The following is a 57,671-nucleotide window of genomic DNA, read 5'->3' as shown; positions in this document are numbered from 1 at the left end:
TGAATGGTGATAAAAATACTGTGGGATATGGTTTGCCCACTATACAAAACATGTAAGGAGATTTTATATGAATAAGAAGAGTTTAAATAAAATTATCATCTTATTAGTATTTTCAATGATTGTTAGCCTACTTCCGGTTAATCACCCAAAAGCAGAAGAGCACTTACTGAAAACTTCTGTAAAAGAGAATGTAATTGGAGAGGCACTAGAAGATGAGTTATCCGAAGAGAACATTTCAGTGGAAAACTTTGAAATAACTACGGATGGACTTGTTTTGGAAACTTCATTAGAAAATGCAGAAGGGCAAACTTCTAAAGTAACTGTCGAAGTAGAACCAGGTGCAGACCATATATCATTATTTACGGAAGAATTAAATGAAACTGGTGATAAGGTCTTAAAGGAATATACAGCAAATATTGAGGATATTAAATACGAAGAGGAAAGTGAAGAATTGGAAGCAATTATTGAAGATGTTGAAACTGGAAAACTTTTCAACTATAATTCTGAAGAAGGCGTACCGTCATTGGTTTTCTTAATACCAATTGGACTCGCTATGTCACCTGCTGTTCTAACTGCTTTGTTTCATACAGGTGCTATGATAATTGTTGGTGGAACAGCCTTTGTAATTGCTACTCAAGCCAAAAAATCCAAGAGTTATTATCATTTTGCTGCAAGTGTTAAAAAGGGTGGAGTATATATTGGTAAGGGCTTATCAAAGTCTCAGGCAGTTGCTAGAATAAAGTCGAAGAATGATACGTGGTCTACTTCTAGTAATCAAGCAAAAGGTGTTGCGTCTTCGGCTAATAAGAATGGAAAACCAATAAATGAGGTTGACAAACTTAATGGTAAACCTAAAAAAGGTTATTACTGGCATTGGCACCCTTATAAGCGAGCTCCGAAAGCTCATGCTTTTTACGGTGGACCCGTCAAATAAACGCAGGGGGTAAACAATGAACAATTACGAAAAGTTATATAAACAATACCTATATAGGCAAGATGAATTATCGTTAACTAAGGAACAAGTCGTTGACCGTATTTTTTCTAAATTTAAAGCCAGAGAATTTTCAAAAAAAGAAGTACTAGATTTAGTCAATGATGACCAATTAGAATACTCTAAGATTTTCACGTGTCTTGTTATAGATGATCCATCGGTGTTAAATAAACTGTTTTCAAACGAAGAAAGACGATACCACAAGGAACAAGTCCTGGATAATCACAAAAATCCGATTAATGAGAAAAAAATAAAAAAAATCGAATGGGATTACAACCATTTACTATTAGATGAACAAGAAGGTAGAAGAATCGATATATTCTTCGAAAGCAAAGATGGCAAATACATTTCGGAGTTTATTGTAAGAGACCAGTGTGAGAAATTGAATGGTTATTTAAATGCGTTGATTGTAGGTTCACTTATTCAAAGGGGCGTCGCAGAGTATCCAACTGACATTTCAGATGAGTATTTTCAATATTACTTAAAAAATTTAGAACAATTTGGATTCTTGAATTAATAATTATCGTGTTTACTTAATTAATAACTCAAGCGTTTTCCAAGAAATCAAACAAAAAAGAGCTAAAAAGATATTTAAATGCCCAGTCTCCCTTATTTATAGAGAGAGTGGGCTTTTGTCACTCTATTGAATGGACTTCTATGTTTGTAATTAAAAATTTTGACAAACTTTTAACTGGTTGAGTTTAATTCAATACAATCCAAATTTCTTTCATTTACTACTATCCTAAGGGTAATGGGGCCATTGTCAGATAAGTTCCAAGCACCAATCATTGCAACGCATAAAGCTCCCTGGAGGGTATTCGAATTCACATTCGGAGGTAAGCTTGAAGTCAAGCTTGCGACAAATTGCATTTGACGCTTCATTATGGATTGAGGGGAATGCGTGAATGTACTTGTATTTTCGTTCGGCTTTTATTTTCTCTATCAGTGCCTTCACTGCATGGGAAGCAATCCCTTTTCCCTGAAATGAAGGGAGGACACTCCAACCGATTTCGTACACATTTTCATCGTTCCACACTGTTTGCCAGTAGCCAACGGAACCGGCTGCCTCTGCCTCTGGAAACGAGTTGATGCTAAACATGCATCCCTTCTCCCCAATCTGCAGATACCGTTGATGGCGTTTCAGGATTTGTTCATTACCTTCAGGTCCGCCAAGATATTCCATCATTTCTGGGGCATTTAGTTGAAAAAGTAATTCCAGGTCTTTATCTTCCCACGGTTTAATTTCTATTTTCGTTTCTTTTCTTCGTTCTGAAATCTGAATCACCCCTATATTTTATATTTTCTTATATAACCTTCTTGGCTTAATGCGAGATTCCTTTTTTTGACCTTATTATTCTATTGCCTTTATGTTGAAGTTTTAATCTTATAAGAATAAAGGGATGAATGCTTCCCATTAAATGCTATAATTTACAGGTGATTCTATCAAATGACAGAGAACGGAGATGAAGAAATGAAATCTTCAGTAAATCAGTTTTCCACTCAATTTGAATGGATATTGAATGTGATTAATGTGGGCGTCCATATCGTGAATAAGGATGGGGATACGGTATTCTATAATGAAATGATGGCACATATTGACGGGCTTGATCGTGAACAGGTGCTGGGGGAGAATATTTTTCAGCTTTATCCTTCATTGACTGATGAATCCAGTACGCTGCATGTAGCATTGGAAAAAGGCGATGAAACGATTGAGTCCATTCAGACATATGTCAATTTAAAGGAGAAAAAAATAACGTCCATCAATAGTACGTATCCTTTGTATGAGGATGGTGTAATTATTGGGGCAGTGGAAATCGCAAAGGATATTACGAAGGTCATGAATATGTACGACCAAATTGTCGATTTGCGTTCCCAGCTGGCCGAGACCCATAAGAAAAATAAGTTTTCTGAAGGGACGGCGACCTATCATTTTAGTGATTTGATCGGTACTAGCCCTGCTTTTCAGCAAGCCATATCATTGGCGAAAAAAGCGGCCCGTACACATTCCCCAGTCATGATTTATGGACCTACAGGGACAGGGAAAGAATTGGTCGCTCAAAGTATACATAATGTAAGTGCTCATAGAAATCAGCCTTTCATCGCGCAAAATTGTGCGGCTGTACCAAAGGAATTGATGGAGGGGCTTCTGTTCGGCACGACGAAAGGGGCTTTTACCGGAGCAATGGATCGTATGGGCATTTTTGAACAGGCAAATGGCGGGACCCTTTTCCTTGATGAGCTGAATAGCCTCGACCTCGGTCTGCAGGCAAAATTGCTGCGGGTGCTTCAGGAAGGCGAGGTGCGCCGTGTTGGGGGTTCGAAGGAGCAAAAGGTTAATTTGAAGATCATTGCTGCGATGAACATTTCTCCAGAAGAGGCGTTGGAGCGGGGAATCATTCGCTCGGATTTATTTTTTCGCCTGAATGTTGTGACGATCCAAATGCCTTCACTTCTGGAGCGTAAAACGGATATTCCGGAAATCGTCAATCACTTTATTCAAAAATTCAACAAATCATTTTTTACGGAAGTGCGCGGGATCAGTCATAAGGCGATGCAGCGGCTTCTTCAATATCCATGGCCCGGGAACATTCGTGAACTGGGACATGCCATCGAGTTAACCTTTAATGTCATGGACGCAGGGGAAGATATGATTGATGAACATCATCTTCCTGCCTATCTTTTTCCTTCTGGAAATTACGCTGCATCAAATGCGCAGAACCATCCTACCCCATTGAAAAATAAGATTGATTTACCTGTCGTTCTTGAAGAAATGGAAAGGGAAATGATCATCAATATGTTTGAGAAATATAACGGGAATATCAGCAAAACGGCTGAAGCCCTCAATATTAAAAGACAGGGACTGCAATATAAGTTAAATAAGTATGGCATTGAAAAAGTTTATTCGGCAGGATCGAAGGAATCGAAATAAATTGAGATTTTTTGAAAACGCTGTCACTTCCTTAAAGATGATGTACCTTGAAGAGGGCTCTCGTGTGTCGAGGCCCTCATTTTTTGAATTTTCTGCTTAGTGCAAATAATCTGGCTGCAAAAAATTATGCGTAATGAAAAATATCTTGCGGTTTTAAGGTAGGTTTACCCCCTTTTACTTACGTTTTCCTTGATTTGAATGTTGGCATCATTCTTGCGAGTATATATTTATAAGTTCTTAGAATAAGGGGAGGTAATTTTAAATGAATTTGATGGGAATTGATGTAAAAAATAAAGAATACCTTGGTGGACGCAGGCATTATAATGATATCGAATTGTGGAAGGACGTAACGGAAGAGCAGTGGAATGATTGGATCTGGCAATTGACCAATACGATTAAAACACTGGATGATTTGAAAAAGGTCGTCAATTTGACACCGGATGAAGAGGAAGGAGTCCGGATTTCGACTCAAACGATTCCATTGAACATTACGCCTTATTATGCATCTTTGATGAATCCTGATGATCCTCGCTGTCCTATTCGTTTACAGTCGGTACCGCTTTCGGCAGAAATGAACAAGACTAGATATGATTTGGAGGATCCGCTGCATGAGGATGAGGATTCCCCTGTTCCAGGATTGACACATCGTTATCCGGATCGCGTTCTATTCCTTGTGACGAACCAATGCTCCATGTACTGCCGGTATTGTACACGACGCCGTTTTTCAGGTCAGGTAGGCATGGGTGTTCCCAAGAAGCAGCTGGATGGGGCGATTGAATATATCCGGAATACCCCGGAAGTAAGGGACGTGTTGATCTCTGGAGGAGACGGCCTGTTGATCAATGATAAGATCCTTGAATACGTATTGAGTAACTTACGTGCCATCCCGCATGTGGAAATCATTCGGATCGGCACACGTGCACCGGTCGTTTTCCCGCAGAGGATTACAGAAAATTTATGCAATATTCTGAAGAAATACCATCCGATTTGGTTAAATACACATTTCAATCATTCACTTGAACTGACGGATGAAGCGAAAAAAGCATGTGACATGCTGTCGATGGCAGGGGTGCCGCTTGGTAATCAGGCTGTTATCCTGGCTGGTATCAACGATAGTGTACATATCATGAAAAAGCTTATGCATGACTGTGTTAAAGCAAGGGTAAGGCCTTATTACATTTATCAATGTGATCTATCTGAAGGGATCGGGCATTTCAGGGCGCCGGTTTCAAAAGGACTGGAAATCATTGAAGCGCTGCGCGGCCATACATCAGGATATGCGGTGCCAACCTTTGTGGTGGATGCACCTGGCGGAGGCGGAAAGATTGCCTTGACTCCGAATTACCTGCTTTCTCAAAGTCCGGATAAAGTCGTTTTACGGAACTTTGAAGGAGTGATCACAAGTTATCCGGAGCCGAAGAATTATGTTGCCGGCAGTGCGGATGCTTACTTTGATGAAGTGTATGGTACTGAGGACAGGAAAGAAGCTGTCGGGATTTCCGCTCTCATGACGGACGAGAAATTCAACTTGGTGCCAGAGGGCCTTCGCCGTCTTGATAAGAGAAAAGCGTATGAAAGCACTGGTGAACATGCATCATTGAAGGATCGCCGTGATAAACGGGACGAAATGAAGGAAAAATTAAGGAAAGCCCAAGAAAAAAAGAACGCCTTGGTCGGAAGCGGCTCGGTGAATTCTGAAGGCAAGGGGGAATAAAGATGGATTGCCTCTGGTGTAATGCCCCTAACGTAGAAGAAAGCGAAAAGAAGGATTGTTACTGGATCATGCCTGATGGGAAACGCTCAATAAGGGTCCTTCAAGTTCCAGCCTTGAACTGTCCGGAATGTGGAATCTATGTGTCTGATTCGATGAATCAAAAGGTTGATGAAGCCTTATCCATATATGATGTGAGTGAATACCCTGATGAGTTTACGTATGATCAGCTTCTTCAGGCACCCGTTAAGAAATTATTCAATTGGAAATAGAATGCCGGGAGAAGCGGATGATATGCATCTCTTCTCCCGAATTCTTTAAATAAGGGGGATACATAATGCCTGTTCAAAAACTGCCTTTTTTCACCCAGGTGGAGACTGGGGAATGTTATACGATGGAGCTCTATCATGATCATTCCAATCAGCGCTTGCGCATGGATGATTATCGGGGAGATATCAAAAAAGCAATTGCTCGGGCGCTTGTCATCGCAAAGGAGCAGGGCTTTACTAAAGTGATACTTAAAGCCAGGAATGAAGATTTATCTGTGGCATTGGGTCAAGGATTCATGCTGGAAGGAATATTGAGCAGGTATTTCAAAGGGAATGATGCCTATTGCATGGCTTTCTATTTAACGGATGAAAGGCGAACAAGCGATTTTTGGATCAAGGAAGATAAAGTCATCCAAGATGTCAGTCAGATTCCTAGACTGATTGAATCCCAGCAAATGCCTGAGAATTACATCCTACGGTTTGCTACGGAGGAAGATGCACAAGAGCTGGCGAATTTATATGGTGCCATCTTTGAAACCTATCCTACACCGATGAATGATGAGCGATATATCAAGAAAGTGATGGAGGAAGGTACGATCTTCAGTGTTATCGAATATGAAGGAACCATCGTGAGCGCTGCATCCGCGGAAGTGAATGAGATGTATCATAATGCTGAATTAACAGACTGTGCAACAATCCCCCATCATCGAAAGCATGGTTTCATGAAGGTGCTCATCTCTGCATTGGAACAAGAATTGATCAGGAAAAATATATATTGTTCATATTCATTGGCACGATCATTGTCAATGGGCATGAATGCCGTCTTTCACCAGCTGGGATATGAATATGGCGGCAGATTAACGAAGAATTGCAATATTTGGGATAAGTATGAGGACATGAATATTTGGGGTAAAGATTTATCCGTCAAATAGGAGGATTGTTTCTATGGCTAAGTACACATGGGTTGATAAAGAAACCTGCATTGCGTGCGGGGCATGCGGTTCAACAGGTCCTGAAATTTATGACTATGACGATCAAGGGATCGCTTTCGTGATCTTGGACGATAATCAGGGGATTGCCGAAGTTCCGGAGATCCTGCATGATGACATGCAGGATGCAATGGAAGGCTGCCCTACAGAATCCATCCTGATTCAGGATGAACCTTTTAGCTGGTAAACTTGGTTTCTTATAATTTTTTCAAATTAGGAACTTAATTGATTAATAGAAAAAATGTACAGTGGGTACAACGTTAAAGAGGAGAGATGACATGACACGCAATCATTTGATTAAGCCTACTCTAGATCATGACTATCCCACTATCTCTCATGGGAATGGAATTTATCTTTATGATATAGATGGAAATCAGTATATAGACGGATCATCAGGTGCGGTTACAGCGAGTATCGGCCATGGTGTATTAGAGGTTGTCGAGGCAATGACGGAGCAGGCCCGCAAAGTTTCTTTTGCATATAGATCCCATTTTACGAGTGAAGCCGCTGAGGCATTAGCCAAGAAGCTAAGTGAGTTGGCTCCAGGGGATTTGAATTGGTCATTTTTCGTGAATAGTGGATCGGAAGCGACCGAAACGGCGATGAAGATAGCGATTCAACATTGGCAAGAAAAAGGATATGAGCGAAAAAATCGCATTGTCTCCAGATGGACGAGTTATCACGGGATTACGATGGGCGCTTTATCGATGTCAGGTCATGTACCAAGGAGAAAACGTTTTGTTCCGCTATTGGAGGATTTCCCTAGCATATCTGCTCCCTACTGTTATCGCTGTCCTTATAATAGTGACCCTTCCAGCTGCAAGCTTCAGTGTGCAGATGAACTGGAGACAGCCATTCAAAGGGTCGGCTCCGAGAATATCGCAGCCTTCATCGCCGAACCCATCATCGGGGCATCCGCCGGGGCTGTAACACCGCCGGATGGCTACTATCAAAGGATTAAGGAAATCTGCGAAAGCTATGACATTCTCTTTATCGCCGATGAGGTAATGACGGGAATCGGCCGGACAGGAAAAATGTTCGCGATGGAACACTGGGGAGTCACCCCGGATATCATCGCATTGGGTAAAGGAATGAGCGCGGGCTATACTCCAATGGCCGCCACAATGATTAGTGACCGTGTCATGGAGCCCATTTTAAAAGGCTCGAATTCAATCATGGCCGGCCATACATATAGTGCAAACCCTTTATCAGCGGCCGTTTCATTGGAAGTGCTTACCTACCTTGAGGGAAATGACCTGGTTCAGGCGGCTGAGGGGAAAGGTCAATACCTGTTTAAGAAGCTGCAAGGGCTGGCTAAGAAATTCGATATCATTGGCGATGTACGAGGGAAAGGGCTTCTCCTTGGACTTGAGTTTGTCTCCAATCGGATTTCAAAAACGCCATTCGACATGCAAGTCGGCCTTACTACAAGGCTTGTCAATAAGGCTTTTGCGAAGGGGTTGTTGATCTATCCTGCTGCAGGTGCGATTGAAGGAATTGCCGGTGATGCGGTTATCCTATCTCCGCCATTAGTCATTACGAATGAAGAAATCGATCGCCTCGTCAAGATACTGGAAGCTTCCCTTGAAGAGTTGCAGCATGAATTGCACTCGGAGGGTTTGATTGAGGACATGCAGGCTATTTAGGAGGAACGGTATGAAGCAGGCCATTACGAAGAATAACAAAATAGTGACAATCGAAGAAGCACTGGAGCATATTTCCGATGGCTGCACACTCATGTATGGTGGATTTGGCGGAGTGGGGACTCCCCCCACGCTCGTACAGGGTATCCTTGCCAAGGGAGTCAAGGAACTGACTTTGATTGGCAATGATACTGGATTCCCTGATATCGGCATTGGCCGGCTTGTGACTGCTGAAAGGGCAAAGAAAGTCATCGCATCACATATCGGATCCAATCCTAATGCAGGCAGGCTCATGACTGAAGGAAAGCTGCAAGTGGAATTTTCACCGCAAGGGACATTAGCTGAACGGATCCGTGCTGGCGGTGTAGGCTTAGGCGGGATTTTTGTCGATGTCGGGATTGGCACGATAGCCGAAGAAGGCAAGGACAAGATTGTTATAGAAGGAAAAGAATTTTTGGTGGAAACCGCTTTGACCTCTGAAGTCAGCATCGTCCATGCTAAAAAGGCAGATTCGCTTGGGAATTTGGTGTACGACAAGACTGCGTGTAACTTCAATCCGCTGGTAGCGATGGCTGGTGCCTTCACGATTGCGGAAGTGGAAGAAATCGTTCCTGTAGGCGAATTGGATCCTGAGTGCATTGCCACACCAGGCATTTATGTAGATATGGTGATTCCGACAAAAGGGGTGAATTGGAAATGGGCATGGCAGTAGATGTACGAAATCGCATCGCGAAACGCGCCGCCAAGGAAATCCATGACGGCTTGATCGTCAATTTAGGCATCGGCATCCCTACCTTGGTGGCCGACCATATACCTCAAGATATCCATGTGCTGTTCCATGCGGAAAATGGGGTTCTCGGTACAGGTCCAAGTCCGGATCCGGGGAAAGAAGATCCTGCTCTCTGTAACGCAGGAGGGTTCCCGATCACCACTGTAATGGGAGCTTCATATTTTGACAGTGCAACAGCATTTGGAATGATCAGGAAAGGATACATCGACATCACCATCCTTGGAGCCTTGGAAGTCAGTGAAAAGGGGGACTTGGCGAATTGGATCGTCCCAGGTAAGCGGGTACCGGGGATGGGCGGGGCGATGGAGCTTGCCCAGAAGGCCAAAAAGGTGATCGTCTTGATGAATCACGTGAATAAGCAGGGTGAATCGAAGATATTGAAGACATGTACGCTTCCATTGACGGCAAGGCAGAGTGTGGATTTGATCATTACGGATATGGCTGTCATGGAAGTTACGGAAGAGGGTTTGGTACTGAAGGAAGTCATGGCGCCATATACGGTGGATGATGTGATAAGGAATACAGAGGCGACGCTGAAAATCGAGGCTACTGTAAACAGCATTGAATAGGTAAGAGGAGGAAAAAAGCATGAATGAGGTTGTCATCGTTGCTGGGGCGCGAACTGCAGTTGGATCCTTTGGTAAATCACTCCGGAATGTTAATGCTACCGAATTGGGCCGTCAAGTATTGGAAGGTCTAATGGAGAATTACGGGTTAAGTAAAGAAAAGGTCAATGAAGTGATTTTCGGGCATGGCTATGTCCATGGAGGCGGCCTTAACTCGGCCCGAATTTCGTCGCAGATGGCAAATTTCCCGTACAGTGTCCCAGGGCACGTTGTAATCAAAGCATGTGGATCAGGTTTAAAGGCCATTACCAACGCTGCTTTAACTATCGCTGCTGGTCAAGAGGACGTAATCATTGCCGGCGGAGTGGAGAGCATGAGCAATGTGCCTTATATCGTGAAAAATAGATGGGGCGGTAAATTTGGAAACGTAACGATGGAGGATGCTCTGCTGGCAGATGGATTAATATGTTCCTTGGGAAATGAGCATATGGGAATAACAGCCGAGCGCCTGGCTGAAAAATACGGCATCCGTCGTGAAGAACAGGATCAATTTGCTTATCAAAGCCACAAGAAGGCTTGGAAAGCTATGGAAGAGGGTCGCTTTGAGCGAGAAATTATTCCGCTCAAAATCAAGGATCGAAAAGGTCTTCAAATCTTTAACCATGACGAAGGGGTACGCGAGGACATTCATCTGAATCAGCTAGCCAGTCTTCCAGCAGTATTCAAAAATGAAGGAACCATTACAGCAGGAAATGCCTGTCCCATGAATGATGGAGCGGCAGCTTTACTATTAATGTCCAAACAGCAAGCAGAAAAAGAGGGATTAAAACCGCTCTTGAAAATCAAGGCTTTCGCCAGTGCAGGTGTTGAACCTGGAGTTATGGGGATTGGACCTGTACCAGCGACTCGAAAGGCATTGGAAAAAGCAGGTCTATCGTTAGAGGATATCGGACTGATTGAACTTAATGAAGCCTTTGCTGCCCAAGCACTTGCAGTGATCAAGGAGTTAGATTTGAATCCGGATATCGTCAATGTCAATGGAGGGGCAATTGCACTTGGTCACCCTGTAGGAGCAACAGGTGCAAAATTAACAGTCACACTGATGCATGAAATGTTGCGTTCACAAGTTAAGTACGGAATGGTAACGTTGTGTATGGCAGGTGGAATGGGACTTTCAGTAATCTATCAGAATATGTGTAAATAAGGAGGATAAAAGTGCCGGATATAAAAAAACGGATAAACCAATGGATCAAGGATCATCGGGAAGAAGGAACAGACCTATTGCAAAAAATGGTACAAGCCCCGAGTACGCAAGGAAATGAAGCAGGGGCACAAGCCATTGTCGCCCAGAAGCTTCAGGAAATGGGTTTGCAGATCGATAGTTGGGAACCTGACGGCGGCGAGCTGAAAAAGCATTCTTATTTCTATTCTCCACGCAGTGATTTTTCAAACAGCCCCAATGTGGTAGGTATCATGAAAGGGACTGGAGGCGGCCGTTCCATCATTTTGAACGGACACATCGATGTGGTTCCGGATGGGGACCGGGAGCAGTGGGACGACGACCCATATAGTGGAGCCATTAAGAATGGAAGAATGTTTGGTCGCGGTGTAACCGATATGAAAGGTGGAAATGTATCGCTGATCCTTGCGATGCAGGCATTGAAGGAAAATGGCATCCAATTAAAAGGAGATGTCATTTTTCAAAGTGTGATTGAAGAAGAAAGCGGCGGGGCCGGAACATTAGCGGCCGTCCTGAGGGGATATAAAGCAGATGCTGCCCTTATTCCTGAACCGACGAATATGAGGATTTTTCCGAAACAGCAGGGTTCGATGTGGTTCCGGGTCCATGTTAAAGGGCGGTCAGCCCATGGCGGAACAAGGTATGAAGGCGTTAGTGCCATTGAAAAAAGCATGACCGTCATCAATCATATTCGTGCCTTGGAAGAAAAGCGAAATGCACGTATCAGTGATCCGCTTTATCAAAACACGCCTATTCCGATTCCAATCAATCTAGGTGTCATTGAAGGTGGTAATTGGCCGTCATCCGTTCCAGACCTTGTGAAAATCGAAGGGAGGATGGGCGTTGCGCCGGAGGAAACGATGGAGCAGGCGAAGGAAGAAATGGCCGACTGGTTATTGCAGCTGAAAGAAGTGGACGAATGGTTCAAGGAAAATCCGCCCGTATTGGAATGGTTCGGGGCACGTTGGGTTCCAGGGGCAATTGATGTGGAACATGAACTGATGAATGCGCTTGTCCATCAATTTCGTCGGGTTGCAGGACAGGACCCGGTAATCGAGGCCTCTCCGTGGGGAACGGATGGGGGATTGCTGACACATGTCGGTGAAACGCCTGCAATCGTGTTCGGGCCTGGAGTAACCGAGGTTGCCCACTATCCAAATGAATACATCCTACTCGACAATGTGTTCTCGGCAGCGGAGATCATCGCCCTTACTTTAATTCAATGGTGTGGAATGGACATTGAGCAGGATGAGGTTATTCCGGCTGGGAATAGGCTGACGATACCAGGCAATGGAAATTAAACCAGATACTAGCATAGTCAGTAAAGCCTGAAATATCATGTTATCCCTTAGTTCGAATATAGTCTTCCGAAAAAGCGATTGTTGGAGACTATATAAATCTTTTAACTTTAATAGAAAATGAGGTAGGAACCATATGGACATGAATCTCATTGATAATCAAGAACCGACAGTTAAAAGGAAACTGAAAGCAAGGCATATGACCATGATTGCCATAGGCGGTTCAATCGGAACCGGATTATTCCTGGCAAGCGGGGCAACCATCCAAAGCGCAGGGCCCGGTGGTGCCCTCGCTGCATATGCATGCATTGGGATCATGGTTTATTTCCTTATGACAAGCTTAGGGGAAATGGCGACATATATGCCTGTATCGGGATCATTTTCGACCTACGCCACACGCTTTGTAGATCCCGCATTCGGCTTTGCACTTGGCTGGAATTATTGGTTTAACTGGGCAGTCACCCTTGCCGTGGAAATAGCTGCAGCAGCCATCATCATGAAATTCTGGTTCCCTGATGTACCGAGCCTTATATGGAGTGCATTATTTCTAGGAATCGTCTTCACCCTCAACGCCCTATCCATTAAAAGCTATGGTGAATCTGAATATTGGTTTGCTTTAATAAAAGTCGTGGCCATCATTTTCTTTATCATTATTGGATTATTGACCATCTTAGGGGTTTTTGGCGGAAAGGTGATCGGGTTCGAAAATTTCACCATGGGTGAGGCACCATTCAAGGGAGGGTTTTTATCGATCATCAGCATCTTTCTAATAGCCGGCTTTTCCTTTCAAGGCACGGAACTGGTTGGTATTGCTGCCGGTGAAAGTGAGAATCCCGAAAAAAATGTCCCGAATGCGATCCGCCAAGTATTTTGGCGCATCCTATTGTTTTACATCGGGGCCATCCTGATACTCGGCCTGTTAATTCCTTATACAAGTCCAAGTTTGCTGAACGGGGATGTGGAAAATGTTTCTGTAAGCCCTTTCACGCTTGTTTTTGAACGCGCAGGATTTGCATTCGCGGCATCCGTCATGAATGCTGTCGTATTGACTTCCTTACTATCCGCAGGGAACTCGGGGCTTTATGCTTCAACGCGGATGTTATGGTCGATGGCGAAAGATAATCAAGCTCCCAAATTCCTTGCTAAAGTCAACCACAGGGGAATCCCGATGAATGCTTTGATTCTTACGGCATTAATTGGCGGGCTCGCCTTCTTGACCTCCATTTTTGGGGATCATGTATTTACATGGCTATTAAACGCATCGGGGCTAACCGGCTTTATCGCCTGGATTGGAATAGCCATAAGCCATTATCGCTTTAGACGCGCCTACGTCGCACAGGGCGGTGACATAAACGAATTGAAATATAAAGCAAAATGGTTTCCATTCGGTCCGATTCTTTCATTCGTCCTTTGCATGGGTGTCATTGCAGGGCAGAACTATGAAGCATTCCTAAGCGGCAGCATCGACTGGTATGGCGTCGCTGTCTCCTATATCGGACTGCCGCTATTCCTGGCGATTTGGCTAGGATACAAGATTTATCATAAGACCAAATTAATTTCATTAAAAGATTGTCAATTTGACAAATCAGATGTGGCTTGATATGAATGAAAAAACCTGAGACCCCTTGGAGGACTCAGGTTTTTTTCATGAAGATTTGTATCGAAACCCAATTATATCTTCGAAAAACGGAATATATCTGCGAAAATCGAATTATATCTCTGAAACGGCAATTATCTCATCTCAAATGATTTTTTTATAGCTGAATAATTGGGGAAGTGGTGCAATATTATTCTATGTACGATTATACTGTGGATGAAAGGAAACTGATGATGAAAGAGGCGTTTCGCGGTTCTGGAATTGGAGTCATTTTCATGGCGGTCTTCGGAACACTGTGGGCGGGTACCGGTGTAATGGGATTGCAAGGGTGGGGGTTTCCCTACGTGGAACTCGCAGCCATATTCGTGGGAATCATCATGGTTATCGTTGGCATTTCATTAATACATGCATCACAAAAAATGTCCAATCAAGTTTCAGATGATGGGGCAAGACGTCTTAAGCGTATCGGATTTTTGTTTAATATGGTCTTCATTGCCGAAGGTTTGCTGATTGGGATTGCCATTACCATCTGTAACTTGATCAATCACACCGATCTTATACCGGGGGTCATCGCCATTATTGTAGGGATTCATTTTTTACCATTGGCGTCACTTTTCCAAATCAAGGTTTATTATGCAACAGGTGTGCTTCTCTGCTTATTGGCGCTTATCACATGGCTGATTGTGCCAGACACCGTCATGGTTGGGGAGCATCAAATCCTTGCACCGTTATCATTGCTCGGCTTTGGATGCGCGCTAATACTCTGGACCACTGGACTTACGATATGGCTTGGAATAAAGAATTCAAGTCGAACGATAGCCGATGAAGAATGAATCAATGAAAAAACCCGTCATGGCGAACGGGTTTTTTTATTTAATTTTTCATCCAGGTCAAGAGCCTGACAATTTGAAATGGTTCATTCCAAACGAGAATGAAACTTAAAAGAAAGAATGCAGCCACAGCCAAAAATTTCGACTTTCCTTTTTCACTTTTAAACATCGCCCCGAAACTAAATAACATGCCAATAAGTAAAGCACCTAATCCTATGGCCATAAGAGGCTCAAAGGCTTTAGGAAAAACAAAAGAACAGCCAAATGATACGGCACCAATCACTGCAAATACGATGGACCAATTGCTTAATCTTTTCATAGAGACTCCTTTTTTACTAATTATACCAATTTAATATCTATTGGAGATAGTATTTGATTTAACCTTCTGCCTATTTATTAACATGAAAAAAATTCTGAAATCAAATCATTCGATGTTGTCACTTATGGGAATTTATTGTAATATATATAACAATATAAAAACCATTAACATGTTAAGAAGCCATGATAAGGACATGAATCATTTTTACGGTCTACAGAGAGGGAAGGGCAGCTGCGAACTTCCTGGCTTAGGAAACTGATTTACCGCCTTTGAGCCATATCGGTGAACGTAAAGTAACTGATATCGTCTAAGCTGCGTTACAAGCTCCAGAGCCATGAGCGTTTTTTGCTTATGGGAAATTGGGTGGAATCACGGGTATAACGCACTCGTCCCTTACTTAGGGATGGGTGCGTTTTTTATTTTAATAATTATTGCCATGATAAGGACATGAATCATTTTTACGGTCTACAGAGAGGGAAGGGCAGCTGCGAACTTCCTGGCTTAGGAAACTGATTTACCGCCTTTGAGCCATATCGGTGAACAAGAGTAACTGATATCGTCTAAGCTGCGTTACAAGCTCCAGAGCCATGAGTGTTTTCTTGCTTATGGGAAATTGGGTGGAACCACGGGTAAACGCGCTCGTCCCTTGCATAGGGATGAGTGCGTTTTTTTATTTTAATAATTATTGCCATGATAAGGACATGAATCATTTTTACGGTCTACAGAGAGGGAAGGACAGCTGCGAACTTCCTGGCTTAGGAAACTGATTTACCGCCTTTGAGCTATATCGGTGAACGTAAAGTAACTGATATCGTCTAAGCTGCGTTACAAGCTCCAGAGCCATGAGTGTTTCTTGCTTATGGGAAATTGGGTGGAACCACGGGTAAACGCGCTCGTCCCTTGCATAGGGATGAGTGCGTTTTTTTATTACCAAAAAAGGGGTGTTTATGTGATGGGTGAAAAAATGATTAAAGTTCAATTCCCGGATGGGCAGCAAAAGGAATATCCGCAAGGTATGACAGTGGAAAGTGTGGCAGGGTCCATCAGCTCAAGTTTAAGGAAAAAGGCAGTAGTAGGAAAACTGGACGAAAAGCTGGTTGATCTAAGTTTCAAGTTGGATAAAGATGCCGAATTGTCGATCCTTACTCTGGATTCGGATGAGGGATTACAAGTTTTACGTCATACATCGGCGCATGTTTTGGCACAAGCCATCAAGAGATTATACGATAATGTGGAATTAGGGATGGGGCCAGTCGTTGAAGATGGTTTTTACTATGATTTTAAGTTAGAACATCCTTTGAGCTCAGAAGATCTACAAGCTATTGAAAAAGAGATGGAACATATCATAAATGAAAACCTGGAAATTAAAAGAGTCGAAGTGTCTTATGAAGAAGCTGTGAAGTTATTTGAGGGTAGAGGAGAGTCATTCAAGTTGGATATAGCAAAGAATATCCCTAAGGGTGAAAAACTAACACTCTATCAACAGGGGGATTTCATCGATCTTTGCAGAGGGCCGCATCTTCCATCGACGTCATATGTAAAATCGTTCAAATTAACTCGTGTATCAGGTGCCTATTGGCGGGGAGACAGTCAAAATGAAGTTCTTCAACGGGTGTATGGCGTGGCTTTCAGAAAGAAAAAGGATTTACAGGATCATTTGAAATTCATAGAAGAAGCAGCCAAACGCGATCACCGTAAATTAGGGAAGCAATTGGAGTTATTCATGTTTTCGGAGGAAGCCCCTGGAATGCCGTTTTATTTACCGAAGGGACAAATTATTAGAAATGAATTGGAGAAGTTCTCGCGGGAGCTTCAGACCGACGCTGATTACGACGAAGTTCGGACTCCTTTCATGATGAACCAGCGGTTATGGGAACAATCGGGCCACTGGGATCATTACCATGAAAATATGTATTTCACAGATGTAGATCATACAAAATTCGCGATGAAGCCAATGAACTGTCCGGGTCATATGCTCATATTCAAAAACAATCTTTATTCTTACAGGGATTTACCCATCCGGATGGCCGAGTTCGGTCAAGTCCACCGGCACGAGTATAGCGGTGCATTAAACGGGATGCTCCGGGTCCGGACATTTTGTCAGGATGATGCCCATATTTTTGTTCGGCAGGACCAAATCGAAAGTGAGATTAAACAAGTATTTCATCTTATTGACGAGGTGTATCGTACTTTTGGATTCGAGTATTCAGTGGAGCTGTCGACTCGTCCAGAGGATTCATTGGGCGATGATTCCCTTTGGGAGGATTCTGAATCAGCCTTGAAAAAAGTTCTGGAAAACATCGGGATACATTATCAATTAAATGAGGGGGACGGGGCATTTTATGGCCCGAAAATTGATTTTCATATTAAAGATGCACTAAAACGAAGCCATCAATGTGCAACGATTCAACTTGATTTTCAAATGCCCGATAAATTTGATTTGACTTACATCGATGAAAATAATGAAAAGGTCCGTCCGGTCGTCATTCATCGCGCGATCTTTGGATCGATCGACCGTTTTTTTGGAATCCTGATTGAACATTTTGCTGGTGCTTTTCCAGTATGGCTTGCCCCGGTGCAAGTACAGATCATCCCTGTCTCTCATGTTCATTTGAATTATTGTTTAAAGGTTCAAAAAGAACTGAAGGGTCACGGCATAAGGGTGAAAATTGATGAACGGAATGAAAAGCTGGGATATAAAGTTAGGGAAGCACAGATAGGGAAAATCCCATATATGCTTGTCCTTGGAGATAAAGAGGAAAAAGAAAATGAAGTGAATGTCCGAAAATACGGGGAACAAGAATATAAAAGTGTCGCAATAGAAGGGTTCATCAAGAAAGTGGTCCAACAAATAAAAGGACGAAGCATCTAAAAAATTTTAGAGGAGTAAATTAATGCGGAATTCACGAATAAATGCTTTGAGTTTGGATAAAAAAGGACAGCATTTAGCTGTCCTTTTTTCTATTATGCCACCTATTAATCACGAGTAAATGTACCAAATTCACGAGTAAATCATTGGAACTCACGAGTAAATGCACCAAATTCACGAGTAAATCATTGAAACTCACGAGTAAATCCCTAAAACTCACGAGTAAATCCCTAAAACTCACGAGTAAATGCTAATTTCGATACAGGATTAAGATAGCCATGGCCTCTGTTTGGTCTTTTTTTCTACAATTAGATCTTATGTAAATAAAACCTTGGCCGCTTGGATGGCGAAGTAAATGCCTATCCCTATCAGGGATATCCCTGATATGATCGAAATGCCCATTAGAATGGATTTGGATAAAAAACGTCTGAAGGTGCTGGCGATGATAGCCATTGTGAAATCCCAGGCTAAGAGGCCGATAAGAATCCCTGAACTGTATAAAAGTAAATGATTCATATCATATTTTGAAGCGGAGTTTGCGAGAATTGATCCATAAATCCCCAGCCAAAACAAAATGGATAAAGGATTCGAAAGGGACATGATGAATCCTGATAGGAATGAAGAAAAAAGGGAATCTTTCGCTTTCCGTACATTCACTTCAATCTTACCCGCACTAAGCAGACTTTCGATTCCGGTATAGGTCAGGACGAAAAAGCCAAAAAGCCACAAAAATGTCTTCATGAAGGAGTTATCTAAAAAGTGGACGACACCGAAAAAAACGAGGGCTATGAAGACAACATCCGCTAAAATGGCACCCCAGCCGAAAATCCAGGCATGCCAAAAACCTTTCTTGATTCCCTTGTCCAATTGAGCAGCGTTAATGGGACCGATAGGAGCTGCCAGTGATAAGCCTAATAATACATAGCTGAAAAAAGCACCCAAATCATCACCTCATTGTTTGATACATCCTGATTATTTGAATGTATTCAAACAATTGGACTTGTACCACCTTTTTATCTGAGTGAATATAGTTAATTATGGAAAATGATCCGATCAGGCTGGTGGTGTTTTGTAACAACCCAGAAAGTTCCTTCATATTGCAATTTAGTTATATGGAAAGATGCCAATTTGCAATATATGCGTTATTAAACCCCGGGTCAAAAACAAATTGGAGGATAATTATGCCCAAATTATCGATGCCAAATAAATACAAATCGATCCTTGATATCATGCATACGGATATAGCGATAAATGAAATTAAGGGTCATTTTGAAGAAGGACTTTCAAATGAATTAAACCTTATTAAAGTATCAGCTCCTATCGTTTTAAATGAGGGTAATGGGATAAATGACAATTTAAATGGTATGGAATGGATCCTTGCGTTTGATGCTTTGGAGATTAAGGATAAACAAATAGAAGTGGTCCAATCTTTGGAAAAGTGGAAAAGAATAACTCTATCTAGGTATGGCCTTACTTTTGATGAAGGAATTTACACAAATATGAATGCGATAAGACGTGATGAAAAATTAGATAATTTACGCTCATTATTTGTTGATCAATGGGACTGGGAGAAAGTCATAGCAAAAGAACAGCGTAACTTAAATACATTAAAGTCCGAAGTGAAAAAAATATATAAAGCTATTAAGGCGACCGAACTTCATATGTTTGAATTCCATCCTATGCTTAGACCTGTGCTGCCTAATGAAATTCACTTTATTACGACACAGGAATTGGAGGATTTATACCCGAATCTGACTCCAATGGAAAGAGAAAATGTAGTAGCAAAGAAATATGGTGCGATTTTTATTATGAAGATTGGAAAAAAGTTGCAATCAGGAGAAAAACATGATGGACGTTCACCAGATTATGAGGATTGGGAGCTAAATGGAGATATCGTATTGTGGAATCCACTTTTGGAATGTGCTTTTGAAGTTTCTTCAATGGGAATTCGAGTAGATGAAGATTCGCTGTTAAAGCAATTAAGGTTATCCAAAAACGAAGATCGTACGACGCTCGAATATCATAAGTCGGTATTGGAAGGAAAACTTCCGCATTCAATAGGTGGAGGAATAGGGCAATCCAGATTATGCATGTTTTTGTTAAAGAAAGCACATATTGGGGAAGTTCAGGTTTCGGTTTGGAATGACCAAATATTAAAGGAGTGCAAAGAGAGGAATATCATTCTTTTATAAAAAACGGTGTCCCTAAAGCTGCTTAGTAGCAGAAATGGAAGGGAAGAAATAGTCGAGTAAAACGCTGTATTTAAATACTGGAAACCCATTCTTTTAAAGAATGGGTTATTTGCTATAAAGAATTTTAAAGTCGAGGCAAACTAGGAACACAAGGGATAATTTTGGGTTTCGCGCTACTGAATAAATCTATCTGTTCAATAACATAATAATTAAAGACATCTTAATAAGGTCAAAGATAAGGTTACCTTTTATGCAATAAGTTGCTTTTATAATGGATGAGGAGTGTAAGTATGGAAGGTCATGAGAAGCAAAATAATAATGTAAGCGTGTGGTGTCTGATCAGTATGGCATCGATTCCATTGGTAATGACCCTTGGAAATTCAATGCTTATCCCGGTTTTGCCCATTTTTGAAGAAAAGGTGGGAATATCTTCTTTTCAATCGAGCATGGTGATAACAAGCTATTCCGTTGCATCCATTTTTTTAATTCCTATAGCTGGTTATTTATCAGATCGATTTGGACGGAAAATGGTGATTTTGCCAAGCCTTGTCCTTGCCCTTATTGGCGGCTTGGTTGCAGGTTATGCATCATGGAAAATGGATAATCCTTATACATGGATCATCATTGGGAGAGTATTGCAAGGGATTGGGGCATCTGGAGCCTCGCCCATCATATTGCCACTAGTGGGGGACCTTTACAAGGATGATGATGAAAAAACCAGTGCTTGTTTGGGTATCATCGAAACCTCCAACACATTTGGGAAAGTACTGAGTCCAATATTGGGTTCCCTTTTTGCTGCATTTATCTGGTTTTTACCATTCTTCTCGATTTCATTCTTCAGTTTAATATCTATTGTCTTGGTCTTTTTCTTTATAAAGGTACCAAAAGAGAAGAATGAGCCGAAGAAATTAAAAGAATTCTGGCATGATACGAAAAAAATATTCAAGCAGGAAGGAAAATGGTTATATACAATTTTCCTGATTGGTGTATTTGTCATGTTGGTTCTGTTCGGTGTTCTTTTCTTTTTGTCAGACAATCTTGAAAAAATCCATGATTTGCATGGAGTCAAAAAAGGCTTAGTGATAGCGATCCCGCTGTTTTTCCTTTGTGTATCTTCTTATGTTGCAGGGAAAAAAATCAAGGGAGAATTACCAATCATGAAAAAGATCATCATGATCAGTTTAGCCGTCCTTTCAATCAGCCTTGTATTTGTCGGTTTTACAAAAGAGAAGGTTTTCCTGTTATTACTCGTAACGAGCTTGGTGGGGATTGCAATTGGTGCGTTATTGCCGACACTCGACGCCATCATCACTCAAAATATAAAAAAGGAACAGCGGGGGACGATAACCTCCTTTTACATGTCATCAAGGTTCATCGGAGTTGCAGCAGGCCCGCCGGTCATGTCCCTTGTCATGAAAAATCATCTCAATATGAGCTATATCATTTCAGGAATCATTGGTATATGCATTGTATTGATTGTTTTGAAATTCATTAGTACAGACAAGAAAGAAGCAGCTAGCTAAAAGGCCTCGGAAAAAAGAAAGCTTGGTTTGTCCACGGCTTTTTTTTGTGTAATTCGCGTGAAGCGCTATTTACTTCATTAAGCCATCAATATTTTATCAGTTTGATGATATGGGTGGGGGTTGTCACATAGAATGTACAAGTCATGAACAAGCTCGAAGGAGTGATGCTTTTTGAATGTACATTTACTGCTGAGTTACTTTTTCTTAGGGCTTACCCTTGCAGCACCGATCGGCCCGGTGAATTCTGCTCGATCGATAAAGGAATCAAGAACGGGTTTTGGCATGCCTGGATCGTTGGAACAGGGGCGATGATCGCAGATGCCTTGTTCATGATTTTAGTGTATGTGGGTATGGTACGGTTTTTAGAAATCCCGATCGTCCAAATCTTTCTATGGCTTTTTGGCGGATTTGTGCTTATTTATTCTGGGATGGAAAGTGTTTTACGGGTAAATACGATATCATTAAATCAATACAGGAATAGAGATTCTTAATTTTCCTGCTTTTTAACTGGGTTCATTATGTCAGTGACCAGTCCATTATCCATTTTATTTTGGTTAGGGATATATGGATCTGTTTTAGCTAAGACAGCTTCAAGTTATGGGACATCCCAATTGTTCATCTATAGCGGGATGATCTTTCTGGGTCTTATCTGCTGGGATTTTTTTGTAGCGGCATTGACGAATGGATTTCGCATGTTCTTAAATGAAAAAAGCTTAATGGCCATTTCGATCATCTCTGGATTATCACTGACTGGTTTTGGGGTTTATTTTGCCTATCAAGGCATTCGTGCCATCGCATAATAATGCTTCGATGCATTACATATCACTTCAATGTTATTCGGGAATTATTTAACCATATGATAACTTCTTCCTTGCATAATTCATTGTGGCATTATCAACACTATGAATGATGGAGGGGGGGAATGTTATGACAACAAAAGCCAATTGCAGTTCAGCAAAAGGGAAGGCTGTTCAAGATTCCAAATCAGGTGAACAACATGGCGATATGAAATGGTGGCAGCTATCATTAGTCGGTGTAGGCTGTACAATCGGGACAGGATATTTTCTTGGATCCACCATAGGGATTAAAACGACAGGGCCATCTATTGTATTTTCATTTGTTTTGGCTGCACTAGGTACATACATCGTTTATAATCTGCTTGCTAAGATGACGGCTGCCGATCCTCAAGAGGGTTCATTTTGTTATTATGCCAATAAAGCATTTGGACGATGGGCTGGCTTTAGCTGTGGCTGGAATTATTGGTCCTCCAATATATTGATCATGGGAAGTCAACTTACTGCGCTTTCGCTGTTATCTCAATTTTGGTTTCCGAAAGTCCCGTTGTGGCTATTTGCGGCTGGATTTGCCATTATTTCAATTTTTGTGGTATTGCTTGGAACAAAAGGGTTCGACAGAGTTGAAAACATCCTTGCTGTAATTAAGACAGCGGCAATCGTAATGTTTATCATTATAGCAATATGTGCCGTTTTCGGCTGGTTTGGTCTTGATGGAGGGAAACCGCCATCATTTCCGAATACGTACAATGAATTATTTCCAAAAGGCCTAAAAGGGTTTTGGACATCCCTTATCTATGCTTTTTATGCGTTTGGCGGCATTGAAGTCATTGGATTGATGGCGATGCAGCTGAAAAAGAAAGAGGATGCGCCAAAGGCAGGGACGATCATGCTCATGGTTCTTACGATCATATATGTGGTTTCATTGGGATTAGCCGTAACCATGGTTTCATTAGGAGCATTCAATGAAAAAGAAAGCCCATTTGTTTCGGCATTGGACAATTATCACCTGACATTTTTCCCTCATGTATTTAATGGTGCGATCATCATTGCCGGTTTCTCGACGATGACCGCTTCACTGTTTGGTGTAACCAATCTGTTGGTAACACTTTCCAACGATGGGAATGCGCCATCATTATTCATGCAAAAGATCAAAAAATTCAAGGATCTTCCACTGCCCTCATTGGGTCTTGGAGCCTTAGGGCTTTTAGGGTCAATCATCACAGCCTTGCTCCTGCCAGGCAAGATTTATGAATATATTACAACCTCAGCTGGGATATTGCTTTTATATAACTGGGCATTCATCATTCTTTCTTCATTCAAAATCTTGGAAAATAAGATTTGGAGTAAAATTACCGCCGTTTTTGGACTTCTGCTAATTTTTGCTGCGGTCAGTGGCACACTGCTTGAAAAAGAGATCCGTCCCGGGTTTTTCATAAGCCTTTTATTCATCGTGATCATCGGACTTGCTGCCATTTTCATGAAGTTCAAGGTTTGGAATAAGAACAAGGCGATGGCCGCAAGAGCGAGTAAATCAGAACTTGATTGAAAATAAGGAACTTGACTATATGAAGTCGAGTTCCTTTTTGTGTACGCTAAATCTCAATGATTAACGGAAGGATCATTGGTTTTTTCTTGGTTTGGTTATAGAGATATTGCCCGAGTTCCTTCTTGATGGTTTGTTTAATGATATTCCATCGGTATATTTTTTCACTTTGCAAGTCGTTGACCGTTTTCGTGACAAGACGATTTACATGCCGAAGGAGCTCTTCGGAATTTTGAACATAGACAAATCCACGGGAAATGGTATCGGGTCCTGATACTATTTTTCTTTCCGTCTTGCTTAGTGTTATGACAATTACGAGCATCCCATCTTCGGAAAGCTGCTTACGGTCGCGCAGTACGACTTCTCCAACATCACCAACGCCCATGCCGTCAACAAAGGTATTGCCGGCAGCAACCTTTCTCGTTTGACGGGCGACCGAGTTTTCAATATCCACGACATCGCCATTATTGATAATGAAAGTATTGCCCTTTTCCACCCCTACAGACTCAGCAAGTAGCCGATGTTGGTGCAACATCCTATACTCACCGTGAATGGGTATGAAATACTTAGGTTTCATCAGGGTAAGCATGAGCTTTAACTCTTCCTGATAGGCATGTCCAGAAACATGCATGCCTGTTACAGTCCCAGAACCGTAAATGACTTTAGCCCCCAATTGGAACAGGTTGTCGATGATCCGGGAAACATCCCGTTCATTTCCGGGTATTGGAGTGGAGGCAAGGATCACTGTATCACCAGGTAATATGCTCATATCCCGATAATTCGAACTGGAAAGGCGGGACAGGGCAGCAAACGGCTCTCCTTGACTTCCCGTACATAAAACCGCGACCCTTTCAGGAGCATAATTATCGACTTCATGTGCTTGAATTAGCATCCCATCAGGAACCTCAAGGTAGCCGCGCTCGATGGCAACGGATACGACATTCACCATGCTTCGTCCCAGTAAGGCGAGTTTTCGGTTTGTCTTCTGGGCAGCGTTCACCACTTGTTGAACGCGATTGACGTTTGAAGCGAAAGTTGAAAGAATGACTTTCTGTTTAGCCTGCATAAACGCCTCTTCAATATGACTGCCAACCAGATGCTCTGAGGGACTGGAGCCTGGACGTTCAGCGTTAGTGCTCTCAGATAATAAAGCCAAGACACCTGCACTCCCGATTTCGGCCATTTTATGAATATCGGGATACTGATCATTCATGGGAGTTAAGTCAAATTTAAAGTCCCCTGTATGGACGACCGTGCCCTCCGGTGTATGCATGGTGACTCCAAGACAATCAGGAATACTGTGATTCGTTTTGAAAAAATCCAGACTCATCTCCCCAAATTCCAACGTTGAATCCGAGTCGATCTGGATTAATTCAGTATCACCCAAAAGGTTATGTTCTTTTAACTTCAATTCAATCAACCCAAGTGTTAAACGTGTGGCATAAATGGGTACATTCAATTTTTTCAAGAAATAGGGGATACCGCCTATATGATCTTCATGCCCATGAGTCACGATTAAAGCCCGGATCTTCTCCTTATTTTCCTGTAGAAAGGAAATATCAGGAATGATCAAGTCGACTCCTAATAAACTTTCATCAGGAAACTTTGCACCACAGTCGATAATGACCATATCGTTTGAATATTGAACCACATACATGTTTTTACCGATTTCATTCACTCCGCCTAGAGCCAGAATGGACAAAGCATTTTCATTCACACTCAAATAGCTAGACCTCCCTTTAGTATAATAAGGATAGTCTTTCCTTAGGCCTCTCTTATAAAACCAACTCTTTTTATAAAATGACTTTCTTCTTCCTGCAATTCAAAAATCATTCTTAAAAACAACCTACTTCAAATTGGCAAATTCCTTTTAAGCGGATAACCATAATAGGATTAACCATTCATGAAAAAAAGAAAAACGTAAAGAAATGCGAAAATACTGGAAGCAAATCCACCCTTATCAAAAAGCGAAACGAATTCCATGTGATATAAAAAACAACTGGTGAAAGTAGCAATAATGATAATCCAATTTTTCGATATCTTTTTAAGAGAAAAAAACGTTAAGACATTCACTGTTGCAAAATGAAAATCCCGGATTAATCCAATACCCTGTAGTGATCATTGATAAAAGGGGCAGCATTATTAAAGATGCTCATAAAAAAACACCTACCGTTTCAGTAGGTGCGTGTGTCCTCTATTAAACCATTCCATCATTGGCCCATGCATGAGTTGATGCTTTCTTCAAAAGTCTCGATGTAGCCTTGTATCTGCGCTGCATATTGAGTCTTTAAAGTGAGCAGCAAACTTTCAATCAAAAATTTTCGCGGTTTGTCGGACTGCATCAGCTCATCTTGGATAAAATCGACCAGTTCAATTGCCCTTGATCGATCTTCACCGCAAGTAAAAGCATTGTTTATCACTTTTTTCAAATCCGTGGTGGAATTTAGCAAATCATTATGGCAAGGATCAAGATGGTTTTTAAAGTGGGGAAACCACGTATCCATTTGTTCCGGATCAAGGATCTGTTCTCCGCTATCAGCCACTTCATTGACTAAATGGACAATTCGGTTCATGCAATAGCGGATAATTTGTATGTCCGGTGTACCGACCGCATTAGCACGATAACTAAAATGATTCATATGGGTCATCATCGAATGAAAGATAATGACGCTATCTAATAGATAGGGTTTTTTGCTTTCCCCGAATATATCGAGAAAACGGTCATACATCCATCGTATGCTCAACAATAGAGTTTGATTGATGAATTGCTTTAATTCCTCGTCGTTGGAAACACGGACTTCTTCGATCAGGATAAGCAATTTACTTTGTTTGTTCACCATCATCTGCAATTCGAGCTGCTGGATGAAAATTTCAATATCAGCTGAATCTTGACCAATCAACAGTTTTTCCCTGTCGTGGCGAATCCTTGTATAGACGGAACGGAAAATGGCAATAAATAATTCACCCTTCGAAGGGAAATAATTATAAAAAGTACCTTTTGAAATACCGCTGCCGTCTAAAATGTCCTGAATGGACGTGGCTTGGTAGCCCTTATCAATAAACAGCTTATGAGCCGCATCGATGACATTCTGCCTTCGATTATTCATCATATCACCTAATTTTCATTATACTGCTTGTATAAATGTAATCGTACTCTATTTTCCAACACAGTACAAACCCTTATTTAAACAAGTAAATTTTTATTGCAAAAAATGAACTGGGGGTATATTATTGATTTTATGAGATTTAGATATACTCGTCGTACAATTAAATGAACCAATAGTTTGGATGGAGGATTAGATAAAAAGTGAGTACTGCACAAACAACTGAAAAAAAAGGGTCGTATGGCATTTTAGCCATACTGATGATCGGTGCGTTTATAGCGATACTGAATTCAACCCTTTTAAATATTGCACTGCCATCAATTAAAACAGACCTGGGAATAGAAACTTCCACAGTCCAATGGCTGACAACGGGCTACATGCTCGTGAACGGAATCATGATTCCGGCGACAGCCTTCTTAATAAGGAAATATTCAGTGCGTAATCTTTTCCTGACAGCCATGCTCCTATTCTCAATCGGGACGATCGTTGCAGGTGTAGCGGAAGCATTCCCACTATTATTGGGAGCACGTATGGTTCAGGCTGCAGGTTCTGCAATTATGATGCCGTTATTAATGAACGTACTTTTAACTGCTTTCCCTGTTGAAAAACGGGGCTCGGCAATGGGATTATTCGGTTTAGTCATGATGTTTGCCCCTGCAATCGGGCCGACGCTTTCAGGCTGGATCATCGAACATTATGATTGGAGAATGCTATTCCATTTCATTACTCCGCTTGCTTTATTAGTGCTAATTTTCGGCTTCTTCAAGCTTAAAGACAAAAAGGAAAAAGTCGATATTAGAATCGATAAATTATCGGTCATCCTATCAAGCCTGGGCTTTGGCGGCCTGCTTTACGGATTCAGTTCCGCAGGCAGCAAGGGTTGGGATAGCCCTTGGGTTTATGGAACATTGATTGTCGGTGCCATTTCCCTGATCCTTTTCATTACACGCCAACTTAAAATGGAAACACCGATGCTTGAATTCAGGATCTTCAAACATCCAATGTTCGCTTTATCTGCAACGATTTCAATCTCGCTGAATATGGCTCTGTTCTCGGGGATGATCCTAATGCCATTGTATACACAAACAGTCCGTGGCATTTCACCATTTGATTCCGGCTTGCTGATGCTGCCTGGAGCACTATTAATGGCCCTTATGTCACCGGTCACAGGTAAGCTCTTCGATAAGTTCGGTGCTCGCGTGCTTGCTTCAACCGGTTTATTTATCACCGTTGTCACAACGTATTTCTTCAGTAAATTTACAATGGATACATCTTATACACACATTGTGATTCTGTTTTCCATTCGTGCATTCGGGCTTTCCATGGCAATGATGCCAATCATGACAAACGGATTGAACTCGCTGCCAGCCCGTATGAACCCGCATGGTACAGCGATGAATAACACACTTAACCAAGTCTCCGGTGCTATCGGTACTGCATTGCTTGTTACGGTCATGTCCAACCATGCAGCTTCTTCCGGTGAGAGCTTAATGACCAAAGCGATGAGCAAATTAACAAGCCAGCCCACTGCTGAGGTGATGGAAAAAATGCAGGCCCAAGTCGGAATGCAGGCGATGCTGGATGGAATTAACTTCTCCTTCTTTGTATCGACCTTCATTGTTGCTGTGGCACTGATTCTGTCATTATTCATCAAGCGTGCATGGCCGGCTGAAGAAAAACCAGCCGTGAAAAAGAATCAAACCGCTTAAAGATACAACCAAAAAGCCCCTATGCCACCTGAATAATTAGGCGCATAGGGGCTTTTACTTTATCTCACTTAAGCTTTTTCGGGCTGGAACGGAATAATTCGACCGACAGCCAATATAATTCGACCCAGCCTGGAATAATTCGACCGACAGCCAATATAATTCGACCCAGATAGGAATAATTCGACCGACAGCCAATGTAATTCGACTCAAACCAGATTAATTTGGAGGAACGATCAACCTTTTTATTCGCGTTTTTACCCATATTCAGTGATTTCACTTCATATTGCTGTTCATCCTTCAGCAGGACTTACAAAAGGAAAGCGCCATTAGAATGAGACTGCGCTTTAAATCAAGAAGTCACTTCTTTTGAAGTTACCTTTGCATGCTGGATATGACTGGCTATCCAGCCAATGATCGCTGCAGTAATTAGATAGGCAAGTAAGATCCATATCTGCGTCCGCAAGTTTTCCCAGCCTCCTAATGAGATGACCTCTTGCAGCTCTTTTAGTGAGTGGGCCATAGGTAAAAATGAGCCGATTTTCATTAATAATGGCATGCCGAGTTCGCCAGGGAATGTTCCGCCGCAAGTAGCCAATTGGAACACGAGAAGGGTCACTGCTGCGAATTTGCCAACCACTCCGAATACGGTCACCAACATAAGGATGAACGTCATGAAGGTGAATGAAACGATGATGCTTGACAGAATGAATACTGGGACACTTGCCACATGTAAATGGAATCCAAAAAGGACGACCGCATCCACTAGAAGTGCCTGAATCATGCCGATTACATATACCAGCCCTAATTTATTCATGAAATGAACGGTTCCGGTAACCTTTAGATTCTGCCTGCGGCCAAGCGGTAAAATATTGGAAGCCATGATACCACCTACATAAAAGGCCAGTGACAGAAAATAAGGGGCAATCCCGGTCCCATAGTTAGGAACTTCCGATAGATTGGATTGAACCAATTGCACGGGTTCAGAGAACATCGAAGTGGTCGAATCGCTGTACTGAAGACTGGCCGTTTTATCGGCTGCTTCATTAAGCTTGGTGGATAACTTGCTTGATCCCGTTTCCAGTGAAGCCAGTCCGTCTTGAAGTTCCGTAGATCCACTGGCTAGCTGGCTGCTTCCGCCGGCTAACGAATCGATTCCGTTATTTAAAGTGGAGAAACCATTTTTCCATTTAAATAATCCATTCGCTAATTGTTCAGATCCCTCGTTTAATTGCTTAGCATCAGAGGTAGCTTGTGCCATCTTATCACCAAAGGTTTTCATCCCGGTTTGAATGGTGTCTTGTCCATCCGCCACTTTAGCAGCACCTTCGCCAAGTTGTTTTTGTCCGGCATTTAAAGCGGTGGCTGATTTGGATAATCCTTCAGATAGGGCCATGATTTGCTTGAAGTCTTGATCCTTTATTGCATCAGGATGACTTTTCATATAGGCATCCAATTGTTTCTTAAGAGTATTCGCTGTATCAGCCGCCTCTTTTTGCCCTTGCATCAGTTTTGCATTTCCGGCTGACCAGTTCTTAACCCCCTGATTTACTTCATTCAAAGCATTTTCCAATGATTGATGTCCTTCCGATAGCTGCTTCATGCCGGAATACAGGTTCCGGGAACCTGATGTTAATCCTTCCGCACCATCGGCTAAGGTTTCTTGTCCATCCAAGAGCTTTGTGCTCCCTGTTTTCAGCTTCTGGGCGCCAGCATTCAAGTCCTGAATGCCATCAGACAAGTTTTCACTGCCGCTTTTCGCATCCGCCGTTCCTTGATGAAGCTCTTCCGCTCCATCCCCGGCATCCTTCAAGCCTTTAGAAACATCGTGGAATTTTGAAAGGATGCCTTCAGAATAGACTTTCGTAATGCTTGCGTTGATCTTTGTAGTCATCTTTTCAACAGCAGTTGTGCTGATCTGTGAGGCAACGAAGTTTTTACCTGGATTGACAGTATACAAAAGTTTAGCCGTTTCCGGTTTTTCATCCATTAAAGTCGTGACATTTTCCGAAAAATCATCCGGAATCGTGACAACCATATAATAGGCCCCTTTTTTAAGACCCTTATTAGCCTCCTTTGCTGATACAAAGTGAAAGTCCAATTCTTTCTGCTTCTTCAATTGTTTAACGAAATCATTTCCAGCTTCGATTGGCTTATCGTCCATTTCCGAACCATTATCGAGATTGACCACTGCTACAGGGAGCTGATCCATCTGTCCATATGGGTTCCAATATCCTGCCAAGAAGAAACCAGAGTAAATCAATGGAACGATCAAAAGGAAAATCAAGGCGATTCTCCCGTGTTTATGTTTCCACATTGCTTTTATATCTTGAAGTACAAGTTGTAAACCTTTCATGATTGATCCTGCCCTTTCTAACAAAATGAGATTATTTCATCATAATGGCTTTTTTAGATACTGTATAATACATAAATGATTATGTAATAATAGATTTAAATCTATGTGAAAAGAGTGGAGAAATGGAAATATTACAGCTGCAGTACTTTCAAACAGTAGCACGACTTGAACATATGACGAAGGCTGCGGAACAACTTAAGATTGCTCAGCCGTCGCTCAGTAAAACCATATCCCGGCTTGAAGAAGATTTGGGAGTCCCGCTATTCGATAGGGAACACCGGAAAATCAAGCTCAATGCAGCCGGACGAATATTCTTGAACAGGGTCGAACGGGCTTTTGCGGAACTGAATGAGGGAAGGCGCGAAATTGTGGAATTAACAGATCAAGACCAAAAGAACATCACCTTGGCCGTTACCATCCCTAGGGTCCTGCCTGATTTATTGGGCACATTTTTATCTAAATATCCGGATGTACGTTTTCAACAATTCCTAAAATCCATATCATCCATGAAACAGCTTCTAATTGAAGGGGAAATCGATTATTGCATATCATCCGTTCCGATAGAAGGCCCCGACCTAAAGTGGGAACCGCTGATCACCGAAGAAATATATCTGATCGTGCCTCCCAATCACCGGCTGGCTGGCAGGGAAAGCATCCAACTTCATGAAGTGAAAGATGAACCATTCATCAGTATGAACACAGGCTTCGGATTCCGCAGCCTAACCGACCAATTTTGCCTCGAAGCAGGATTTGTCCAGCACATCGCATTCGAAGGCGATGAACCTGCTGTCATCTCGGACCTTGTCAGGAAAGGGTTGGGCATTGCCTTCGTATCCGAATTGACATGGCTCCACCAAACCGGATCATTATCCCATAAAATCAGGATAACCGAACCTGCCTGTCAAAGAACCATAGGGCTTGGCTGGTCAGAAAAACGCTACTTCACCCCGGTAGCCAAGCAATTTCGTTTATTTGTCATGGATTATTTCTCCGCCGTCAACTCCGCTAGGCTGAAGGACGAGTGATGGGCTGAACGCCGAAATAATCGGTAAAAGAAGGAATAAAAGGGTTGAAGGCCGAAATAACCACGATAAAGGCGATTGCTTCCGTAAAAAGTATAATTTGATATGAGCGGACATAAAATTTCAGGAGGTTTTTAAAATAGGCATCGAAATTATATAGGTGGGTTTATGAATCCCATCCTAGGAGATGAATGGAGATGGAAATACGGGTTAATCAAATTGATTTGAATGGACTCACTTTTCAATATCGCGAGAGTGGGGAACCTTCTGCACCACCGCTTGTTGCCCTTCATGCGCTGGGGAAAAGTGCAGGTTCATGGGATCAGGCGGCTGCAGTATTGGGGGAAAATTATCGCGTATTAGCATTAGATCAACGAGGCCACGGTGGGAGTGCGAGAACTAATACATATAGTTTTGAATTGATGTGCAATGATTTGCTTCATTTTGCGAATGCTATGAATTTGGGAAGGTTTTCGCTAATAGGGCATTCCATGGGGGGAACAGTTTCCTATCTTTTCTCACAAGCATTTCCATCGAGGATTGAAAGGTTGATTGTCGAAGACACTCCTCCTCCTTTTTCGGATAGACCAATCGAAGTACCTTCCAAACCTTCTGGCCCTCTGCCGTTTGATTGGCAGGTTGTGCCTTCGATTCTAAGGCAACTGAATGAACCCAATCCCGAATGGTGGGCGCGTCTTACGGACATTATCATGCCAACTCTTGTTGTAGGCGGTGGGTCGAGTCATATTCCCCAAAACAAATTGCAGGAAGTTTCCGAGCTTATTCCTAATTGCGAATTGGTGACGATAGAGGATGCCGGGCATTTTGTGCATGAAGATAATTTACCAGCCTTCTTAGCTGCCGTGAAGAGTTTTCTTATTTCATGAACTTCCAAAATAATTATTAAATAAATAGGCTCTTTAATCTGTCAATGGTTAAAGTGCATCCAAATAGCATTTGAGGGAGGGTTGCCGATGCAGCCCTCTTATTACTGCCTGGCATCTTTAAATGTATGGTTTATTTTATAAACGACGTTTACCGGTTTTAATCCAGCGCCAATTACCTAATAATGATTTTCTAAGACGGACTCCCTTATAAAAGAGGGAGTTTGTCCTTTTTTGGCCGTCTAAATTTTAGATGTTGATAGAAAGGATTTCGATAGAATCACTATCATTATTTTTCCCCCAAATTGGCGGGATGGAAAATATTTTGGAAGGAAAAGAGGAACGTAGAATGATTAGCAGAAGTATTAGATGAAACTGGATTACTTTTCATCATGAAAAAGGTGACGTATCAGGAGGGATAGTATGGTCACATTCAGGAATGCGACAATAAAAGACTTAAGTGAAATAGTACAGATGCTGGCGGATGATGTATTGGGGAGGGAAAGGGAACGCTATGAAAATCCCCTTCCTGAAAGCTATCGAAAAGCCTTTGAATCCATTGATTCCGATGAGAATAATGAATTGATCGTAGCATGTCTTGGTGAGGATATCGTTGGGGTGCAGCAAATCACGTTCATTCCTTATATTACCCATCAAGGAGGTTGGAGAGCTACGATAGAAGGGGTTCGGACTGCATCTTCAGAGCGGGGGAAAGGAATAGGAAGCAAGTTGATTCTATATGCGATTGAGCGTGCAAAGGAGCGGGGGTGCCATATCATTCAGCTGACAACAGATAAAAAGCGGGAAGAAACGCTGCGTTTTTATGAACGTTTAGGATTCAAAGCTACTCATGAGGGTATGAAAATGAAGCTTTAATTCAACGTTTTTTATCCTGTCATCGGGAAGGTTGCTGCGGCAACCTTTTTTGTGCACAACAACCGATTGGCATTATATGTTAAAATTATTTGTGAAATAATTTTTATGGAGAAATACTATTTAAATTACGATCATGAAAGGGTGGATTGATGGAAAACGATGCATTTATTCAGAAGAGGTACGGTGTAATTAGTTTTATTTCATTCATCATTGGAATTATTTGCTTTTTTATAGTTTTTGTTACACCTATTAGAGTTGCAAATATCGGGAGCCTGGCTGATGATTATATAACATTTTTCCTTACGATTACCGGTATCGTCCTTTCTATCATAGGTATTTTGAAGAAAACGGAGAAAAGAGTGATTCCTATTATTTCTTTGGTTTTTTCTTCGTCTTTCTTTATATTTTGGGTTATCGTCATCACTTTGTTAGTAACGGGTGAAATTGAATTTGCCCCGTAGAACAATTGGATAAAGGGATTGAATCAGGATGGTTTCGATCTGACGAAAAAAGGGGTGTATGGAATGATAAGAGGTTTATATGAAGCACATTTACCGGTTCGTGATTTGAATCGTTCCATTGAATTCTATGAAGGGCTTGGTTTGCAGTTGGATCATAAGGTTGAAGACAACCTGGCTTTTCTGTGGATTGAAAAGGATAAAAGTTGGTTGGGGCTTTGGGAAACGGAAAAAGTGGAGGTTGAGTATCATCCTTCCATCAGGCATATAGCTTTTGAAGTATCATTGGAAGATTTAAAGAGCTCAGTCGTATGGCTTGAAGATAGAGGCTATTCGCCAAGAGAGGCTTTTGGATTTGAACCAATTGAACCTTTCGTCATGCCTCATGGGGAATATGCGCACGCTAAAATTCACTTTAATGATCCAGACGGCAACAGTTTGGAATTTATTAGTAAACTGGAAAATCCTAAAAAAATCATGAAACGTATGTATTTAAGTGAATGGGAACAAATGAATACAGAAGTGAAAAAAGCGAATGACAGATGAATTGACGGTTGTGAGAGCTACATGTTTTTCTTGTTATTGTTAAGGTAAATCAAAAGCCATGCTTACCTATTTGATATTCATGGCTTTTGGCAGATTACTTAATTGAGAGTCCATTTATGACTTGGTGCTGACAGTATTTCTGTGGGGTCATTTGGTTACTTGATTTTGAGGGGCAGTGTATAGTAACCAAATGCCTTATCAAGCAATGCACTAGCTTCTTGACGAAGTAAAGGCTGCTTTGAACGGAAATCTATAGACCCATCTGCCTTGGGTTTAATATCGGGATCAATAATTCCTTGTGATACAAGCGCTTGAGTAGCTTCAATCGCCCATTTATCGGTTTTTCCAGTTATTTTGACCTTTGGAGCGGGTTGGATTTGCTTTAGATTTTGAATCATGACTGCTGCTGTTTGTCTTGTAATGACAGTTTTGCGGTTAAAATTAGGAATGCCGGAAACCATTTTTGCTTTATTTGTCTCAATATCATCGGGAAAACCAAACCAACCATGTGCACGAAGTAGTAAATCTGCAAACTCTCCCTGTGTCATGATACCTTCCGGATGGAAGCGGTTGTCTGGTTGAGTCTTGAATATGTCGAATGCATACAGATTGTCGATGTTTGTCTTATACAAACTGTCATGCGGTACATCTGAGAAAGGCTTCTTAGAAGGCATTTTTTGTGCATCGGCAATAAAATCCAGACCTGTTGAACTTGTGTAATAGAAGTATTTAATCCGATTCTGATGATCTTTCTTGAACGCTAATTTATTTCCAGCTTCATCTTCAAACAACAGGGGATGAACCATCTTCAAGGTGTGCTTGCCTGAGGGCCCTGCCTCCAGCAACAAGCTACCGTTCTTATAGGTCAACCTGTATTTTAAGAAATGGAAGCGGGTGTTCTGGTATAATCCAACATATTTAGCGGCTTCTTTACTGCTTAAAGGCGTGTAAGTGGATTTCTTTGGCTTCTTTTTTTCTGGGAAATAGTGATCCATAAACTCTTTAAATACTTCTATACTCATCATGGAATCATTGTTATACGACATGTAAAAGGCGGTATTGCTCTTCGGCAATAATACAATTAACGATTGATGTCCAGGCATGCTTCCGCCTTTTAGAATGACATGGTGACCATTCATTAAATCGTTGAAGTATCCTTCGAATCCTCCGACAGTTGTCATGGGCAGAGTCTTATCTGCAAACACCTGATAGGATTGCATTTGCTCTAACGATTTTTCACTGATAATTTCCTTTCCTTTAAATTCACCTTGCTGTTGAAACATGGTTAAATACTTAGCCATATCATCTCCCGTAGAAAGAATGCTGCCCTGTGGCCCATCTGTCGGTGCATGACCGGAAGTTGGATGTGGCGTGCCTTTATCATCATAGTGTACAGCCATCCTATCGAGTAGTTCAGGGGTGAAACGGGTACTTGTCGAGCTCATTTCCAATGGCTTGAATATATTCTTTTCCATATATTGATCGAATCTAAGGCCGCTTACGTTTTCTATCGCATAGCCAGCCAATAAAAAGGCAAAATTATCATAGGTATACGATTCTCCAGGTGTTCGAACTACAGTCGGCATATGCTCTTTAAGAAACTCTTTCATCGGAATTTCCTGGTTTATATAATCAGGTGAGGTATACGTAGTAATATCAGGCAGATCTACACCACTTGTATAGGTAAGCAAATTAAACATAGTCAGTGGAGTTCCTGTTTTATTGGGTACTTTCAAGCCATCTAAATATTCATGAATATCATGGTTCAGATCAATCGCGCCTTTATCAGCAAGCTGCATCGCTGCCAAGCCTGTAAAGGTCTTTGAAACGGAAGCGATTTGAAAGACGGTATCTTTATCTACTGGTATTTTCTTATCCTTATCAGCATAACCATAGCCTTTGTTTAACAGGACCTTCCCATCTTTGACAACTACAAAATTGGAGCCATTCACATTGTATTTCCCCATCTTATCGACAAGCACCGAATTCATGAACGATTCTACTTCTTTAGCATCTTGGGGGCCGTTTGTACTTATCTTTTTTGCTGGTTTTTGAGAGTCTACTGATTCGGTTGGGACATTGTTAATTGCGGTGCAAGCAGTAAAAGTGGTGGCAGATAATAATAGACAGGCAAGCCCTAAATTACGTGTTTTCGTTTTCATGTTTTTTTCTCCCTTATTAATCGATTTAATTTCCTAGTCAGCTCCCATTCCTGATTGACCTTAAGGCCGCATCATGAATGGATCTAACCGAGTATCACAAATCGCTTGTCATATACACTAGTTACCTTTTGTCACTCTTTTATCAAAAGTTGTTACAACATTAGTAATAACAGCTAAGTAATGTAACATGTTTTTTAGGGGGATTTTTGTTTTGATCCAGTTACTCCAAGGGGTTTGAAGTATCATATGACATTATGAAACTGGTGAATCCGATATTAGGCGATTTAGAATGGGGACTTAGTTGAGAACATGAAGAGGCGAATCATGCGTGACCTGATCATTTCTGCATTTCTCTTAAAAGCAGCGGTTCAGCCTTTAAATAGGACAAAATAGAATGGAGAGATCATAGAATGAATGTTAAAGCGGAATTATATTGGAATGAATTTTGGCAAGGGAAAGGTGAAGAAAAACCTCAGTCAGTCAGTGCGTGGCAATTCGGGGCTGATCCCGATCATTTGGCTCAATTAGTGATGGATGGGATAAAAACGGCTACTTGCTCTGGTTATGTCTTTTATGAAGAGGAAAATGAACCATTACCATCCGTGGGTGATTACAGCATTATTTTAAGTAGTGAGGATGTGCCCTTAGCCATCATCCAAACAGTGAAGGTCGAAGTATTGCCGATGAATGAAGTGAGTGCAGAGTTTGCGATTGCAGAAGGGGAAGGAGATCGAACATATACATACTGGTGGGATGCACATGAAAAATGGTTGAAAGAAGCACTGGACAAAATAGGCCAAACCTTTAAAGAAGATATGCTGCTGGTGTGCGAGCGTTTTGAATTGATCCATGTAAAGTGAATGTGGACGGCTCGTTCGGAAGAGAGCAATAAGTTTTTTCGTTCAGTGATTTGCTATAATAAGTCATGAATTTAAAAACTTTTAGAAAGATAGGTCATAGTCATGAGAAAGAAACTGAGATTCATTGGGTTGGGAATCCTGGTTGTTTTCCTCCTATTGCTGGGTACGTATAAATTGATGAATTCGAGAACATATCAGGTATTCGGAGGATTAACCGATAAGGTAGAGACGGATCAAAAAGTGGTTGCTTTGACTTTTGATGATGGTCCATCGAAGAATGTAAATCAGATCCTGCCGTTATTGGATAAATACGATGTAAAAGCTACATTCTTCCTGATTGGTAACGAAATCGAAAAGTACCCAGAGGAAGCTGGGAAAATAGCGGAAGCCGGACACCAGATTGGGAATCACACGTATTCCCACAGGCGAATGGTTTTTAAATCGCCCTCCTATATCAAAGCGGAAATCGAGAAAACGGATAAATTAATTCAAAACTCCGGATATAAGGGTGAAATTGACGTTCGGCCACCAAATGGGAAAAAGATCGTTGGCTTGCCATATTACTTAAATAAAAATGATAGAGAAACCATTACCTGGAATCTGGAACCAGATAGCTATTACACTTCAGCTTCTGATAAAGTGAAGTATGTGAAGGAAAATATAAAACCAGGTTCGATCATCCTGATGCATCCGATGTATGATGATACGGGTAAAGAACTTCAAGCGATTGAAGGGATAATACAAGAGTTAACGAACGAAGGGTATACGTTTTTAACGGTCAATGAACTTCAAGAGTTGTAGGTTCATTTTTACAGTTTCGGGAAAAAGGGTTGCTGCGGCAACCCTTTCAGTTTGTAGACAAAAGGGTTCGGAATTAAAACATTCCGAACCCCTTTTGAAATTCCCTGCCATGAATATAAAGAAGATGGCCAATTGGACATGGCAAGGTCCTTACTTTCGGTACACTTTGATAAAAATGGACAGGTCACACAAATGTGTTTTGGTGATTTGTACTCGAGATAGCCCTCTTTATTCGTTGGTGAGTACTTTAAAATCTCGTCCGATGGGCAAGGGTAACAATCAAAATGTTCATCGTAAACATAGTCATGTTTGCAGAAGAATCCTTCCTTTGTTCGAGGACGTGAATACGGTAAAGCCGGTGTTATTTTATGACCAAATAGATAGCTTGTAATCGCCGGTGTTTTAGAAGCTGCATCTGCAGCAGCAGCTTCTGGTTTCCCAACTTTTTCAATTACTTGTCCAACAAGTGGCTCTAAGATGTGACTATCATGCGTATTTCCAAGTGTTACAATTGTCCCAAACACAATGGCGGCCTCCATTTTACGAACCAAATGGTTCGCTGGATGATCTCGCTTAATAGAATCATGTTTAAAAAGCATCCTTATGTCCTCAAGTTTTAATCCTTCTAGCAAAAGGGGTTCCATCTAAATGTTAAAACAAAGTGATTGGAGCGGGTGTTCGAGACTCCTGCGGGAAAAGCGTGTCTAGGGGAGACCCCGCAGGCGCAAGCCGAGGGCGGACCGCCCGCGGAAAGCGAGTGCCCTACGTTCCAATCAACGTTCAAATTGTACAACCCTTTTTTATTTTCTCGCTACTGAAAGGTATTTAACGAAATACTGAATAGTACAAAATGGTGGCGGCATATTGTTTCTTAACGGAATGATGTTGTGGGGCATGCTTTCGTGTAAATAAAGCTTTAAAAATGGGGCTGGTTACGTTGTATCGGAATAAAAATACCGCTCTGATCATTATTTTAGGAATCCTGTTACTCCTATTCCTTGTTGTGATGGCTTTCCGCAATATCACTGTATACTTCGTGTATAGTTCAGGCATCGGACCTTTATTATTTATCGGTCTTATCATATTGGCGATCATTATGCTTTTTTTAAAAGGTTACAAGTAATAAAGTTTTGATAATTGAGGTTGCTGCGGCAACCTTTTTTATGTGGAGCGAAAGGCCCTGTCATACCTCATAAATTCTAGGTTAAAAGTTATAATTTCTACGCACTTACCTTAGTAATATATGGTAATATTAAAAATGGAATTATTTTCTTTAATTTACAATCAGGGGAGATGTGGACGTGGAATTTTTTACTAAGTGGTCGTTTAAGAACAAGGCTGCCGTTTCGTTGGTAACCATATTTATTTTGTTGATAGGTGTTGTCAGTTATTTTAAATTGCCGATGGAATTTTTACCATCTGCTGACAATCCACAAGTTACGATTATCACGATGGGACAGGGCACTGATTCGAAAACGATGGAAACACAAGTTACAGATCCGATTGAAAGAGCAGTCACTGGAGTTAAGGGAAAGAGCTCAATATACTCCACAACGGGAGATGGGTTTTCAAAAGTAGATCTATTCTTTGAATCCGGATCGGATATGAAACAAGCAAAACTTGATGTTAAAGAGGCTTTAGACAATGTAGCATTGCCACAAAGCATGGCAAAACCGACTGTTACACAGCTAAATACATCAATGATTCCCATTTCATTTATAGCTGTTACTTTTAAGGACGGATTAACAGCTGAAAATATAGACTTTGCGAAGAAGGAATTAGAGCCTCTGTATAAAGATATTAAAGGAGTTTCGGATGTACAGACATTTGGAATTTCCCAATCTGTTCTTTCAGTCAAAGTGGATAATGAACAATTGGCTAAAAAGAAAGTTTCGATCCAAGATGTCATGAGTGTCCTTAACGGTCAGAATACAGCTCTAGCCGTAGGCGAAAAAGTGATCGATGGGAAGGCTAGTAACATTAAGGTTATCGGGGATTTAACAAGTATTGAAAAATTAAAAGCGTTAAAGGTCACTCCAAATGTCACACTTGGAGAGATTGCGAAAGTTGATGAAGCGAAGGATGGTAATCTCATCAGTCGTTTCAATGGAAAAGAAAGCATTGATATTAGCATTATCAAGGACAGCCAATCAAATGCTGTCACAATCAGTAAAGAGGTTGAAAAAACAGCAAAAGAAATCAATGAAAAGTATAGTGACCAGAAATCGACCATCTATTTATCTACAGCTGATATGGTGGAGACTTCTGTTCAGACGATGGTAAAAGAAGTGCTGCTTGGTGCGCTATTCGCCACCATTGTGATCATGGTCTTTTTACGAAATATACGGTCTACATTTATTACAATCGTGTCCATACCGCTATCTCTTGGCTTTACGTTATTCTTGCTGTCATTGTCGGGAGTGACGCTGAATATTTTAACGCTAGGCGGTGTCGCTGTAGCCATTGGGCGCTTAGTGGACGATAGTATTGTTGTTATTGAAAATATTTTCCGGAAAATGCAGCAGGAGAAGATTTCCATCCAATTGGTGATGGAGGCAATAAAAGAGGTAGGAGTGGCGATAACAGCCTCAACGCTTACTACTGTAGCCGTTTTCTTGCCTGTAGCTTTATTGAACGGAGGGCTTCAAGAGTTTCTGCTTCCTTTCGCTTTAACGGTCACTTATTCATTGCTGGCTTCTTTAATTGTCGCATTAACGGTTGTTCCTTTAATGAGTGCGGGATTGCTGAAAAGAGCGAAGCTGCCAAAACATCGACCAGCTAAGCGTTTTACCAAGCTGGTTACTTGGTCATTAAACCATAAATGGGTTGTCCTGATTGTTGCGTTGCTGTTGTTTGTCGGTTCCATTGGTACATATTTTGCCATGCCAAAAGGGGCGATTGACAATTCTTCAGCTGATTATGTCTCAGTGACGTTGACTTATCCAAATGATCAGCCCTTTGATAAAGTAAAAGAAAAGGCGATAGAACTCGAAGAGAAAATGCAGGATATGAGTGATGTGGATAATGTGTTCATGCAATTAGGAAACTCTGCCGAAAGTGCTCAATACGGCGCAGTCACATCACCTACAGAAGCTACATTCGGTCTCTTAGTGAAGGATAAAGCAAACATAGATACCATCTTGGAGGAAATCGAAAAGCAAAAAGAAAACTATCCTGGTGCGAAGCTTACGACCACCGCATCTTCATTTATGATGGGGGCTTCAAAGACGAACATTACGATTGATGTAATTGGCAGCAGTGCGGAAGATCTGGAGCTGACAGCTAATAAGATCAAAGGAAAAATTCAAGATATTAAAGGGATTGAAGATGTTACAACGAACCAGGACGAAAAGAAAACCATTTATTCATTCAAGGTAGATCCGGCTAAAGGCAACACAGAACAAATAGGTCAACAACTTGGTATCATGCTTAATAAAACCCCAATCGGCAATATCACGCTTGCGGATAAGCAGACACCTGTAGTCCTTGAACCAATCTTAGATCCTAAAAAACCAAAGGATTTAAAGAATATACCTATAATGACAGATGGCGGTTTAGTCCCGGTATCGAAAGTTGCTTCTTTAAAGAGCGAGGAGAGTGCAACAACCCAGTTCCATAAAGACGGAGAAACGTATCTTCAATTAACGGCAACGGTCGATCCTGCCAAACTTTCTGATATTGCTAGCAAAATAAATCTTGAGATATTTGGAGACAAGGAGACCAAGGGGCTTAAGATTCCGAAGGATGTAGATATTTATATTGGGGGAGCCAGTGCCCAGCAAGCAGATGATTTTACCGATTTGTTCCTTACGATGTTAATTTCGATAGGCATCGTCTTTCTGATCATGGTTTTAACCTTTAAATCAATTAAAGCACCGATCGCCATTTTATTTTCATTGCCGTTCGCTGCGATCGGAGCAGTGTTAGGATTGGTAATCAGTCGTATTCCAGTGGATATTACAGCACTGTTGGGTGCGCTCATGTTAATTGGAATTGTGGTGACAAACGCTATTGTGCTTCTCGATCGAGTCAAGCAAAACGAAGAAAAAATGATTATCCGGGATGCGATCGTTGAAGCGACAGCTACGAGATTCCGTCCGATCATTATGACGGCTGTAGCAACCATTTGCGCCATGCTGCCTCTTTTATATAAAAAGGCGGAAACGGGAAGTCTTGTTTCACAAAGCTTAGCAATCGTTGTCATTGGCGGGTTAGCTGTATCAACACTGCTCACACTCATCGTCATTCCATGTATATACGAATTGTTATACTTTAAAAAGTCGAAAAAACAGAGAAAGAAAAAGAGAGAACCCGTTAAAGAACACATTGAGATGTAAGGGTGTTTAATAAAAAAGTTTGCAGAGAAAGATTCACTTCCGCTGCAAACTTTTTTTCTTGCATTTCGATTTAAAGCTTTTTTAAAATAATGCTTGACTTATATAGCACCTGTAACTAAAATGATTACAGCGAGGTAAAACACATAACAGTACAATCGCAAGCAGCAATCAATTACGTACTACTAAATCCAATGCATTCTATATTCAGAGAAAGCATATTTTTTTACTCTTTATTGTAACTAACTTGGTTACAAATGGGAGCTAATGATAAAAAGTGAGGGAATATCATATGACAGTGAAAATTAAAGCGTATTCTGATTTTATATGTCCATTTTGTTTTTTGGGCAAAGGTCCTTTAGACGAAATCGTGAAGGAAAAAGATGTAGAAGTGGAGTGGATGCCATTTGAACTGCGTCCTAGTCCATATTCGAAAATTGATCCATGGAAAGAACCTGATAAGTTGAGTTCATGGGATTCCTATATTCTTCCTGTTGCGAAAAAACTAGGGATTGATATGCGTCTACCCCGTGTTTCTCCGCACCCATATACACATTTGGCGTTCGAAGGGTGCCAGTTTGCAAAGGAGCACGGAAAAGGTAATGAGTTCCATGACAGAGTTTTTACAGCATTTTTTCAAGAGGAACAAAATATTGAAGATATTGAAGTATTGACAAAATTAGCAGGTGAAGTTGATCTTTCCGAGGGGGCTTTTAGAGAAGCGTTAGTGTCACGGAAGTATCGTGAAGTGCATCAAGAAGCACTAAAACATGCCTATGAAGAAGCGGATATTAGGGCTGTTCCAACGTTCATCATTGGTGATGAAGTGATCCAAGGACTCGCTAGCAAAGAAAGGTTAGCGCAAGTCATAGAGAAGGAAGAAGCAAAAAATAAACTGAATGAATTTGATGGCTTGCAATGCGATAGTAAGGGGAATTGCTAATAACGTTCTGAGCTATTAAATAAATATCAATCTATCCTATTAAATTAAACATAATTTGGAGGAATCAAAATGTCAGCAACTACAACAAATTTAAAAGAAGCAATCATCAATCGCCGTTCGATCCGTAAGGTGAAAAAGAATGAAAATATTACGAAAGAAAGAATTAATGAAGTTTTAAAAACCGCTTTACATGCACCAACTTCATTTAATATGCAAAGTGGACGAGTGGTGGTAGTGATGAATGACGAACATGAAAAGTTTTGGGATATCGTAAAAGAAACACTTCGTTCGCGCGTTCCAGAAGAGAGCTTTGCGGCAACTGTCGAACGATTACAAGGATTTCGTGATGGAGTGGGCACAATCCTATTCTTTGAAAATCAAGAAACGATAAAGCAAATGCAAGAAAAAGCACCATCATATAAAGAACAGTTTCCATATTGGTCCCATCAAGGAAGTGCTATGTTGCAGTATGCAATATGGATGACTTTATCAGCGGAAGGCATTGGGTCATCAATACAACACTATAATCCGATCATTGATGAAGAAGTGAAGAAAACTTGGGATATTCCAGGGGAATGGTCATTGATAGCTCAAATGCCATTTGGTGAGCCCAATGAACAACCAGGAGAAAAGACGTTCCTGCCATTTGAAGATATTGTGAAATTTTATTAATACAAAGATTTAAGATATTCATAAAGAAAAGCAGTTCAAGCTAGTACATGTTTGGGATAGTAGACTTACAAAAAGCCTGTTTACTCTTAATGAGTAAAAACGGGCTTTTTTTTTGAAGCATGAATATTAAAGTTCCAGGCGCATTACAGATATAGGGAAGGCCTTACCTTTTTATGGAAATATCCGTTCCTGATGATCATCCTTCATATAATTAACAGAGGTATATAATTGACTCTGAGAATCGTTTTCAACTATAGTGAATTAGGTAATAACAATGTGGATTTGGTGTATTTGATCGAGTATTGAAAATGCACCAGGAAAGTCCTACATACGAACAATTAAGGAAATGTGAAGACTTTGAGAGCATGCCCTTATATGGGGAAGCAATAGGTAGAAGAGGAGATTCTTCATGTGGGATGCTAGGCAACCCCAAATACCAAAAGTCAGCATTTTTGTTAAGGAGGGTCCTTGATGATTACCCAATTAAGTACAAAGGGAGAAACAAAAAAAGAGGAACTTATACAAGAACTTCTGAAATTCGGGATTTTTAAAAAATATAATAAACAACTATACGAGCTTCCGATTGTTGTCCTGCAAAAGGAATTCAATCACTTGAGAGGTGAATTAAAAAATGTCTAGGAGAAAGAAATCTTATGATGAACTGCTAAAAGAAAACCGCGAACTTCTGCTGCATGACAAAATTGAAGTGGAACGCATCTATACAAAAATTGATCAAAAAGCCATCAATGAAAAAAAGGGAAGTAAGCAAGTACAATCATGACTAGGTAAAAAGTAATCATTTCAAGTTGATCTCGCTGAATAGAATTATGTTTCGAAAGCATCGTCATCACCTCAAGTTTTAATACTCCTATTTTAAAACAAAAAAGATTGTAGGCAAAAGTGTTCCATCTAAAAGGCAAGACAAAGTTGATTGGAGCGGGTGTTCGAGACTCCTGCGGGAAAAGCGCGTCTAGGGGAGACCTCGCAGGCGAAAGCCGAGGAGGCTCCCCGACCGCCCGCGGAAAGCGAGTGCCTGGAGTGGAAATCAACGTCCAAATTGTACAAGCCATAAAAATTGACAAACTCGATTTTCATCGAGTTTGTCTACAGTCTGAATAATTTCCTTTAGGGGATTATTTTGGTTTTATTCAAGAATCGGGGTTTCCATCATATGCTGACTTTTTGAAATGCACACCGTGGATATTATTTACCATTTTTTATAATTAAAGTAATAAAACGTTAATTGAATGACCTCTTACGTTATAATGAATGGGCTCCAAAGGAAAGAAAGTCAGATTCTGCAGGAATGTATATTTGAATGGAGGTTATATGACGTTGAAGAAAAAATTATTGGTCATTTTTCCAGCCGTTGCATTGATGATGGCCCCTCTAGGAACGGGAACTTCAATTACCCACGCAGCATCAAAAGACAATCAAACCGAGAAAATCGAAACGAAAGCGGAAACGCGCCCGACCCTCCGGAAAGGCTCCCGTTCTAGTTATGTAAGAGATCTACAGCAAAGCCTTAAAGATGTTAAATATATTGTAGGCGTTGATGGGATTTTTGGTACCCAAACACAAAATGTCGTAAGAGAGTTTCAGGTGGATCATAATTTGGCCTCGGATGGTATCGTTGGCCCGTTGACATGGGCAGCTTTAGACGAAAATAAAGTAGAAAGAAAACAGTTTACAGAGAAAGACGCGATCGCGTTAGGTAAAAAAAAGCTGGGTAACAATATCGTTTTCAGCGGTGATGGCAGGTTGCTGAAAGATGGCAAAAGAAAATCATATTACAAATATAAAGCAGCAAATAAAGATTGGATGGATCAAGGCGGCTCAGGAACGATTGGGTGGTTCCACATTTATAAAGATGGCCGTGTAGTGGAAGAATAAAGGGATATTCATGCAAAAAATTCTCCCACTTTAAGTGGGAGAATTTTTATGCATCTATATTTTGCTATAAATAACAAGTAAATACAGATATAATAAGAAATGAACAGCAATTTGGTATAGTGGGCAGCGGTCACTCCTTTTCAGAAAGGGGGTGTCGCTGGTGATTTCTATTATGGACGGACTGATGCTAATGATTTCATTCGCCTCTTTAATCGTCGCAGTAATCGCGGTTACATTAAAAAAGTAACCCCCTCCATACCATCCGGCCAGATGTATGTAGGAAAAGGGTTACTTTCATGATTGAGTAGCTACTGACTTACCACAGAAAGCCGCTGCTCTTTATGCAGTTTGCTGTTCATTAAGACGCTGGTTTAACCAGTGTCTTTTTTTTATATATGTTAGTTATCTTTATTATATCCTCATTTTACCTATACATTCAACTAAAAAACATGGAAAGAGCATAACGAAGATTCAATGATGGAGAATTCATTTCTTGATGTTCTATCAAGATGATGATTTATACAAATAAGCTGACACTACATTTCCGAGCGATGGAATCATAAAAAAACCCCTAAAGCTTATGGATCCAAGCAAATCCACTTTGGGGCCATGTATAATCAGTTTAGATTTTCGTTAAATTCCTGTCAGTTTCCAGTTTGAATAATTTCATTCCTTTATAAGATATAATCGAAGGAATTAAACAAAGTAATGCCATCGGTACACAATAAAGAAGATAGAAATGCCCTCCGTTTCCCAGTAAGGGAATATAGGCTAAAGCAGTAAAAAGTAGGACGGAAAAAATGATCGTGAAAATCCCGAAAGACTGATGATAGAACGCATGAATTTCCCTTCTTCGTTCTTCATGATTGGGTAAATTCTTTACGGATTTGTGCGTTCGGAGGAACAGGTACAAGGAGAATATTAGAAATAAAGCGGAAAATGGTAAGGCAATAGCAAATAATGAAACGTCAAGAATGGAAAGATAAAAGCTGGATAAAAAGAATACCTCTGACACACCTAAGGCAAAACAGTAATTGAAGATGCTTATTCCATCAGGTTGTTTAAGCATAAAATCCCTCCTTCTATATAATAGTATGCAGCTGCTAACATGTTCACCACTTTGTCACATTTAAAAGGAAAATAAATGCTCCAAGTTCCACCCAGGATCATCCTTTCAGTTTTAAGATAGGTAAAATGGTCACTCTAGGAAATGAAATAAGCCCTCTGGCTAACAAGCCAGAGGGCTTATTCTTTGGAGGATTTATTTAAGCTTGAAGATGTTGAATAGAGTCCGTGCTTATTACGAATAGTAATAAAATATCGGGTAAAGGGGGAGAGTGCCATGATTGCACAAACGATGATCAAAGGATTTCTGCTCGTTCTTCTATTATATTTCCTGTATGTAGTGGTGACGGCAGTGGTCCTTTTCTACTTCCTCAAGGAAAAAGAAGAAGATAGGCCGATTAAACATATAAGTGCATATTTGGGAGAGAAGGATTCCACCGTGGATCGTGTCCTGCTTCTCGAAGATGGTTATGAATCGGGACTCGCCCGCATGCGAATGATCCAGGAAGCACAGCACTCAATCGATATTGCCTACTACGCTTTTGGAAAAGGAAAATCATGTGAACTTATTCTTGGAGCCTTGTTCGAAGCTGCTGACCGCGGTGTTAAGGTTAGAATCCTTCTGGATGGAATTTCTCATGGACTTAGAGGTCAATTAAGCGGTGTCCGTTATGCACTGGCATCGCATGAAAACATTGAATTAAGGTACTACGAAACCTTTAAGCCATTTAAGCCCTGGACCTGGCATAACCGCCTCCATGACAAGATGATCACTACAGATGGAAAGTTAGGCATCATCGGAGGCAGGAATATCGCCGATAAGTATTTAGCAAAAAACGCGCCCAAGAATTATGTCTATGACCGGGATGTACTCATTTTCAATGCTGAACAGGAGAAAGATAGTGTAATCGTTGAAATGAAGGCTTATATACATGAATTATGGACTCATCCGTATACAAGCAAAGTCTTTGCGGATCTTTCGAAAAGGCAAAAGGCACAAGGAAAACGCGTCAGAGATACATTATTAAATCAATACAGCAAAGCTATGCAAACTAATGCCGATTTCGTTAATCCGGCCATCGATTGGAGTAAGTCTACAACACCTACAAAAAAAGTGTCCTTCATTTATAATCCAATCGAACGTTTCAATAAACACCCTTTTGTGTGGAGATCTCTAGTGGATATTGCTGCGAACGCCAATAAATCGGTATTTATCCAGAGTCCCTATATTGTTCCTACGGGTCCCATGAAGGAATATGTACCAAAGAATATGAATTCAAAAGCTGATTGGACCATACTTACCAACTCGGTGACATCAACCCCGAATGTGATCGCTTTTTCCGGTTACTTAGCACTTAGGGATAGTATCGTCGAGACAGGGGCAAAGCTATATGAATATTCAAAGCTTTATTCATTGCATGGTAAATCGGCTGTATATGATCAGCGATTAAGTGCAGTCGGTTCCTTCAATCTGGATTCGCGATCTGCCTTTTTAAATACAGAATCGATGGTGATAATTGATAGTGAAAATTTTGCAACGCAATTGATAGGGGCCATCGAGTCAAAAATCTCGGGTAGTACACTCGTCGCGGAAAATAAAAGATATATAGAACTACCTGAAGATCAGAAAAAGGAAAAATCTTTCTTTAAAGCGACCTTTTTAAATGCCCTTTCGAAAATAACGGTATATTGGAAGAGGTTCATTTGAATGATGACCAAAAGACAGCAATCTCAGCGATTGTTGTCTTTTTACGGAGGAAATCCGTTTAAAATGGATCATTGACTAATTAACAAATGTGCAATTTGCTATAATTGAGGAAAGCTAAACAATCTTGGAGATATCATCCATTATCCGAAGGAGAACGAAACATGCAAACCTTACAGCATCTATCGAAACATATCGTCTACCTGCCTCCAGTCCAGGAAACGGATCGGCCGGTACTTGCTGCCGTTTCCGGAACCAAGAAAACGCTCATCATCGATGCCGGTAACTCCGTCCAGCATGCACAGCTCTTTAAGGACGAATTGCTACGGAATGATCTAAACGGGAATTTCCTTGTACTTACCCATTCCCACTGGGACCATGTATTCGGACTGGAGAATATCGGGATTCCGGTCATTTGTCATGAAAAAACATACAACAATATTAAAGATATGCAGCAGCTTTCATGGGAAGATCAGGCCCTTGATCAACGGGTCGAAGAAGGGACGGAGATACCCTTTTGCGCCGATGCAATTAAATTGGAACATGGGACAAATAGAAATATTTCCCTGCCCCTGCCCGATATTATCTTTGAAAAAGAGGTGACAATCGATCTCGGCAATGTAACATGTGTAATCGAACATGTTGGCGGCGATCATGCCAAAGACTCCTGCATCATATATGTTCCAGAGGAAAAAACATTATTTCTGGGAGACTGCTTTTATGCCAATCTTTATGCCGAAAAATGGAATTATACGGCTGAAAAGGCCTCGCTGCTCGTTAAGAAAATTGAAGCCTATGATGCCGATACATATATACTCTCCCATCATGATCTGCCCTGCACGAGACTGGAAATGGAGGCGGAGCTTAAACTAATGAAGGAATGTGCCAGAACCGTCGTCGACCATCGGGGAAATCGAGCATTAATGGAGCAGGAATTGGCTAAAGGGTTAAAACGGGATTTAACTGAAGATGAGCTCGAAACGATTGGATTTTTTGTAAATGGATATGTTGAGTGACCAATGAAATGAAAAGCCAATTGAAGTGTACACAAAAAGTTCCGCGGGTAGGGTATGGGTTCGGTGTTCAACTGGGCTCATACCCTTTAATTTGACCTTATTCCTATGTGGAATAAACAGTCCTCAATAAGCTCATTTTACAAAAAAGAGATAATAGTTGTTATGAGTAATAGTATGATAAGAACTGATAGGAACCCTGATATAATCTCCCCTGCTTTTGCTCCTCTATTATCGGGATGAATATGACCAATAATAAAAGAAGGGATGAAAAATATAGCTGAATAGATCATTGTATAATGAATGCCTGTTTCTCCATTTGACCATGCGCTCAGTCCGATATTATTTAGAATACTATCTCCAATACAAAATTTATTTCCAAATCGAAAGGTAAATAATATTCCGATTAAACATAGGGCGAAAGAAAGTGAACCCACTCCGAGCTCTTTTGTTTTCTTAACCTCAATAGTTTTCATGTGTATCTCCTTGCTTACAGGAATATCTTGAATTTAAAAACACCAAATTATGGTTTTTGTAATTGCACCATAACTTAAAGCTACAATACCTATATCTTCACCAGAATCAAGAGCCAGCCTTTTTCTACTTTATAAAATAAGGCTCTTTTCGTAAAGATTGTTGTTTTTAAAACGAAACTATTTAAGGTTGATTGGAGCGGAAGTGCGAGACCCCACAGGCGTTTACGCCGAGGAGGCTCACCGCCCGCCCCGCGGAAAGCGAGCATCTGGAGGGGAAATCAACCACAACTCACTACCTGGTAAATAGCAACAAAGTATGTGAAAACAGCCTAAAATAAAAACCGCACCTCCAACAGTTAGATGGTGTCTAACATTTAGGGTGCAGTTCATTGTGGGGGCTTAATAGATTAATTATGAGCTTTTTCCAGAGCTAGCTTTATCCCAAAACCAACCAATACCGTCCCTGTTATTCCCTCGAAAATCGCCTGAGTTCTCGGCTTTTTCATAAAGGCACTAATCTGGTTCAATAGATAGATATAAAATACAAACCACATTGCAGTTAAAACGGTATACGTTATGCCCATGATCAGGAAGGGCATAAACGTATCCTTGCCTGGATCCACGAACTGAGGCAGAAACGTTAAGAAGAAAACGGCCACTTTAGGGTTCAGCAGATTGGTAAGGAACCCTTGCTTAAAGCAAGACTGGTTTTCATACTTACCTTTGACGGACGTTTCTGTCGCTGCAGCCACTTGCCTATTCCTTAATCCCCATAAAGTCTTGAAGCCTAGATATACCAAGTAAACGGCACCGACATATTTGAAGATGGAAAATAATAAAGCCGATTTCACAATGATTGCCGATAGTCCAAATACGGCAGCTGATGTATGAATAAAAAGCGCACAGCACGTACCGAACATCGTTTTAAAACCTCCCGCCGTCCCCGCGGTAACGGTATTCCTTGTGGTTATCGCCGTATCCGGACCAGGTAAAATGATGAGAAGAATGCACATGATCATGAACAAATAAAAGTTTTCCATATTCGGACCTCCATTCTGAACGGTGAATTCTGAAAATTATAACATAAATGAACTTGGTTTAGGGAGATAAATTAGAAAGTCATGATTATCTCAATAAAGGGGGAGAAGGGAGATCGGCTTGACTAATGAGTACGGTGTTTAATGAAACAAAAAAACAAGCCAGATCATTTTTTGATCTGGCTTGTTTTTTGGTAAACTTTGTTAGGGCAATTTTTTCAATACAGCACGCACCGGACTTCCATCTGCTTCAACTAATGGAAGCGGGAGGGCTGCCAATTCATAATTCCCTTGCCCTATATCGTCTAATACAAGCCCTTCCAAAATATGAATTCCATGACCGGCAAGCTCATGATGGGCAGACAGTTCTTTACTATCCAATGGATCTACGGATGGCAAATCAAGACCAATAAGACGAACGCCGAGTTCTGAAAGATATGCTGCTAATTCTGGTTGGATATGTGGAATAGTTTGTGGAAACACACATCTATCCTTCCAAGCGTCAGTCCGAATTAACAGTCGCGTCACGCCTTGTAGACCCAGATTGGATAATTCATTGACACCGATGCTTGTCTTGTTTGGCAAATGGATGACTTGGGCATTTCCCATATATAAATCGAGATCCAGTTCAATCACTCTTTTTCCATCGTTATCAAAATGAAAAGGTGCATCAATATGGGTACCAGTGTGGATACTCATATTGATTTGTCCTACATTGACAGATCCACTCTCTTCTTTACTCCAATTGACTTTGTATGAGAAAGGGGTATCTCCAGGCCAGACTGCAACGTTTTCATCCAGACGTTGTGAAATATCAATCCATGTTCCCATGCATTTACCTCCATCTCTTATAGCTTCGTTCTTAGGCTCCATAGTTCTGGGAAAAAGTGTTGGTCTAGAGCTCTTTTTAAATACGTTACACCTGATGATCCGCCAGTACCTTGTTTATTACCAATAATTCTTTCCACTGTGGTCATATGATTAAAACGCCATAATTGCTGTTGATGGCCGATGTCCACTAACTTCTCGCCCAGCTCATATAAGTCCCAATATTGTTCGACATCGCGGTAAACTGTCAGCCACGCCTCTTCTACACTTGTATTTGGTTCGTATTTTTGTGACCAATCCCTGCTGATGGCTTCTTGATCAATGGGTAATCCACGCGCTACAAGGGCATTAATCGCCGCATCATAAATACTTGGCTCATGAAGGGCCTGCTGCATTTGCTCGAATAGATCTTTCTGATGTTGATAGACTGATAGTGTATGGACATTTTTGTTTCCTAGCGCAAATTCAATCAAACGATTCTGATAAGATTGGAATCCGGAAGATTGCCCCAGTTTATCCCTGAACTCCATGTATTCAGCCGGTGTCAAGGTTGAAAGGACACTCCATGACTGGATCAATTGCTGCTGGATCCTCGAAACGCGCGACAGCATTTTAAACGAGGGTTCCAACTTGTTTTGGCGTATACACTGAGTAGCTGCTGTCAGCTCATGTAAAATGAGCTTCATCCATAACTCACTCGCTTGATGGATGATGATAAAAAGCATTTCATCATGATGATCGGAACATCTATGTTGACTAGTTAATATTTTATCAAGGTGGAGATAATCTCCGTAAGACATCGATTTTTGAAAATCGGTTTGAATTTCTTTCTCTAGACCAGCTATTGTTTGTTCATTGTTATCCATATTCTTCATTCCGCAATCCCCTCACTTTTCATATTTCAAAAAAACTATTTATTCCGTCATTCTATTCTAGCTTCTTTTCCAGAGATTCTTCCATTACATTATGGTTAATATTCCTTCTTTTTGAAACAAAATAAGCAACAGTTAAAAATAGTAACCAAGGTATCCCGAATTGAAGCATGATTTTGAAATCTGTAAACCATGTCGTAATCATTAAGCTAAATAGAAGAACGGCTCCTAGTATCGTTAAATAGGGAAAACCCATCATCCTTACCGGTAACTTGCGTCCGCCTGTTTTCTCCCATTTCACCCTGAAAAACAAATGAGAAATGAAGATCATAAGCCATGTGAACATAGCACCGAACATGGAAATCCCCATCATGAAGGCATAGGAAGAACCAGGAAGTAACGAATGTACGCCTGCAGCAATGAAAATCCCAGTGGTAGAGACAGCAAGTGCTTTTGCAGGAACACCCCTTTTGTTTAGCTTTCCTAAAAAGCCAGGTGCATTTTTCCCGCGCGCTAATGAAAACATCATACGTGTCGAAGCATAGAGCTGAGCATTCATGGCAGATAAAGCAGCCGTTAAAATAATAAAGTTCATAATCCCGGATGCACCTGGAATGTTCAGGATTTCCATTACTTTTACGAATGGACTTTCCTCGATTCCAGCTGTTTTCCACGGAACGATCATCAACATGATCCCAATTGTCAACACATAGAAAGTCGATAAACGGAAGACCGTCGCTTTTAATGCTTTTGGAACAGCTGCATCCGGATCTTTTGCTTCTCCTGATGTAACCGCTATCATTTCAGTTCCAAGAAAGCTGAATAAAGAAATAAATACGGCTACCCACATTCCCCACCCGCCGAATGGGAAAAAACCGCCTTCATTTACAAAGTTCTCAGGTCCTATATGTGGCCGTTCGGATGAACCGAATAGTATATAGGATCCAAGAAGGATAAAACCAACAATGGCACTTATTTTAATAAAGGAGAACCAATACTCGAATGTAGCGAATGTATTCACGCTAGTAGCATTTACATAAATCAGGATACCTGCAAACAATAAAATCCATACGATTCCCGGCACGGTCGGAAACCAATACTTCATATAAACGCTGACTGCACTTACCTCAACCCCAACAGCCAAAACATTGGCAATCCAATAAGAATAGCGGACAAGATAGCCTGCCATTGGAGTCATGTACTTTTCAGCAATGGCCCCAAAAGATCCGGAAGTGGGATGGGCAACCGTCATTTCGGCTAAACAGCCCATCAATAGTAAGACAATGAACGCCCCGAGTGCATAGCTGAGCAATACACTTGGCCCTGCCGCTTGAATGGCAAGCCCGCTGCCAAGGAATAGTCCCGTCCCGATGGCACAGCCCATCGCGATCATGGAAAGCTGGTTTGTTTCCAGATTACGTTTTAATCCTTTCTCAGGATCATCTTTAAGATTCAATTGAGTATGTTTATTCTCCATAGTTCATCCCCTTTTATCCCAAAAGACTTTATCTTACCCGGGCAGTTAGTTCACACCTCTTTAAGCGTAGACTGACCGCCCATATTAACATTAACCGACTAACAAATTCGAGGGAAGCGGGTATTAGCGTTATGCAACCACTTCTCGTTCATTCTTGAATTTTTCATATTGTTTTTCCGACATGATTTTCTTGAGTATTTGTACCACTTCCCAAACTTCTGCGTAGGAAGTATATAGTGCAACTGGTGCAAGACGAATGATGTTTGGTGCTCGGAAATCCGGAATGACACCGTTTTCTTTCAATGCCTTACAAATCCGTGCAGCTTCTTTATGCTCAAGGCTTACATGACCCCCGCGGCGTATGTCTTCTCTAGGGGTTCCAATGAAAAATCCCATTTCTTCCAGCTCGTGTTCAATTAAGTCTATTAAATATTGATTAATTTTAAGGGATTTTTCCCGGATATTCTCAATGCCAGCTTCGATAAAAATTTCTAAAGACCCAATTAATGGTGCACAACTTAATACATGTGGCGTTCCAATTTGATACGCGCCTGCTGATTCAGCTGGTGTTAATGTATGCTCCATATCGAATTGTTTATCTTTTTTGGACCCGAACCATCCAGCCAATCCAGGCATCGTTCCAAAATGTTTTCGATTTACATATAGGCCGCCAACACCGCCAGGACCGCCATTTAAATGTTTATAATTGCACCAATACGCAAAGTCCACATCCCATTCGCTGAATGAATGCGGGATGGCACCGATGGAATGACAGCCGTCAAATCCGATTACTATTCCTCTTTTATGAGCTTCATCAGTTAATCGTTTCATATCCAATATTTGACCGCTGCGATATAGGACCGTTGGCAAGATGATCAAAGCAATGTCATCGGTCATTGCTTCGATAATGTCATCCTCTTCAAGGAATCTTCCATCGCGGCTTTTCACGCGGATGAGATCGGTTTCCGGATTGTATCCATGTGTACGCAGCTGACTTTGAAGAGCATAAATATCAGTCGGAAAGGTTAGTTCATCCGCTAAAATTTTTGTGCGTTTCCCTTCCGGCTTATAAAAAGTAGCTACAAGTTGATGCAGGTTAACAGTTGTGGATCCGGTTACAATAACTTCCTCAGGAGAAGCTCCCACTAATTGGGCAATCTTGGCGCCCAATTCCTCTGCCATGAAAAACCAGGGGTGATTCCCTTGTGTCCATCCATCAATCCCATGTTCCTTCCAATCTTCCAAAGATTCCAAAAGAGTGCGTTCAGCTCTTTTAGAAAGAAGCCCCAATGAGTTGCCATCCATATAGATGGAATTCGGCTTTAAATAAAATTCTTCTCGAAAACCTTTAAGGGAATCTTTCTCATCCATTTGTTTTGCGTAATCCAACGTGTATTTTGAATTCATAATCATCCTCCTATATCAGTTTGATCCTAGGAGAATCGTACCAAAGAATATGACACAGTGTCAATAACATAATTCAGAAGATTGAAAATATTAAAATCATCAAAAAAACATTTTCCAGCAAATGTTTTTTATTTTTAAAGTAATCCTTTATGCTAGAAGATAAGGGGAGGAATCGGGATGGATAATGGTAATGTAGGGGATAAACGACATTTGCGCTCAATCATGACACGTCAAAAGTTATTAGAAGCGGCAAAGGAGGTATTTCTTCAAGAAGGTTTTCAAGCTGCAGTTATTTCCCAAATGATCAAAAAGGCAAACGTGGGGTACGGAACTGCCTATGTTCATTTTAAAGGGAAAGAGGATCTTTTAATTGTATTAATGGAGAATGTCATGGAGCAATTTTATGAAATTGCGGAGACCTCTTTCTTTCCAAAATCGAAGGACGAAGCAAAACATATCATAAATAAACAAGCTAATGCCTTTTTGAAAATGGCAGAGGCTGAACGCAATATGATGCAAGTTTTCGAACAGGCCATTGGGATTTCAACTGTCATCTCAGATAAATGGAAGGCGATCCGCATGAAGTTCATTCAGCGAATTTCAAAGGACGTCGCATATGCACAGCAAAATGGGCTGGCAAGGGCTGAACTAAACCATGAGCTTGTGGCAAGAGGATGGTTTTTCACAAATGAAATGTATCTTTGGGAAATTGTCCGAAACGAACATCAAAGTTCTGTCGACGAGATTGCTCAAACCATCACGTCAGTTTACGTCGAAGGTTTGTATTTGTAATTATATTTGGCAGTTCAAACAATCTTCCGGTTTTACTACAATCGGAAGATTTAATTTTATATTAAAGGCTCGCCCGCTGCACACCCCCTATCGGAAAACTTCATCTTCCCACCACTTTTAAGCCGTCCGAACTCACGAGTAAACTAGCTGAATTCACGAGTAAAACACCAAAACTCACGAGTAAACTAGCTGAATTCACGAGTAAAACGCCAAAACTCACGAGTAAACTAGCTGAATTCACGAGTAAAACGCCAAAACTCACGAGTAAACTAGCTGAATTCACGAG

General features: G+C 41.1%; 52 protein-coding genes, 2 pseudogenes and 3 other annotated features (1 of these 57 running past the window's edge). Of the genes and pseudogenes, 38 read left to right on the top strand and 16 right to left on the bottom strand.

All coding sequences use genetic code 11. From position 1 onward, the window contains the following. The 3 genes in view from ACFX4L_RS11195 to ACFX4L_RS11185 are tightly spaced (at most 16 nt apart) and all read left to right on the top strand, a layout consistent with a single transcriptional unit that may run on beyond the window. Positions 1 to 56, top strand: partial view of a S8 family peptidase gene (locus tag ACFX4L_RS11195; RefSeq protein WP_377384653.1) — the end only. 886 nt of this gene lie to the left of the window's left edge; 56 of the gene's 942 nt are visible here — the last part of the coding sequence; its start codon lies beyond the left edge, outside the window; it ends in the stop codon at positions 54 to 56. A gap of 11 nt (positions 57 to 67) precedes the next feature. Further along, positions 68 to 934, top strand: coding sequence for an SAR2788 family putative toxin (locus ACFX4L_RS11190; protein ID WP_317778875.1), 867 nt, complete (start codon positions 68 to 70; stop codon positions 932 to 934). A gap of 16 nt (positions 935 to 950) precedes the next feature. Then, positions 951 to 1,508, top strand: coding sequence for a hypothetical protein (locus tag ACFX4L_RS11185; protein ID WP_317778876.1), 558 nt, complete (start codon positions 951 to 953; stop codon positions 1,506 to 1,508). A gap of 246 nt (positions 1,509 to 1,754) precedes the next feature. On the opposite strand, the gene ACFX4L_RS11180 is transcribed toward ACFX4L_RS11185, so the two are convergent. Next, positions 1,755 to 2,267: a GNAT family N-acetyltransferase gene (locus tag ACFX4L_RS11180; protein ID WP_377405180.1), complete on the bottom strand. Its 513-nt coding sequence runs from the start codon at positions 2,265 to 2,267 to the stop codon at positions 1,755 to 1,757. Between the two features lie 171 nt (positions 2,268 to 2,438). On the opposite strand from ACFX4L_RS11180, the gene ACFX4L_RS11175 reads away from it, so the two are divergent. From ACFX4L_RS11175 to ACFX4L_RS11120, 12 genes are all read left to right on the top strand, one after another. After that, the gene (locus ACFX4L_RS11175) at positions 2,439 to 3,920 is read left to right on the top strand and encodes a sigma-54 interaction domain-containing protein (RefSeq protein WP_377405149.1); all 1,482 of its coding nucleotides are present in this window, start codon (positions 2,439 to 2,441) and stop codon (positions 3,918 to 3,920) included. Positions 3,921 to 4,191: 271 nt separating this feature from the next. After that, positions 4,192 to 5,634, top strand: coding sequence for a lysine 2,3-aminomutase (gene kamA / locus ACFX4L_RS11170; RefSeq protein WP_061466183.1), 1,443 nt, complete (start codon positions 4,192 to 4,194; stop codon positions 5,632 to 5,634). Positions 5,635 to 5,636: 2 nt separating this feature from the next. After that, positions 5,637 to 5,903, top strand: a complete 267-nt coding sequence (locus ACFX4L_RS11165; RefSeq protein ID WP_089364105.1) for a YokU family protein — start codon at positions 5,637 to 5,639, stop codon at positions 5,901 to 5,903. 65 nt (positions 5,904 to 5,968) lie between these two features. Beyond that, the gene (gene ablB, locus ACFX4L_RS11160; RefSeq protein ID WP_284469843.1) at positions 5,969 to 6,832 is read left to right on the top strand and encodes a putative beta-lysine N-acetyltransferase; all 864 of its coding nucleotides are present in this window, start codon (positions 5,969 to 5,971) and stop codon (positions 6,830 to 6,832) included. Positions 6,833 to 6,845: 13 nt separating this feature from the next. Continuing rightward, the gene (locus ACFX4L_RS11155; protein WP_061464616.1) at positions 6,846 to 7,076 is read left to right on the top strand and encodes a ferredoxin; all 231 of its coding nucleotides are present in this window, start codon (positions 6,846 to 6,848) and stop codon (positions 7,074 to 7,076) included. A gap of 91 nt (positions 7,077 to 7,167) precedes the next feature. After that, entirely contained in the window at positions 7,168 to 8,535 is a 1,368-nt protein-coding gene (locus ACFX4L_RS11150) for an aspartate aminotransferase family protein (RefSeq protein ID WP_377405146.1), read from the top strand. 10 nt (positions 8,536 to 8,545) lie between these two features. Next, positions 8,546 to 9,244 (top strand): CoA transferase subunit A, encoded by a 699-nt coding sequence (locus ACFX4L_RS11145; RefSeq protein WP_061464614.1) that lies wholly within the window; start codon positions 8,546 to 8,548, stop codon positions 9,242 to 9,244. Continuing rightward, positions 9,229 to 9,891: a 3-oxoacid CoA-transferase subunit B gene (locus ACFX4L_RS11140; RefSeq protein WP_284469844.1), complete on the top strand. Its 663-nt coding sequence runs from the start codon at positions 9,229 to 9,231 to the stop codon at positions 9,889 to 9,891. The genes ACFX4L_RS11145 and ACFX4L_RS11140 overlap by 16 nt, the downstream gene beginning before the upstream one ends. A gap of 19 nt (positions 9,892 to 9,910) precedes the next feature. Next, positions 9,911 to 11,092 carry a thiolase family protein gene (locus tag ACFX4L_RS11135; RefSeq protein ID WP_284469845.1) on the top strand — a complete coding sequence of 394 codons (1,182 nt, stop codon included), beginning with the start codon at positions 9,911 to 9,913 and terminating at the stop codon, positions 11,090 to 11,092. Between the two features lie 11 nt (positions 11,093 to 11,103). Further along, the gene (locus ACFX4L_RS11130; RefSeq protein WP_377405142.1) at positions 11,104 to 12,429 is read left to right on the top strand and encodes a peptidase; all 1,326 of its coding nucleotides are present in this window, start codon (positions 11,104 to 11,106) and stop codon (positions 12,427 to 12,429) included. 133 nt (positions 12,430 to 12,562) lie between these two features. Beyond that, complete coding sequence (locus ACFX4L_RS11125; RefSeq protein ID WP_377405139.1) at positions 12,563 to 14,026, top strand: amino acid permease; 1,464 nt, start codon at positions 12,563 to 12,565, stop codon at positions 14,024 to 14,026. 194 nt (positions 14,027 to 14,220) lie between these two features. Further along, positions 14,221 to 14,856 (top strand): DUF7010 family protein, encoded by a 636-nt coding sequence (locus ACFX4L_RS11120; protein ID WP_284469848.1) that lies wholly within the window; start codon positions 14,221 to 14,223, stop codon positions 14,854 to 14,856. Between the two features lie 40 nt (positions 14,857 to 14,896). Here ACFX4L_RS11120 and ACFX4L_RS11115 read toward each other — a convergent pair whose 3' ends face one another. Next, positions 14,897 to 15,172, bottom strand: coding sequence for a hypothetical protein (locus ACFX4L_RS11115; RefSeq protein ID WP_377384666.1), 276 nt, complete (start codon positions 15,170 to 15,172; stop codon positions 14,897 to 14,899). 173 nt (positions 15,173 to 15,345) lie between these two features. Next, positions 15,346 to 15,569, top strand: a binding site (T-box leader). Positions 15,570 to 15,599: 30 nt separating this feature from the next. Continuing rightward, positions 15,600 to 15,822, top strand: a binding site (T-box leader). Positions 15,823 to 15,853: 31 nt separating this feature from the next. Continuing rightward, positions 15,854 to 16,076: a binding site (T-box leader), on the top strand. A 60-nt stretch (positions 16,077 to 16,136) separates the two neighbouring features. On the opposite strand from ACFX4L_RS11115, the gene thrS reads away from it, so the two are divergent. Further along, complete coding sequence (thrS, locus tag ACFX4L_RS11110) at positions 16,137 to 18,044, top strand: threonine--tRNA ligase (protein WP_377405177.1); 1,908 nt, start codon at positions 16,137 to 16,139, stop codon at positions 18,042 to 18,044. 312 nt (positions 18,045 to 18,356) lie between these two features. On the opposite strand, the gene ACFX4L_RS11105 is transcribed toward thrS, so the two are convergent. After that, positions 18,357 to 18,983, bottom strand: a complete 627-nt coding sequence (locus tag ACFX4L_RS11105) for a LysE family transporter (protein WP_089364094.1) — start codon at positions 18,981 to 18,983, stop codon at positions 18,357 to 18,359. Between the two features lie 254 nt (positions 18,984 to 19,237). On the opposite strand from ACFX4L_RS11105, the gene asnA reads away from it, so the two are divergent. The 4 genes and pseudogenes from asnA (at position 19,238) to ACFX4L_RS11085 (ending at position 24,099) form a co-directional block, all read left to right on the top strand. Then, complete coding sequence (asnA, locus tag ACFX4L_RS11100) at positions 19,238 to 20,233, top strand: aspartate--ammonia ligase (protein ID WP_483878234.1); 996 nt, start codon at positions 19,238 to 19,240, stop codon at positions 20,231 to 20,233. 290 nt (positions 20,234 to 20,523) lie between these two features. After that, a complete protein-coding gene (locus tag ACFX4L_RS11095; RefSeq protein ID WP_377384668.1) occupies positions 20,524 to 21,756 on the top strand; it encodes an MFS transporter in 1,233 nt (410 codons plus the stop codon). Between the two features lie 171 nt (positions 21,757 to 21,927). Next, positions 21,928 to 22,556, top strand: a pseudogene (locus ACFX4L_RS11090) (LysE family transporter). A gap of 127 nt (positions 22,557 to 22,683) precedes the next feature. Next, positions 22,684 to 24,099 carry an amino acid permease gene (locus ACFX4L_RS11085; protein ID WP_377405133.1) on the top strand — a complete coding sequence of 472 codons (1,416 nt, stop codon included), beginning with the start codon at positions 22,684 to 22,686 and terminating at the stop codon, positions 24,097 to 24,099. A 46-nt stretch (positions 24,100 to 24,145) separates the two neighbouring features. On the opposite strand, the gene ACFX4L_RS11080 is transcribed toward ACFX4L_RS11085, so the two are convergent. Both ACFX4L_RS11080 and ACFX4L_RS11075 read right to left on the bottom strand, forming a co-directional pair. Beyond that, positions 24,146 to 25,819, bottom strand: coding sequence for a ribonuclease J (locus ACFX4L_RS11080; protein WP_317778046.1), 1,674 nt, complete (start codon positions 25,817 to 25,819; stop codon positions 24,146 to 24,148). Positions 25,820 to 26,306: 487 nt separating this feature from the next. Further along, positions 26,307 to 27,203, bottom strand: a complete 897-nt coding sequence (locus tag ACFX4L_RS11075) for a TetR/AcrR family transcriptional regulator (protein ID WP_377405128.1) — start codon at positions 27,201 to 27,203, stop codon at positions 26,307 to 26,309. Positions 27,204 to 27,403: 200 nt separating this feature from the next. Here ACFX4L_RS11075 and ACFX4L_RS11070 point away from each other — a divergent pair, with 200 nt between their 5' ends. Further along, positions 27,404 to 28,909 (top strand): DHA2 family efflux MFS transporter permease subunit, encoded by a 1,506-nt coding sequence (locus ACFX4L_RS11070; RefSeq protein ID WP_377384676.1) that lies wholly within the window; start codon positions 27,404 to 27,406, stop codon positions 28,907 to 28,909. 349 nt (positions 28,910 to 29,258) lie between these two features. Here the strand turns inward: ACFX4L_RS11070 and ACFX4L_RS11065 are convergent, their stop codons facing one another. Continuing rightward, entirely contained in the window at positions 29,259 to 31,262 is a 2,004-nt protein-coding gene (locus ACFX4L_RS11065) for a YhgE/Pip family protein (protein WP_377405125.1), read from the bottom strand. Between the two features lie 122 nt (positions 31,263 to 31,384). Here ACFX4L_RS11065 and ACFX4L_RS11060 point away from each other — a divergent pair, with 122 nt between their 5' ends. The 5 genes from ACFX4L_RS11060 (at position 31,385) to ACFX4L_RS11040 (ending at position 35,048) form a co-directional block, all read left to right on the top strand. After that, on the top strand, positions 31,385 to 32,287 hold the full coding sequence (locus tag ACFX4L_RS11060; RefSeq protein WP_377384682.1) for a LysR family transcriptional regulator: 903 nt from the start codon (positions 31,385 to 31,387) through the stop codon (positions 32,285 to 32,287). Between the two features lie 194 nt (positions 32,288 to 32,481). After that, positions 32,482 to 33,171, top strand: a complete 690-nt coding sequence (locus ACFX4L_RS11055) for an alpha/beta fold hydrolase (protein ID WP_089364086.1) — start codon at positions 32,482 to 32,484, stop codon at positions 33,169 to 33,171. Between the two features lie 420 nt (positions 33,172 to 33,591). After that, positions 33,592 to 34,044 carry a GNAT family N-acetyltransferase gene (locus tag ACFX4L_RS11050; RefSeq protein ID WP_377384684.1) on the top strand — a complete coding sequence of 151 codons (453 nt, stop codon included), beginning with the start codon at positions 33,592 to 33,594 and terminating at the stop codon, positions 34,042 to 34,044. Positions 34,045 to 34,193: 149 nt separating this feature from the next. Then, positions 34,194 to 34,505, top strand: a complete 312-nt coding sequence (locus ACFX4L_RS11045) for a hypothetical protein (RefSeq protein WP_377384686.1) — start codon at positions 34,194 to 34,196, stop codon at positions 34,503 to 34,505. Positions 34,506 to 34,568: 63 nt separating this feature from the next. Continuing rightward, the gene (locus ACFX4L_RS11040; protein WP_377384688.1) at positions 34,569 to 35,048 is read left to right on the top strand and encodes a VOC family protein; all 480 of its coding nucleotides are present in this window, start codon (positions 34,569 to 34,571) and stop codon (positions 35,046 to 35,048) included. A gap of 155 nt (positions 35,049 to 35,203) precedes the next feature. On the opposite strand, the gene ACFX4L_RS11035 is transcribed toward ACFX4L_RS11040, so the two are convergent. Next, the gene (locus ACFX4L_RS11035; protein ID WP_377405122.1) at positions 35,204 to 37,210 is read right to left on the bottom strand and encodes a serine hydrolase domain-containing protein; all 2,007 of its coding nucleotides are present in this window, start codon (positions 37,208 to 37,210) and stop codon (positions 35,204 to 35,206) included. Positions 37,211 to 37,620: 410 nt separating this feature from the next. Here ACFX4L_RS11035 and ACFX4L_RS11030 point away from each other — a divergent pair, with 410 nt between their 5' ends. Both ACFX4L_RS11030 and ACFX4L_RS11025 read left to right on the top strand, forming a co-directional pair. After that, positions 37,621 to 38,070, top strand: a complete 450-nt coding sequence (locus tag ACFX4L_RS11030; RefSeq protein WP_284469865.1) for an ASCH domain-containing protein — start codon at positions 37,621 to 37,623, stop codon at positions 38,068 to 38,070. A gap of 102 nt (positions 38,071 to 38,172) precedes the next feature. Beyond that, complete coding sequence (locus tag ACFX4L_RS11025) at positions 38,173 to 38,871, top strand: polysaccharide deacetylase family protein (RefSeq protein ID WP_377384694.1); 699 nt, start codon at positions 38,173 to 38,175, stop codon at positions 38,869 to 38,871. 149 nt (positions 38,872 to 39,020) lie between these two features. Here ACFX4L_RS11025 and ACFX4L_RS11020 read toward each other — a convergent pair. After that, positions 39,021 to 39,407: pseudogene (locus ACFX4L_RS11020) on the bottom strand (IS5/IS1182 family transposase); the annotation flags it as partial. 401 nt (positions 39,408 to 39,808) lie between these two features. On the opposite strand from ACFX4L_RS11020, the gene ACFX4L_RS11015 reads away from it, so the two are divergent. From ACFX4L_RS11015 to ACFX4L_RS10985, 7 genes are all read left to right on the top strand, one after another. Then, the gene (locus ACFX4L_RS11015) at positions 39,809 to 39,994 is read left to right on the top strand and encodes a hypothetical protein (RefSeq protein WP_125160356.1); all 186 of its coding nucleotides are present in this window, start codon (positions 39,809 to 39,811) and stop codon (positions 39,992 to 39,994) included. A gap of 178 nt (positions 39,995 to 40,172) precedes the next feature. Continuing rightward, positions 40,173 to 43,208: an efflux RND transporter permease subunit gene (locus tag ACFX4L_RS11010; protein ID WP_377405118.1), complete on the top strand. Its 3,036-nt coding sequence runs from the start codon at positions 40,173 to 40,175 to the stop codon at positions 43,206 to 43,208. Positions 43,209 to 43,497: 289 nt separating this feature from the next. Beyond that, positions 43,498 to 44,148, top strand: coding sequence for a DsbA family oxidoreductase (locus ACFX4L_RS11005; protein ID WP_284469868.1), 651 nt, complete (start codon positions 43,498 to 43,500; stop codon positions 44,146 to 44,148). A gap of 69 nt (positions 44,149 to 44,217) precedes the next feature. Continuing rightward, on the top strand, positions 44,218 to 44,820 hold the full coding sequence (locus ACFX4L_RS11000) for a nitroreductase family protein (RefSeq protein ID WP_377384698.1): 603 nt from the start codon (positions 44,218 to 44,220) through the stop codon (positions 44,818 to 44,820). 471 nt (positions 44,821 to 45,291) lie between these two features. Next, positions 45,292 to 45,459, top strand: a complete 168-nt coding sequence (locus ACFX4L_RS10995) for a Fur-regulated basic protein FbpA (protein WP_377384700.1) — start codon at positions 45,292 to 45,294, stop codon at positions 45,457 to 45,459. After that, entirely contained in the window at positions 45,452 to 45,601 is a 150-nt protein-coding gene (locus ACFX4L_RS10990) for an FbpB family small basic protein (RefSeq protein WP_377384702.1), read from the top strand. Before ACFX4L_RS10995 ends, ACFX4L_RS10990 begins: the two co-directional genes overlap by 8 nt. Before the next feature lie 548 nt (positions 45,602 to 46,149). Next, positions 46,150 to 46,713: a peptidoglycan-binding domain-containing protein gene (locus tag ACFX4L_RS10985; protein ID WP_375166207.1), complete on the top strand. Its 564-nt coding sequence runs from the start codon at positions 46,150 to 46,152 to the stop codon at positions 46,711 to 46,713. 622 nt (positions 46,714 to 47,335) lie between these two features. Here ACFX4L_RS10985 and ACFX4L_RS10980 read toward each other — a convergent pair. Next, complete coding sequence (locus ACFX4L_RS10980; protein ID WP_377384704.1) at positions 47,336 to 47,782, bottom strand: hypothetical protein; 447 nt, start codon at positions 47,780 to 47,782, stop codon at positions 47,336 to 47,338. A gap of 273 nt (positions 47,783 to 48,055) precedes the next feature. On the opposite strand from ACFX4L_RS10980, the gene ACFX4L_RS10975 reads away from it, so the two are divergent. Continuing rightward, positions 48,056 to 49,486 (top strand): phospholipase D-like domain-containing protein, encoded by a 1,431-nt coding sequence (locus ACFX4L_RS10975; protein ID WP_377384706.1) that lies wholly within the window; start codon positions 48,056 to 48,058, stop codon positions 49,484 to 49,486. Between the two features lie 161 nt (positions 49,487 to 49,647). Next, entirely contained in the window at positions 49,648 to 50,499 is an 852-nt protein-coding gene (locus tag ACFX4L_RS10970) for an MBL fold metallo-hydrolase (RefSeq protein WP_377405115.1), read from the top strand. A 137-nt stretch (positions 50,500 to 50,636) separates the two neighbouring features. Here the strand turns inward: ACFX4L_RS10970 and ACFX4L_RS10965 are convergent, their stop codons facing one another. The 6 genes from ACFX4L_RS10965 to kynU form a co-directional block, all read right to left on the bottom strand. Continuing rightward, the gene (locus tag ACFX4L_RS10965; protein WP_377384710.1) at positions 50,637 to 50,972 is read right to left on the bottom strand and encodes a hypothetical protein; all 336 of its coding nucleotides are present in this window, start codon (positions 50,970 to 50,972) and stop codon (positions 50,637 to 50,639) included. Between the two features lie 407 nt (positions 50,973 to 51,379). After that, on the bottom strand, positions 51,380 to 52,012 hold the full coding sequence (locus ACFX4L_RS10960) for a LysE family translocator (protein WP_377405112.1): 633 nt from the start codon (positions 52,010 to 52,012) through the stop codon (positions 51,380 to 51,382). Between the two features lie 201 nt (positions 52,013 to 52,213). Further along, positions 52,214 to 52,840 (bottom strand): arylformamidase, encoded by a 627-nt coding sequence (gene kynB, locus ACFX4L_RS10955; protein ID WP_377405110.1) that lies wholly within the window; start codon positions 52,838 to 52,840, stop codon positions 52,214 to 52,216. A gap of 17 nt (positions 52,841 to 52,857) precedes the next feature. Beyond that, positions 52,858 to 53,703 (bottom strand): tryptophan 2,3-dioxygenase, encoded by an 846-nt coding sequence (gene kynA / locus ACFX4L_RS10950; protein ID WP_377405174.1) that lies wholly within the window; start codon positions 53,701 to 53,703, stop codon positions 52,858 to 52,860. Positions 53,704 to 53,764: 61 nt separating this feature from the next. Then, entirely contained in the window at positions 53,765 to 55,186 is a 1,422-nt protein-coding gene (locus tag ACFX4L_RS10945) for an amino acid permease (RefSeq protein WP_284469881.1), read from the bottom strand. A 129-nt stretch (positions 55,187 to 55,315) separates the two neighbouring features. Beyond that, positions 55,316 to 56,593 (bottom strand): kynureninase, encoded by a 1,278-nt coding sequence (gene kynU / locus ACFX4L_RS10940; protein ID WP_375166208.1) that lies wholly within the window; start codon positions 56,591 to 56,593, stop codon positions 55,316 to 55,318. 177 nt (positions 56,594 to 56,770) lie between these two features. On the opposite strand from kynU, the gene ACFX4L_RS10935 reads away from it, so the two are divergent. After that, positions 56,771 to 57,385 (top strand): TetR/AcrR family transcriptional regulator, encoded by a 615-nt coding sequence (locus ACFX4L_RS10935; RefSeq protein WP_089363830.1) that lies wholly within the window; start codon positions 56,771 to 56,773, stop codon positions 57,383 to 57,385. 100 nt (positions 57,386 to 57,485) lie between these two features. On the opposite strand, the gene ACFX4L_RS10930 is transcribed toward ACFX4L_RS10935, so the two are convergent. Next, a partial coding sequence (locus tag ACFX4L_RS10930) for a hypothetical protein (protein WP_377405107.1) occupies positions 57,486 to 57,671 on the bottom strand: 186 nt, incomplete at its 5' end.

The organism is Peribacillus sp. YIM B13482 (assembly GCF_042787975.1).
Taxonomy (GTDB): domain Bacteria; phylum Bacillota; class Bacilli; order Bacillales; family DSM-1321; genus Peribacillus; species Peribacillus simplex_A.
This window is presented reverse-complemented; position numbering and strand designations above follow the sequence as displayed.

What these genes read in the sequence shown, in the direction of transcription:
- ACFX4L_RS11035 (WP_377405122.1), bottom strand. Translation starts at nt 37,210, where the DNA reads ATGAAAACGAAAACACGTAATTTAGGGCTTGCCTGTCTATTATTATCT.
- ACFX4L_RS11165 (WP_089364105.1), top strand. Translation starts at nt 5,637, where the DNA reads ATGGATTGCCTCTGGTGTAATGCCCCTAACGTAGAAGAAAGCGAAAAG.
- ACFX4L_RS10970 (WP_377405115.1), top strand. Translation starts at nt 49,648, where the DNA reads ATGCAAACCTTACAGCATCTATCGAAACATATCGTCTACCTGCCTCCA.
- thrS (WP_377405177.1), top strand. Translation starts at nt 16,137, where the DNA reads ATGATTAAAGTTCAATTCCCGGATGGGCAGCAAAAGGAATATCCGCAA.
- ACFX4L_RS10945 (WP_284469881.1), bottom strand. Translation starts at nt 55,186, where the DNA reads ATGGAGAATAAACATACTCAATTGAATCTTAAAGATGATCCTGAGAAA.
- ACFX4L_RS11135 (WP_284469845.1), top strand. Translation starts at nt 9,911, where the DNA reads ATGAATGAGGTTGTCATCGTTGCTGGGGCGCGAACTGCAGTTGGATCC.
- ACFX4L_RS11040 (WP_377384688.1), top strand. Translation starts at nt 34,569, where the DNA reads ATGATAAGAGGTTTATATGAAGCACATTTACCGGTTCGTGATTTGAAT.
- ACFX4L_RS11075 (WP_377405128.1), bottom strand. Translation starts at nt 27,203, where the DNA reads ATGAATAATCGAAGGCAGAATGTCATCGATGCGGCTCATAAGCTGTTT.
- ACFX4L_RS10990 (WP_377384702.1), top strand. Translation starts at nt 45,452, where the DNA reads ATGTCTAGGAGAAAGAAATCTTATGATGAACTGCTAAAAGAAAACCGC.
- ACFX4L_RS11025 (WP_377384694.1), top strand. Translation starts at nt 38,173, where the DNA reads ATGAGAAAGAAACTGAGATTCATTGGGTTGGGAATCCTGGTTGTTTTC.
- ACFX4L_RS11190 (WP_317778875.1), top strand. Translation starts at nt 68, where the DNA reads ATGAATAAGAAGAGTTTAAATAAAATTATCATCTTATTAGTATTTTCA.
- ACFX4L_RS11085 (WP_377405133.1), top strand. Translation starts at nt 22,684, where the DNA reads ATGACAACAAAAGCCAATTGCAGTTCAGCAAAAGGGAAGGCTGTTCAA.
- kynA (WP_377405174.1), bottom strand. Translation starts at nt 53,703, where the DNA reads ATGGATAACAATGAACAAACAATAGCTGGTCTAGAGAAAGAAATTCAA.
- ACFX4L_RS11030 (WP_284469865.1), top strand. Translation starts at nt 37,621, where the DNA reads ATGAATGTTAAAGCGGAATTATATTGGAATGAATTTTGGCAAGGGAAA.
- ACFX4L_RS11045 (WP_377384686.1), top strand. Translation starts at nt 34,194, where the DNA reads ATGGAAAACGATGCATTTATTCAGAAGAGGTACGGTGTAATTAGTTTT.
- ACFX4L_RS10935 (WP_089363830.1), top strand. Translation starts at nt 56,771, where the DNA reads ATGGATAATGGTAATGTAGGGGATAAACGACATTTGCGCTCAATCATG.
- ACFX4L_RS11120 (WP_284469848.1), top strand. Translation starts at nt 14,221, where the DNA reads ATGTACGATTATACTGTGGATGAAAGGAAACTGATGATGAAAGAGGCG.
- ACFX4L_RS10965 (WP_377384710.1), bottom strand. Translation starts at nt 50,972, where the DNA reads ATGAAAACTATTGAGGTTAAGAAAACAAAAGAGCTCGGAGTGGGTTCA.
- ACFX4L_RS10960 (WP_377405112.1), bottom strand. Translation starts at nt 52,012, where the DNA reads ATGGAAAACTTTTATTTGTTCATGATCATGTGCATTCTTCTCATCATT.
- ACFX4L_RS11095 (WP_377384668.1), top strand. Translation starts at nt 20,524, where the DNA reads ATGGAAGGTCATGAGAAGCAAAATAATAATGTAAGCGTGTGGTGTCTG.
- ACFX4L_RS11145 (WP_061464614.1), top strand. Translation starts at nt 8,546, where the DNA reads ATGAAGCAGGCCATTACGAAGAATAACAAAATAGTGACAATCGAAGAA.
- ACFX4L_RS11175 (WP_377405149.1), top strand. Translation starts at nt 2,439, where the DNA reads ATGACAGAGAACGGAGATGAAGAAATGAAATCTTCAGTAAATCAGTTT.
- ACFX4L_RS11065 (WP_377405125.1), bottom strand. Translation starts at nt 31,262, where the DNA reads ATGAAAGGTTTACAACTTGTACTTCAAGATATAAAAGCAATGTGGAAA.
- ACFX4L_RS11140 (WP_284469844.1), top strand. Translation starts at nt 9,229, where the DNA reads ATGGGCATGGCAGTAGATGTACGAAATCGCATCGCGAAACGCGCCGCC.
- ACFX4L_RS11005 (WP_284469868.1), top strand. Translation starts at nt 43,498, where the DNA reads ATGACAGTGAAAATTAAAGCGTATTCTGATTTTATATGTCCATTTTGT.
- ACFX4L_RS11125 (WP_377405139.1), top strand. Translation starts at nt 12,563, where the DNA reads ATGGACATGAATCTCATTGATAATCAAGAACCGACAGTTAAAAGGAAA.
- kynU (WP_375166208.1), bottom strand. Translation starts at nt 56,593, where the DNA reads ATGAATTCAAAATACACGTTGGATTACGCAAAACAAATGGATGAGAAA.
- ACFX4L_RS11055 (WP_089364086.1), top strand. Translation starts at nt 32,482, where the DNA reads ATGGAAATACGGGTTAATCAAATTGATTTGAATGGACTCACTTTTCAA.
- ACFX4L_RS10995 (WP_377384700.1), top strand. Translation starts at nt 45,292, where the DNA reads ATGATTACCCAATTAAGTACAAAGGGAGAAACAAAAAAAGAGGAACTT.
- ACFX4L_RS11000 (WP_377384698.1), top strand. Translation starts at nt 44,218, where the DNA reads ATGTCAGCAACTACAACAAATTTAAAAGAAGCAATCATCAATCGCCGT.
- ablB (WP_284469843.1), top strand. Translation starts at nt 5,969, where the DNA reads ATGCCTGTTCAAAAACTGCCTTTTTTCACCCAGGTGGAGACTGGGGAA.
- ACFX4L_RS10985 (WP_375166207.1), top strand. Translation starts at nt 46,150, where the DNA reads ATGACGTTGAAGAAAAAATTATTGGTCATTTTTCCAGCCGTTGCATTG.
- kynB (WP_377405110.1), bottom strand. Translation starts at nt 52,840, where the DNA reads ATGGGAACATGGATTGATATTTCACAACGTCTGGATGAAAACGTTGCA.
- asnA (WP_483878234.1), top strand. Translation starts at nt 19,238, where the DNA reads ATGCCAAATAAATACAAATCGATCCTTGATATCATGCATACGGATATA.
- kamA (WP_061466183.1), top strand. Translation starts at nt 4,192, where the DNA reads ATGGGAATTGATGTAAAAAATAAAGAATACCTTGGTGGACGCAGGCAT.
- ACFX4L_RS11050 (WP_377384684.1), top strand. Translation starts at nt 33,592, where the DNA reads ATGGTCACATTCAGGAATGCGACAATAAAAGACTTAAGTGAAATAGTA.
- ACFX4L_RS11060 (WP_377384682.1), top strand. Translation starts at nt 31,385, where the DNA reads ATGGAAATATTACAGCTGCAGTACTTTCAAACAGTAGCACGACTTGAA.
- ACFX4L_RS10975 (WP_377384706.1), top strand. Translation starts at nt 48,056, where the DNA reads ATGATTGCACAAACGATGATCAAAGGATTTCTGCTCGTTCTTCTATTA.
- ACFX4L_RS11185 (WP_317778876.1), top strand. Translation starts at nt 951, where the DNA reads ATGAACAATTACGAAAAGTTATATAAACAATACCTATATAGGCAAGAT.
- ACFX4L_RS11155 (WP_061464616.1), top strand. Translation starts at nt 6,846, where the DNA reads ATGGCTAAGTACACATGGGTTGATAAAGAAACCTGCATTGCGTGCGGG.
- ACFX4L_RS10980 (WP_377384704.1), bottom strand. Translation starts at nt 47,782, where the DNA reads ATGCTTAAACAACCTGATGGAATAAGCATCTTCAATTACTGTTTTGCC.
- ACFX4L_RS11115 (WP_377384666.1), bottom strand. Translation starts at nt 15,172, where the DNA reads ATGAAAAGATTAAGCAATTGGTCCATCGTATTTGCAGTGATTGGTGCC.
- ACFX4L_RS11150 (WP_377405146.1), top strand. Translation starts at nt 7,168, where the DNA reads ATGACACGCAATCATTTGATTAAGCCTACTCTAGATCATGACTATCCC.